This is a genomic window from Salinisphaera sp. PC39, from assembly GCF_040361335.1.
Taxonomy (GTDB): domain Bacteria; phylum Pseudomonadota; class Gammaproteobacteria; order Nevskiales; family Salinisphaeraceae; genus APNM01.
Genome location: NZ_APNM01000001.1, coordinates 169,805 through 224,973, shown reverse-complemented (window position 1 = coordinate 224,973; position 55,169 = coordinate 169,805). Strand labels below are relative to the sequence as shown.

Sequence of the window (55,169 nt, the reverse complement as noted above, 5' to 3'; positions counted from 1 at the left end):
TGCCCTGCTCCGACTACTGCGGCCGGACCGGCGCGGCTGGGCCCATCGGCTGCTGTCGCGCTACGCGCGATACCTCAACGCCCGCCTCTACCGTGCGGGGCTGCAGCGGCACTGGGGCAGCGAGTGCATCGTGCAGGTCAATGTGACCGACCCGGACGGCCACCACCGGCGCGAACTCGTGGCAGAGGACATGGCCCTCGGCACGTGCTTTCTGGTCTCCCGGCTGACGGAGCGATTGCTCGCCGGGACGCGGCCACCCGCGGGCCTGGCCAAGCCCGCCGACCTGATCGCCCCCGGCGAGGTACTGGCCCGCCTGGACGCCGAACCATCGTGGCGCATCACTGCGACCGCCGATCGGGATAGGCCAACGCGCGGCGGCGCCGCCCGTTGAGCCAATCGCGGGCGCACCGCCCATGACATGAAACAATCTTCATTTCTTGTTGCGGGCGGCTGCCCGGTCGACTAGCGTGTCCTCGAAGCGACCGCACCGACGGATCGACAATCGCGGACACCCGCCCCACCGACGCCATCGCCAAGGAGTCACCAGCATGGAAACGACAGCCAAATACCGGACCCTCATCGAGGAATGCCAGTCGGAATCGCGACGCTACGTGGACACGGAACGCGACGGCGCGGTGGCCACCGTCACGCTGAACAACCCGGCGCGATACAACTCGCTGACGCCGGTGCTGTGCTATCAGCTCCATCAAACCCTGCGGGAGCTGATCGCGGATCTCGATATCCGGGTGATCATCCTCACCGGCACCGACCCGGCCTTCTGCGCCGGCGGCGACATGGAACTCATCGCGCGGGCCGACGAATTCGCGCGCAGCGACGACGACGGCGCGGCCACCATCTGGCGCTGGATCCGCTACCAGTTCGGCGGCGTCGCACGGCTCCTGAGCCAGTCCGACACGCACATCATCGCCGCGCTGAACGGCCCGGCCGCCGGTGTCGGCCTATCGTTCGCCTTCGCCTGCGATCACCTGCTGGCGTCGGAGCGCGCCGAGCTGGTCATGGCCTTCGGCAAGATCGGCCTGGCACCGGAGGTCGGCTGCAACTGGCACCTGACCCGGACACTGGGCTACCACAAGGCCATGGAACTGTTCATCTCCGGCGAGCGGGTATCCGCCGCCGAAGCGCTGCGGCTGGGCCTGATCAACCGCACGGTGCCCCACGAAGAGCTGCTGGCCGAGGCCCGGGCGTGGGCGGACAAGGTCTGCCGGCTCCCGGAGAGCGTCAGCGCCATGGCCAAGACGCAGATGCGCAAGGTGGCGGACATGAGCTGGGAACAGGCCATCACCATGGAAGAGTTCGCCGAGCCCATCTGCTTCACCACCGCCGCGCATCGCGAGGCGGTCCAACGAATGCTGAAAAACGCCTGACGCCCGGCCGCCAACGCGCCGGGCAAACGAGCGCGAACCGGGCCGGCCGGCCATGCCGGCCCGGGCCTCCGGCTACCGCGGCGCCTGGCCGGCGGCGCGCGTGCCCCGAAGCAGCATCGTGCCCAGCCACGCCGCGAGGACGACATCCACCATCAGACAGAACCCCGGCCACCAGGCCGGCACGCCGGGATTCCCGAACAACCGGGGATGCGCATAATCGAACAGGCCATGCACCAGCAACGCCGCGGCCACGAGCCACAGCCCGCGCCGGTAGCCGACGATCGCGGCCAGCATGAACGCCCCGGCGATCAACGCCTCGGCGAGCACCACCCCGCCCCGGGCACCCATCACCGCGAACAGCACATAGAACGCCGCGATCACGATCAGCACCGTGGGATAGAACGACCGGTCCCGATCGAAACCGACGACCGCGGCCACCGCGCAGATGGCCGCACCGATGATCAACCCGGCCAGATATTCCATGGCATCCCCGTCGCCTCGCTCCCGCCGGCGCTCCGCAGCATACCCGTGCGGCACAGAGCTGTAGACATCGCCATGCTCGGCACGCACTAGCCCACACCGCTCGCCTTGTAGCGCATCATGCTTTACTGCATCATTTTATTAGTTTCCACCCTTACCGGGGTCATTATGGGTGCGGTCGAAATCGAAGCCGTCAGGGAAGCCGCAATGGGCCTGTCCGAACGAGAGCGGGCCAAGCTGGCCAGCGAGTTGGTGGCGAGCCTGGACGGGCCGGCCGAGGACGACGTATCGGAAGCCTGGGACATTGAAATCTGTCGCCGGCTCAACGAGATCGAATCCGGGAAGGCGGAACTGCTCGATGTCGACGAAGTCCTGGCGCTTGCGAGGGAACGCCTGAGGAGTTGATTTGGGACTCTCGGTTCCGTCGTGCCATGAATCCTCCCTGACGCTACCTGCCTCCTCCCTGGAGAGGACCTTACCGCTCAAGCCGGCTGAAGTCACCGAATGCCTCAGGTTGTTACTCTGACCCCGGATTCCCTCAGCGGCTGGGGGTATCCAGCTCGACTGCCCTGTTATGCATACATCAGCCGACCCTTGGGCTCGGGGACCGGACGCCCGAGTTCCTTGGCCGTTTCAATCCATTCCTCGATGACTCGCTGAGCATTGGCGACGGCCTGCTCGTAGGTCTCACCATCGGCCATACAGCCTGGCAACTCCGGCACCTCCACGATGAAACCGCCGTCGTCCTCGCTCCAATAAATGATCAGCTCGTACTTAATCGACATCGGTCTCTCCCAGCCGGTACTTGACCAGTATAGCCCTGACTTGTTTGACCTGATACGGCTTGGCCTTGCTCCCCTTGGGCTGGAGATTCAGGATTTCCTCAACGTCACGCCGGGTGAATATGTGGTGACTACCCCTGACCCGTTCATCAAAGCCCAGCCGCAACAAGAGTTGGCACAGGGCAGAGAATTCGAGATTCGTATCGGAACCACCCGCAAGTATCTTTCGCTGCAGTTTGGTGTATTTGCCCATTGAGACAGAATTCCTTTTGCGGTCTCTGCCAGCGGCACATAACGCTTAGCCCAGTTGCCGCTGTGGAACTAAACGGCACCCGAATGAACCACTGCAGGCGCGCACGGAGGATACTGTGAAGCGTCCCCGACCAGCATGCCCTACTCCATCCGGGAAGGTCATTACGCACCAGGAGCCGGCTGTCGTCGGTCATGCAAGAAAAAGGTGTCTGGCGCCTTTCAAACCTCTAGGGACCTGACCCCCGATTTCCCCCTACATTGCAATACAGACCATGCGCTATGGCCCACGCATTCCGCAACGCTCTTCCGTTCCGACATACCGCCAGCACAGCACCAAGAGCACCGCCAGCACCAGGTTCCCGTAGAGCATGAACGGATACATCGCCGACGAGATCCGCAGCCACTCCCCGGTGAAATTCATCATGCCGTGGAAGACCAACACCGCCAGGATGCTGCGCCCGGTGCGGCTGTACACATGCACGATCAGCAGCGTGTGGCAGACGATCATGGGCAACCACCACGATAGCGCCGGATGGAACGTGGTGTTCGCGTAATAGCCCGCGAACCACACGAACGGCGCATGCCACGCCGCCCAGGTCACCCCGTTCACCAGCCCCGCCGCGGTCACCCCCAGCCGCGCCTGCAACCGCTCCAGGTAATACCCCCGCAGCCCAATCTCTTCCACCGCCGGAAACACAAAGGACAGCAACAGCAGGAACAGCAACGCCTCCGGATCGAGCCACAACGACCAATGCATAGCCAACGGCGACGCCACCACCCCCAGCAACACCGCCAACCCAGCCATCGCAAGATCGAACGCCAGCCAGAACAGCAACAAAACCAGCCACCACCGCCCCGGCACACGCCGCCAATCCACCAACCGCCACCACAGATCGCGCAGCCCCGCCCGACCGTCCACGACAGCCGCCAGGCCTAGCCCCGCGATCAACGGACTGGCCCCGCCGATCAGGAACCAGAGGATGGTCGGAAACGTCCAGACGGACGCATCGGAGAGCAGCAGGGGCGCCCAGAAGAGGTAGGCCCAGCCTAGGTAGATCAGGGGGAAGGCGAGGATCGGGTGGGTTTTCAACCGTTGGCGGAGGCGAGTCGGAGCTTCAAGGGGATTATTCACGCTTCACAAAAAGGTGTATCTCACTCTGTATGCAAGGACGCGGGGCAATGCCGCAGCGTGTCCGCGTCGAACGACCTGCTAGAAGGCATCTGAAGAAGCCGGCGGGAAACCGGCGACCTCGAGCCAACCATTCTCGTCGCACAGATAAAGCTGCCCATGGCCCCAGCCAATCTTCCGTCCCCGCTTGTTAAAACAATCCGCACACATGCAAGCCCACACTCCGAGATCCTTCACAGCTCCATCGATCATGTACTTGTCGTTCGACAGTGACTTTCTGCACAAGTCACAGTGCGTTGGGGGCGAGCTGAAGTACACCTTGTCCTTCTTCGCTCTGTCCATATCAACAAGGGAATCGAGCATCGCCGACCCACTGCCTTCCGTTACAGCTGACATGGTTCTCGTTCCGCGAGCGTCATCAAACGGACTTTGCGGGACACCAATCACCCACGGCGTCACCGTGACGGTGCTCGCCTCATAATCGACTCCCGTTACACAGCCGAGACCGGAGAACACGCTTTGGCCCGACGAAGGCCGAAAGAGAACCAATGCGGTAGACGTTGTAATCCACCGTGGGTCGATGAACATCACAATCTTGAAGCTGCCGAGTTGACAATAAATATGAGGATCCTTCGCGAGGACACCCGTGAATTTGCGCAGCTTGGAGGCGTCGGCAGGTACTTCGATCGGAACATTCTTTGTGCGGAAGCGCTGCCGCTCGAACGAAATGGCTGCACCCACCATGGACTCGTGGAGGATAGCGTCTTGCAAAGGAACCGCGTCTAGGGAGAGATGTACCAGGACTGTTTGGAACGCGGACATCACGTGATTCAGCTCCCAGCCAAGACTGTGGAGAGTCTGGTTCTTCTTGTAGTGCCGTAGGTCAACCTTATACCCGCGCATCTCGGCCTGCTCACAAATGCGAGGAACGTTTATGTACGTGAGTTGCGAAATCGTCGAGCGCCAAACTCGCGGCTTTACCAAACTAGAGGCAATCCACGACAAGTGATCTGTCTTGATTTTATGTAGCCGAGCGACTGGGTAAGTCACTGGATCATCATCCACAATCTTGTGATGCTCACGGCACAACAGCAGTAAATTCCCCGCCTCGTTTCTTTCTTTTGAGGAAAGAGACGATGCACCGCGCGCCGCCGTTTCTGTTTCCCCCACGATGTGCGCAATCTCCCCGATTAGCGACGAAACGGCCCCGTTAGATTCGAACAAGAGATCCTTCTTACACATGCAACAACGCGCAGCACACTGCCCCCAGACGATCTTTGATGTTCGTTCCGAAACAGGCATACAGCCTCCTGCCCTTTATATTCGGGGTCATATATTCGGGGTCAGAGTAACGATCCACTCTCGACAGTCGACCCAGGGACACAATCGACCGGTTCGCCCCCTGTCTTCGGTCCGGGTTTGCCCGGCCGCAGCCGTGTACCGGTCCGCGCTTCCATTTCCCGGACAAATCTGTCATTGCCCAACGCGAAACCCCGTCGCGCGGCCTCGCGAATAGCCGCTATCGGCTCGTCATCGACATGGGCAGTAAACAATGCTCGGTACGCCGCAAGTCGCTCGGCACCCTCTCCAAGCGCACAGTAGATTTCGTGTGGGGTGCGGAGCTCGGAGTCGATGCCGAGCGCATTCGCGCGATAGCTCGACCAGGGGTAGTCGGCCGGGTCCGAGACCATCCCGGCCCGAACCGGGCTGAGTTCGATGTAGCGGTAGCAGTGCAGCAGGTACTCGTCGTCCTGCACCAGACAAGCTTTGAAGCGACCTTCCCAGAGGGTTCCGGTCCGTCCGTGCACATGGTTGAAGTACCGCACGTAACAACGCCCGAGGTGCTACATCATGCGGGAAATCCCGTCGTCCTCGTCCGGCGTGACCAGCAGATGGACATGGTTCGTCATGAATACCCAAGCGTGAACGGCTACCCCGCACCGTTGGGCGGCCTCACGTAACCAGTGCGCGTATGCGGCAAAATCCTCGCTGCGACCGAAACAGGGCTGGCGATTGTTGCCACGCTGGATCAGATGCTGAGCCACACCCGCCGGGCATGCACGGTTCCGTCGTGCCATGAATCCCCCTGATGCTACCTGCTTCTTCCCTGGAGACCTTACCGCTCAAGCCGGCTGAAGTCACCGAATGCCTCAGGCTGTTACTCTGACCCCGGATTCCCGTTGGGCGCGCTCGTGATCATTGCGCAGCAAGCAATTCCTTTCGTTTATCGGACAAGTCGGGATCGAGAAGTCGATCATAAGCTTCTTCAAGAATCTGCGATGCCCATATTACTCGACCGCTTTCCGCGGTGAGACTCTCCCATTCCAACGCTGCGTCAGCCAACGCGAAATACAAATACTTGCTGTCGGGAAAGTTCTTTATTCCAGCTTCAGCTTCATTTAGCGCGTTATTCAGCATCGCTTTGCGGTCTTCTTTTAGAAGACCTTCAGATCGCGCCCTCGCCAATTCGATCCGAATCTTGTAGCGCTGTAACGGGGGGTCAAGCCCGACATCTTCGACTGCCTTGCGCAGCTCAGCCTCCGCATCGGCGATAAGATTCTCGTGTAATAATTCTCCGACAAGCCGATGCCTTGCCACCCGATCCGCAGGCATTACATAGCTAATTTTACGGTATAGCCTTAGCTTCTTATCGGCATAAGGAATGGCCCTAATGCCACGACTCGCACTACACATCTCGCGGAGTGTTCGAGATTCTTCATAATAGGTCGGATTTGCCGTTTCAATGACTGAATCAAGTAGCGCGAACAGCTCATCAGGATCGGAATACTTGTATTTTGATATAAGCTCGGCAATGACTTCATGACGACTCCGCCATGAATAAATTCCGAGTTTTGAACTTTCTTCAGACTCTTCGATTAACCCCTCAAGGACGTCAAGTGAGCCTCCAAGCTGGGCGAGCTCTATTCCAGAAAGGCGCAGAACCATTTGGCGATGTGGTAACGCTCCAGCGGCCTCCAACGCGCATGTGAGCCTGTAAATATCCTGACATCCCGGGCTGAGCTGAGCGTACTCGCGCAGTACAATTTGGTCGAGCGAATCTGCGGAAAAAAGTGCTTTCAAGCAAACGAACATGTCAGCTTCACATCTTCTTTTTAGTGTACGGCGTTGATCTGCGTTCGATTGAGACAGAAACCCACCTTCAATAAGATCGCCTAGTTCTGGCTCTTGTCGCACAAGATCAAGCAGTCTACCAAGCTCGGGATCGCTAAGCTTGGATAAAACAACGGAATCACCATCGGAAAAAAGCCTTGCTTCCTTCTGACGAATCTTCCAGGTTGAAGTCTCTGCCGTTAAGATTACGCGCAGCGAACTGTTGTCCGGGAGTTTGCGAGCCAATCTGTTGAGCTCACGTTGAAACTGGGGACAGTTGTCAATTAGCAGGACTGCCTTCTTTCCTTCAGCCTTTAGGCTCTTTTCTAAATTTACCCATTCGACATCCTGCAATGGGAACTCCCGCCTATGTTCGTATAATTCAACGTCTGCTTCGTTTTTGATTCTTTCAACCACTCGCCTTGCCAGGGTCGATTTCCCTGTTCCCGATACTCCAGTGATTATGACAAAAGTGGCATGCGAATCCGCAAGTCGACGTTCTTCATCACGTTCAAATGTTAGGCCGGCTCGAATATCGCCGTAGGTTGCAGTTGCCCCGTAAAATAGTCTTCTAGGATGAGGGACAGATGTGAGGTCCCGAACAACAATTGTGCAAGGGGCCAAGGCATGCGGCAGCTCGGTAGTAGCTCCTTTCGCAGGAGCCGCTGCAGGAGCTGCAATGCTATTTCCAAGCTCGACAGCAAAGGAGTTCACATCGCCCTGTGCGACGTTGTCGGCGCCTCTTCCCCGCCAAATGTCAGCTCTCTCGGAGTCGATTTGATACATGAGAAGGTTTGCTCGCCCGGGTGCACCTTGGCCTCGCTGCAACTTGATCGACTCACGCAGTATTTCTTGAACGTCTGCGTCCTGGAGTGAATGCCCAATCACAATGGCAGTAGCACCAGCAAAATCAGTCTCGAGACGCTTGTAGATCAGCTGGCGATAGTCAGCGCAGTTATCGTAGTCCTCTAGAGTCAGAATCATCCTCGCACGGTGGCCCAAGGCAATGTCTTGCGATACGCACCCGTGAATCTTGAAAAGTGGAACCACGCCAGGAGCGTGCGCGGCGTCCCAGTCATAGTTGCTTCTGATTACGGCTAACTCCTTGTCCGCACGGAGAAAGGCTCTTTCGATGAGCTGATCATAGTTGGTTGTATAAATGGCCGCCCAAGGATATTTGGCTAATGATATCAGTGCACCATCAGGATTCAGTTCTTCGAGGCGCGCGACTACTGCTTCCACGAGCTGCTTTCTTGACGTTCGACGCTCCAGAATGCTCGCGAGCTCCGCGAGGTCGTCGGAGATATATTCACCGTTTGCCAACTCACTCTCGAGGTGCCTACATAAATCCAGAGCGTTCGGTGCCCCCGAGGAGACTGCCGCGCCCGCCCCAAGGAACAACACCGTCCGTGCAGGTTGTAGTCCATTTGTAATGCGAGTTACGTCATCAAGGCCGGCCATTCTTGTTCCCCTTTAAACTTGCACGAAGCGCCCAACAGAGATTAGATGGAAGTCTCTGATATGAATATCTAGGAATTCTATATAACACCGCACCATCCTTAGCTCGGCCTAGCGGGATATGTCCTGTAATCAAAAACCTAGAAAAACCCCGGCGTGCCATGTTTGCAATACCGCGACTTCCACATTTGCCGCAGCCAATAAGCAGATAACGGCCGAGTCCGCCTGTTCACTCACGCATATCGGTCACTATTTCGTCATCGACCGATTTTCAGGAGCCTGAACCCACCACGGCTCTGCTCATACCTGCCACCGGAACAAGCCACCCATCCCCGGAACGCGATACCATTCCCCGCGCCCGGTTTCCGTTCACAGGCTTTCGAATGACTGCGATACCCGCCCGCGAGAGGTTGATCTTCGCCCTGGACGTGCCTCACCACATCGCCGCGCAGCGGCTGGTGGACGATCTCGGGGACAGTGTCGTGTTCTACAAGGTGGGCCTGGAGCTGGCGCTGGCGGAGGGGTTCCTGGACCTGATCGACTGGCTGCGCGAGCGGGACAAGAAGGTGTTCGTGGACCTGAAGCTGTTCGACGTGCCGGCCACGGTGGCGCGGGCGATCCACCGGCTGTCGGAGCGCGGGGTGGACTTCACCACGGTGCATGGCAACCAGGGGATCATGGAGGCGGCCGCGGAGGCCAAGAGCGGCAACCTCAAGGTGCTGGCGGTGACGGCGCTGACCAGCCTGGACCGGGGCGACCTGACGGACCTGGGCTTCGACTGCGACGTGGAGTCCCTGGTGCTGTCGCGGGCGCGGCGGGCGCTGGCGGCCGGCTGCGACGGGGTGGTGTCTTCCGGGCTGGAGGTGCCGGCCCTGCGGCGGCACGCGCCGGAGAAGCTGATCGCGGTGACGCCGGGCATCCGGCCGGTGGCGAACGACGACGACCAGAAGCGCGTGATGACGCCGGCGGCGGCGATCGAAGGCGGCGCCGACTACCTGGTGGTGGGGCGGCCGATCCGGGACGCGGACGATCCGCGGGCGGCGGCGGAGGCGATCCAGGCGGAGATCGCTACTGCCCTGAATGAAGATGATTAACCACAGAGGCACGGAGGCACAGAGTGGATACAAATAATGTGAAAGCTCTGTGTTCTCTGTGGCTCTGTGGTTGTACCAATGCGACGGTAGACGACGGACGTCCATAAGAAATGAACCACAGAGGCACAGAGGGCACAGATTGAATGTGACAATGTGAATTCTTTGTGTGCTCTGTGACTCTGTGGTTGTACCAATGCGGCGTCGAGTGCGACTGGCCTGAAGAAGATGAACCACAGAGACACAGAGGCACGGAGTGAATGTGACTATGAATTCACTGTGTCTTTCTCTGTGCTCTCTGTGACTCTGTGGTTGTATTAGTGTGGCGGCCGAGTGCGGACGCCCTGAAGAAGATGGGCCACAGGGGCACGGAGCGAATGCGACAATGCCTCTAGCCGTGTTTTCCTCTGTGACTCTGTGCCTCTGTGGTTAGCAACACCCAATGAAAAACGACCGATTCCTTAAAGCACTGCGGCGCGAGCCGGTGGATGCGACGCCGGTGTGGCTGATGCGGCAGGCCGGGCGCTATCTGCCGGAGTACCGGCGGGTGCGCGAGCAGGCCGGGAGTTTCCTGGACCTGTGCCAGAACCCGGAGCTGGCCTGCGAGGTGACGATGCAGCCGCTGCGGCGCTTCGACCTGGACGCGGCCATCCTGTTCTCGGACATCCTGACCATCCCCGAGGCCATGGGCCTGGGGTTGCACTTCATCACCGGCGAGGGCCCGAATTTCCATCATCCGGTACGCGACGTGGCCGCCATCGATAACCTGGGCGTGCCCGATCCCGAGGACGACCTGGGCTACGTGATGGACGCCGTGCGCCTGATCCGGCGGGAGCTGGACGGCTCGGTGCCGCTGATCGGTTTCGCCGGCAGCCCGTGGACGCTGGCGACCTACATGGTCGAGGGCGGCCCGAGCAAGGATTACCGGCGGATCAAGGCCCTGCTCTACAACGAGCCGGCGGCGATGGAGCGGCTGCTGGGCAAGGTGGCCGACGCGGTCGCCGCCTACCTCAACGCCCAGATCGCGGCCGGCGCCCAGGCGGTGCAGATATTCGACACCTGGGGCGGCGTGCTCACGCCGTCCGCCTACCGGCGGTTCTCGCTGGCGTTCATGGAACGCATCGTGGCCGGCCTGCGGCCGGCGCCGGACGGCGAGCGCGTGCCGGCGATCCTGTTCACCAAGGGCGGCGGACCGTGGCTGGAGGCGATCGCCGACAGCGGCTGCGACGCCGTGGGCCTGGACTGGACCATCGAGATCGGCGAGGCCCGGCGGCGGGTCGGCGAGCGGGTGGCCCTGCAGGGCAATCTCGACCCGGCCATGCTCTATGCCCGGCCGGAGACCATCCGCGAGGCCGTGGGCGGCATCCTGGCGGATTACGGCCACGGCCCCGGCCATATCTTCAACCTGGGCCACGGCGTGACCCCCGAGGTGAACCCGGACCACGTGGCCGCCCTGGTGGACGCCGTGCACGAGCTGAGCCCGCCCTACCACGCCACTTGAAACCCGCGGCGCAAGACTCGAAACTGCGCCTATCCGGATTTTGGGGCCAAGGCCGGGATTCCATGCGCCGAATCGTCGAAAACGCACGCGGGGTCATCTTCTCGATCCTGGTCACCGTCGTGACCCTGATCGGCGCCGTGCCGCTGCTGCCGGTCGGACTGGTGAAGCTGCTGCTGCCGGTGGCGCCGGTGCGGCGCGTGGCCGACCCCATCCTGCTGGGCATCGCCCGCTACTGGGCGCGCGCCTTCAATTGGGTGATGATGACCACCGCCCGCGCCGACCTGGAGCTGCACAACAGCGTGCCGCCCAATCCCGACGGCCGCTACGTGCTGATCTCCAACCACCAGTGCTGGGCGGACGTGATGCTGCTGGTGCACGTGCTCGACCGCGAAGGCCTGCCCTTCCCCCGCTTCTTCATCAAGGAAGTCCTGCGCTGGCTGCCGATCGTGGGCTTCGCCTGCTGGGTGCTGGATTTCCCCTTCATGAAGCGCTACAGCAAGGCACAACTGGCAAAGAACCCGTCCCTGCGCGGCAAGGACATGGAGACCACCAAGCGCTCCTGCGAAGTGTTCCGGCGGGTGCCGGCCACCATCGTGAACTACGCCGAGGGCACCCGCTCGACGGCCCCCAAGCGCGCGGCCCAGAATTCGCCGTACCGGCTGATGCTGCGGCCCAAGGCCGGCGGCACCGCTTTCACCCTGCAGGCCATGGACGATGTCCTGGATGGCGTGCTCGACATGACCGTGGCCTACACCGGCTCGCCGGAGCCCACCTTCTGGGATTTCGTCTGCGGGCGTATCCCGCATGTCTACATCAAGCTCCGGCCACTTGAGGTGCCCGCGCACCTGCGCGGCGGCGACTACCAGAACGATCCCGCGTTCCGGGAGGCGTTCAAGGCGTGGCTGGAGGCTATCTGGGCGGAGAAGGACGAGGAGGTCGCCTCGCGCCAGGACCCTTCGGCGAAGGCCGGCATCCACACCGACGAGGCGGCCTGAGACCATGAGCGGACGCATCGCCTGGATCACCGGCGGCGGCAGCGGCATCGGCCGCGCCCTGGCCCTGGAGCTGGCGAACCACGGCTGGCGCGTGGCGGTAACCGGCCGCACACGCGAGACCCTGGACGAGGTCGCCGCGGCGGCGCCCGAAGGCACCGTGCGAGCCGTCCCCGCCGATGTCACCGACCTGGCCGCCACCCGCGAGGCGGTGCGCAAGATCGAGTCGGAGCTGGGACCCATCGACCTGGCGGTACTCAACGCCGGGGTGTTCAAGCCGTTCGAGGCCGAGAATTTCGACGCCGAGGCCGTGAACGCCACCATGGCCGTGAACTACACCGGCGCGGTCCACGGCATCGACGCGGTGCTGCCCGGCATGCGCGAGCGCCGCTCGGGGCACATCGCGCTGGTGTCCAGCGTGGCCGGCTACCGCGGCCTGCCACTGGGGGCGCCCTACTCCGCCTCCAAGGCGGCGCTGATCGCCCTGGGGGAGTCGCTGAAGTTCGATTTCGACCGCCTGGGCATCCGCACCAGCGTGATCAACCCCGGCTTCGTGAAGACCCCGCTGACGGCCAAGAACAAGTTCCCGATGCCGTTTCTGATGGAGGTGGACGACGCCGCGCGGGCGATGCGCAAGGGCCTGGAGAAGGGCCGTTTCGAGATCGCCTTCCCCCGGCCGCTGGTGTACGGCCTGAAGTTCATGCGCCTGCTGCCCTACGCCCTGTACTTCCCCCTGATGCGCAAGGCCACCGGACGATGATACGGCTCTGGATACTGCTGATCCTGCTGGTGCTGGTCGCGCTGGGCCTGGCCCACCTGGTGCGCGGCGCGATCCGCCGCAGCCGCGAGGAGCTCAAGGACGTGGACCGCAGCAAGCTGCGGGACCTGGACAAGGACGACTGGGACAAAGAAAATTAAGGGGACGGTATACTTAATTCATTGGCTAATTAAGTATACCGTCCCCTTAATTATGCGCGTTGCAACCCGATGGCGTACGACCTAACATACACCAGAAACGTACACCATCATTGCCAATGATCCGGAGCCAAATCTACTTGTCCGAGGAAGAGCGTCGTCGCTTGGCTGCACTGGCGAAACGCACCGGGCGCTCGCGTAGCGCCGTGATTCGCGATGCCATCGACGATTACTTGGCACGTCACCAAACGAATGACCGCCTAACGGCCCTGCATGAAGCACGTGGCATGTGGTCTGATCGAACCGACCTGCCGGATATACGGGCGCTGAGACAGGAATTCGACCGCGACACGGGACAGTAATGCGGCCTGCCCTGCTCGATACCGACGTACTGATCGATTACTTGCGGGGCATCACGCCAGCGGTGCAATACCTGGAGTCTATGAGCCAACCGGCCTTGATATCAGCGGTAACCGTGGGCGAATTGTTCGTCGGCGCCCGTGACGCGGACGAAGAGACCAAACTGGATCGCTTCATCAATACTTTCGATGTGCTCCCGGTCACTCACGAGATCGCGCGCCTGGGAGGCCTGTTCCGTTGCCAGTACCGAAACACTCATGGTACTGGCTTGGCGGACGCTTTCATCGCGGCCACGGCGGTCGAATACGAAGCACACCTCATGACGTTCAACCTGCGGCATTACCCTATGGTTGACGGCGCCAACAAGCCCTACAAACGGCCGACATGACCCGTACAGCCCTGGTCACCGGCGCCAACCGCGGCATCGGCCACGAGACCGCCCGCCGGTTGGCGGACCTCGGTTTTCGCGTGCTGGTCGCCGGCCGCGATGCCGACGCCTGCCGGGACACCGCGGCGGCCCTGCGCGAGGCCGGCGGCGACGCCGAGGCCCTGACCCTTGACGTGACCGATCCGGCGGCCGGCGAGACCCTGGCGGGGCTCGCGGTGGACGTGCTGGTGAACAACGCCGGCATCTTCCCGGACTACGGCGTGAGCGTGTTCGACGTGGCCGAGACCACGGTGCGCGACGCCTTCGAGATCAACTTCCACGGCCCGTTGCGCATCGCCCGCGCCCTGGTGCCGGGCATGATCGAGCGCGGCCACGGCCGCGTGGTGAACCTCACCTCCGGCTACGCCACCCTGGACGGCATGGGCGGCACGCTGACCGCCTACCGCACCAGCAAGGCCGCCCTCAACGCCCTGACCTGCATCCTCGCCGCCGAATGCGAGAGCCGCGGCGACGTGAAGGTCAACGCCGTCGATCCCGGCTGGGTGCGTACCAACATGGGCGGGCCCCAGGCCCCGCGCTCGCCGGCCGAGGCCGCGGCCGACGTGGTCCACGCCGCCACCCTGCCCGCCGACGGCCCCACCGGGCGGCTGCTCAAGCGCGGCGAGCCGGTCTCTTGGAATCAAGGGAATTAAGGGGACGGTATACTTAATTCTTCAAAATTAAGTATACCGTCCCCTTAATTCGGCCCCCTTAATTTTCGCGGCGCGGGATCAGTCGGCGATCACCCGGTACAGCGTCGTGGTGCCGCTGACCTCGTTGCCCACCACCAGCAGGGGCTCGCCGGCGGGGCTGTCGGCGGCGTCGATGAAGATCACCCCCTCCGGCCCCAGGTCGCCGGCGGCGCCCGCCGCGAGGGCGCCGTCGTCGATGTCGTCCTCGATGTCGATGCTGAAGTCGCGGTTGTTGCTGTAGTGCACGAACGTCGGCGCGGCCGGATTGGTCACGTCGTAGACCATGATGCCGCCCATGCGCTCCAGGCCGATGAAGGCGTAGGACCGGCCGTTGACCTCGGCCACGGTGACCGCTTCCGGCTCCGAGCCCTTGTTGTCGCTGCGGCCGTCCGGGTCGGACTCGGCGTTGTCGTTGTTGAAGCGGTAGCCGTAGCGGTTGGCGGTCTCCACCGCGAAGTCGCTGCCGCTGTCGAACACGCGGGTACCGTCCGCGGCCCAGATGCTGAAGCTGCGGGCGCCGTAGACGTACAGCTTGTCCAGCAGGCCGTCGTCGTCGGTGTCGGCGTCCGCGAACTGGGCCAGAGAGGTATTGATCACGCCCAGGGCGGCCTCGTCCTCCAGCGCGGCGGCGTCGGCGAAGGTCTCGCCGTCGATGCCCACGTCCGCGATCTCGACTTCCTCGATGTAGGCGTCGTACTCGCGGGCGTCGCCCTCGTTGGCGGTGACGTAATAGGTGGCGCCGTTGGTCTCGTAGGCGGCGATGGCGTCCGGCATGAACATGCCCAGCAGCGGCCAGTTGCGGATGTTCACGCGGTCGTCGTCGTTGCTGGCGTCGAGCTCGTTGCCCGGGATGTTGTGATCCTTGTAGCCCAGGGCGTGGATGGCGCTGACCGAGGCGCCGGCGATGTCGATCTCGGCGACCGCGTTGTTCTCCTGCAGGGTCACCCAGGCGGTGGCGCCATCCGGGGCCACGGCGATGTACTCCGGCTCCAGGTCCTGGGCCACGCTCGACGCGCCGTCGTGCAGGTAGACCGTCAGGCCGCCGGCGCCGGCGTCGTTGACTTCGGAGTCGCCGTCGAAGTCGTCGGTCAGCGTGAGCGTGCTCCCGGAGATCGAGGCCACCCGATAGAGCACGGGATCGCCTTCGGAACTGGCCAGGGTGAAGAAGTCGTCGGCCGCGATGCCGCTGGCGTCGTCCAGTGTGAGGGTGGCCGGATCGCTGTCGGTGAACGAGGCCACCGTGCGCGCCGAGCGGCCGAAGTTGCCGAACACGCGCACCTCGGCGGGCAACTCGGCGGCGCGCGGGCCGCCGGCGTTGAAATCGGCGAAGCCGACCGTCCGCGCCGCGGGGTTATCCGGATCGCCGGCGTCGACGATGCTCACCGAGCCCTCGGGGTCGACGCTGTAGTCGTCGGCCGGCTCGCCCTCGTTGGCGACCAGGATGGTCTCGCCGTCCGGGGTGAAGACGACCATGTCGGGCAGCACGCCGACCTCGACCTGGCCGCGGAAGGCCAGGTCGGCCGCGTTGTAGATCTGGACGCGGCCGTTGGCAAGGCCGTCGTCGTTCTCGACCGCGGCGGCGACCAGCCCGCCGCCGACGGTGACGCTGTTGATGCCGTCCGCGTCGGCCCACTCGTCGCCGGCCTCGATGGTGCCGACCAGGCTCGGGTCGGCGGGATCGGTGATGTCCAGGACATCCACGGCGCCGGCGTCGGCGTTGACCACGAACAGCCGCTGCGAGGCGGGATCGTGGGCCACGATCTCGGCGGCGCCCTCGTCGAAGATATCGGACTCGTAACGGCCGAGCTGCTCCAGCCGCAGGCCGGAGACGCCGGCGCCGCAGGCGTAGGCGGTGTCGTCCAGCTCGCTCGGGAGGTCCAGGGTGCCGTTGCCGTTGTCGTCCAGGCCGACGCGCACGCGCACGCCGCCGGCCGGGCAGTGGTCGCCCACGGCGTTGTCCACGCGCAGCACGCTGGACAGGCCGACGTCGCCGTCCTCGCCGTTGCACAGGACGGCGGTCTCGTCGACCTCGTCGTCGTCGAGCACGCCGTTTTCGTTCTCGTCGATGCCGGTCTCGACCTCGACACCGCCGGCGGCGCACTCGGCGCCCGGCGCCACCGCGGTGGCGTTGGCGGATACCGATGGCGCGGCGCTGTCGCCGCCGTTGCCGTCGCTGTCGTTGCAGCCCGCGAGGCCGAGCGCGGCGAGCACGGCCAGCGCGCCCGCAAGTTCCCTGGTCCCCAGCATGTGGATCTCCCCTGTCTGAATGCCTTGGATCGGAAAGAGCCTTGCAGCGCAATGTGTCGTCGGCGTTAACCAGTCACGACGATTCTATTAATTAAGGGGACGGTATACTTAATTATTTGTTTAATTAAGTATACCGTCCCCTTAATTTCGGCCGATGCGACGCTGCAGCTCGGCGTGGCGTGCGCGGTCCAGGGGGAAGCGCCACATCAGGGCCACCACGCCGAGTTTCACCACCACCGGCAGGCCACCGTAGAGCAGGGCCAGGGTCCACAGGGCGGCGGGATCGTTGTCGGCGCCGGCCTCGAAGCCGGCGACTTCCAACACCGGGTAGGCCACGCCCACCGCCAGCGCGAAGGCCAGCTTGGTGGCCATGCCCCAGAGGCCGAAGTACAGGCCCGCGCGGCCCTCGCCGCCGGCGGCGGTGTCCTCGTCGACGACGTCGGCCTGGATCGAGGCGGGGATGGCCTGGTCGATGCCCAGGCAGGTACCGGCGAGCACGCAGATCAGGCCGTAGGCGAGATAGTCGCCCTCGCCCAGGAACGGCGCGAAGGCGAACACCAGCGCGGCCCAGATCATGGAGGCGCACCACAGCCGGTGCTTGGCCCAGTCCCGGCCCAGCCGCAGCCACAGCGGCAGCCCGGCCACCGCCGACAGGAAATAGATCGCCAGGAAGATGCCGCCCGCGACCCGATCGCCGCCGAGCACGTGGATCACGAAGAACAGGAACAGCGCCGCCGGCAGGCCGTTGGCGGCGCCGTTGAACAGGTAGGCCGCCAGCAGCCGCCGGAACGGGCCGTTGCCGGCCAGCAGGGCCAGGCCGCGGCGCCAGTCGCCGCCGCGCCGGGGCGGATGCCGTGGCTCGGGCACCCGCCACAGGAGCCAGAGCGCCGCCACCGGCAGACTCACGAGCAGGAACACCGCGATCGCCGCCAGGCCGTCGGCGGCCTCGCCGGTGCCCCGCTGCACGGCGGCCGGCAGCATGATCGCCACCATCGTGCCGAGCACGAAGAAGCCCTCGCGCACGGCGGTGATGCGCGAACGGCGGTCGTAGTCCGCGGACAATTCCGCGCCGAGGGTGGTGTACGGCAGGTAGATCAGGGTCCAGCCCAGGTAGGCGGCCACGCTCCAGCCCAGCAGGTAGGCGGCGCCGGCGCCGGCGTCGCCGCCGGGCACGAACAGGAACCAGGCGGCGGCCATCAGCACCGGCGTGCCCAGCGCGATCCACGGCCGGCGCCGGCCGTGGCGCGAGCCGGTGCGGTCGGACAGCCAGCCGATCAGGGGGTCGGAGACCACGTCCACCAGCCGCGCCGCTAACAGCAGACCGCCGACCAAGCCGGTCGACAGCGCCGGCATCTCGGCATAGAACGGCGGCAGGTAGACCACCAGCGGCAGGCCCAGGGCCGCCAGCGGCAGCCCGAGCAGGCCGTAGGCGGCGAGCGTGCCGGCGCCGGCTTGCCGGGATGCGCCCAACTCAGTCCCGTTCCAGGGTGATGTGCATCAGGTCGATGTTGCCGGAACGGAAGCCGGCCTCGCAGTACGCCAGGTAATAGCGCCACATGCGCAGGAAGCGCTCGTCGAAGCGGCGGCGGATGGCGGCGGCGGCCTCGCGCACGCGCTCGTCCCACAGGCGCAGGGTGCGGGCGTAGTCGGCGCCGTAAAACGCCGTGTCCACCGGCCGCAGGCCGGCGGCGCGGGCGTGCTCGCGGAACGCGGTCGGCGAGGCCAGCATGCCGCCGGGGAAGATGTACTTCTGGATGAAATCCACCCGGCGCCGGTAGGCGGGGAAGGACGCCTCGTCGATGGTGATGCCCTGGATCGCCGCGCGCCCGTTCGGCGCCAGGGCGCCGCGCACCGCGGCGAAATAGCCCGGCCAATAGGCCTCGCCCACGGCTTCGTACATCTCGATCGAGGCCACGCGGTCATAGACCGCGTCGATGTCGCGGTAGTCCTGCAGCCGGAACGCGACGCGGTCGTCCAGGCCGGCCGCGCGGGCGCGTTCGCGCGCGAGATCGAGCTGCTCGCGGGAGAGAGTGATGCCGGTCACGCGGCAACCCACGGTCTCGGCGGCATACAGCGCGAAGCCGCCCCAGCCGCAGCCGATCTCCAGCAGGTGGTGTTCGGGGCGCAGGTCGAGCCGCTCCAGCAGCAGCCGGTACTTGTGCCGCTGGGCGTCTTCCAGGGCCTGGTCCGGCCGCGCGAACACCGCCGAGGAATAGGTCCAGGTGGGGTCCAGCCAGAGACCGTAGAAATCGTTGCCCAGGTCGTAGTGGTAGGCGATGTTGCGGCGCGAGCCGCGGCGGGAATTGCGGCGCCGGACGTGGCCGATCCAGTCGCGCATCGCGGCGAGCCCCTGGAGCCCGGGCACGCGCGGCACCAGCCGGTCCTGGTTCAGGTGCAGCAGGTACATGAGCTCGGCCAGGTCGGGCGAATCCCACTCGCCGGCCATGTAGCCCTCGGCGAAGCCGATGTCGCCGCCGCCGAGGACCCGCCGCAGGACGCCCGCATCGAGCAGCGACAAGCCGGCCTCGGGGCCGTCCTGCGCACCCTCGATGCGGATCTGCTGGCCGTCCGGCAGGCGCAACGACAGGCGGCCGCGCTCGATGCGCGCGAGCTGGCGGTGGATCAGGCGCTGGCGCCAGTCGCCGGCGCCGGGGGTCAGGGTCAGGGATCGCTCGTTGTCGCTCATGGTCATGAATCGCCGGGTTGCCGTTGGGGCGGCTTGCGGTACACCGGGGCGCCCCGCAGCCAGATCTTCAACGCCTGCCAATGGATGGCGAACGTCACCTTGGCCGTCATCAGCGGTATACGCAGGAACAGGCGCAAAAGGTTGCGGTCGGTCAGCGCCTGGCGCGCTCCCGACAGGCCCGTCGCCAGCCGCGGCGTGTCCGCGTCGCCGTCGTAGAGACGGATGCCCAGGCCCACCCGCTCGCCGGGCGGCGTCAGACGGAAGGCATAGCGGCCGGTGCGGTCCAGCAGCGGCGATACGTGGAACAGCTTGGCCTTCTCGCGCAGGCGCCGCGTGTCCATGGGGGCGCCGCCGTCGTGCAGGACATAGCAGTGTTGCTCGCCGAAGGTGTTGTGCACCTCGGCGATCACCGCGCGCAGGCCGCCGTCGGCGTGCTCGCAGTAGTAGAGACTGATCGGGTTGAACACGTAGCCCAGCACGCGCGGCAGGCACAGCAGCCGGATGCGTCCGCCGTCCAGCCGGATGCCGTGACCGGCCACCAGGGCCTCGGCCCAGGCACGCAGGTCGCCGCCGTCGCGGGGGCCGTGGTCGCGGTCATGGAACGACAGCAGGTTGAAGCGGTTGCGCGACAGCCAGCGGGTGCCGGCGACCGCGTCGTCGATACGGTCGAGGTCCAGCAGCAGGTAGTAGACCCGGTACGCGAAGCGGTAGCGCGGCGGCCCGGGCCGCCGGTGCGTCACCCGGCAGTCGTAGAGCGCGCCGGCATCCGCCGTCCCCGCGTCAGCCATCGACATCCCCCCAGGGCGGTGTCACGCCCAGGCCACGGGCCACGCGCTCGGCCGCGGCCAGACCGTCCTCATGGAAACCATAGCCGCACCAGGCCCCGCAATACCAGACGCCGCCGCGGCCCTGGACGTCCGGCAGCGCCGCCTGGGCGGCGGCGGTGCCGCGGTCGAACAGCGGGTGGTCGTATTCGATCTCGCGCATCACCCGCGCGGGCTCGGGCTCGCGCAGGGGATTGAGGCTGACGAAGAAGGGGCGGTCCGGCGGCAGGCCCTGTAGCCGGTTCATCCAGTAGGTCACCGACACCCGGCGGTCGCCGGCGGCGTCGCGACCGGCGAGATAGTTCCAGGAGGACCAGACCGCGCGCCGGCGCGGCATCAGCGCGGGATCGTCGTGCAGCACGGCGCGGTTGGGCTGGAAGCGGAAGGCGCCGAGAACGCGGCGCTCGTCCGCGTCGGCATCGGCCAGCAGCGCCAGCGCGGTGTCGGCGTGGGTGGCGAGCACGACCCGGTCGTAGATTTCCGCGCGGCCGTCGCCGTCGGTGACCCGCACGCCGTCGTCCGAGCGCTGCACGGCGCGTACCGGCCGCCCGAGGTGCAGGCGCTCGCGACCGACCGTGTCCAGCAGCCGCTCGACATAGCGGCGGCTGCCGCCCACCACGGTGCGCCAGCGCGGCCGGTCGCGCAGGTCGAGCAGGCCGTGGTTGTCGAAGAACCGCAGGAAGCCCGATGCCGGGAAGTCGGTCATGGCGCTCGCGGGCGCCGACCAGATCGCGGCGCCCATGGGCAGCAGGTAGCGGTCGCGGAAGGCGGCGCCGTAGCGGTTGGCGTCGAGGAAGGCGCCGAGGTCGACGTCGGGCACGGCATCGGCGGCCAGCAGGGCCTTGGCCTGGCGGTTGAAACGCAGGATGTCGGCGATCATGCGCCAGTGCGAGGGCGACACCAGATTGCGGCGCTGGGCGAACAGCTTGCGCCAGTCGTCGCCGGCCCATTCCAGGGCGCCGTCGCCCATGGACACGCCGAAGGACATGTCGCTGGCGCGCGTGGCCACGCCCAGTTCGCGGAACAGCGCCCGCAGCCGGGGATAGTTGCGCTCGTTGTAGACGATGAAGCCGGTATCCACGGCGCGGCCGCCCACGTCCACCGTGTTGGTGTGGCCGCCGGGGTACCCGGCCGCCTCGAAGATCGTGACGTCGTGATCCCGATGCAGCAGCCACGCACTGCCGAGCCCCGCGATACCGGAGCCGATGATGGCGATTCGCATGTTCCGGAAGGTCCCTGTCCCGTACCAGATGCCCCTTGTACGCACGTGGTGCGAATTCCGACGCGCGCGGTGACCTTTTTTTACCGGGGAACGCCTTTCCGCTATCCTTACGCGCCGAATCGGCGCCGGAACCCCCGCGCGCCTTGGTCCCCGAACATTCAGGAGCCGTCATGACCCAACCCGTACGCATCGCCATCACCGGCGGCGCCGGCCAGATCAGCTACTCGCTCATTTTCCGCATCGCGGCGGGCGACATGCTCGGTCCCGACCAGCCCGTGATCCTGCAACTGCTGGAAATCCCGCCAGCGATGGACGCCCTCCAGGGCGTGGTGATGGAGATCAACGACTGCGCCTTCCCGCTGGTGCAGGACGTGATCGCGAGCGACAAGCCCGAGGAGGCGTTCAAGGACGCCGACATCGCGCTGCTGGTCGGCGCGAAGCCGCGCGGCAAGGGCATGGAGCGTTCCGACCTGCTGCAGGCCAACGCCCAGATCTTTTCGGTGCAGGGCAAGGCCCTGAACGACGTGGCCTCGCGCGACGTGAAGGTGCTGGTGGTCGGCAACCCCGCCAACACCAACGCCCTGATCGCCTCGGCCAACGCGCCCGACCTGGATCCGCGCCAGTTCACGGCGATGACCCGCCTGGACCACAACCGCGCCCTGACCCAGCTCGCGCAGAAGACCGGCAAGCACGTGACCGACATCGAGGGCCTGGTGATCTGGGGCAACCACAGCGCCACCCAGTACCCCGACATCAGCAACTGCAAGGTCGCCGGCACCCCGGCCACCGACCTGGTGGAACAGGACTGGTACCGCGAGACCTTCATCCCCACCGTGCAGCAGCGCGGCGCCGCCATCATCCAAGCGCGCGGGGCCTCCTCGGCCGCGTCCGCGGCGTCGTCGGCCATCGACCACGTGCGCGACTGGGTCCGCGGCTCGGACGGCATCGTGAGCATGGCCGTACCGGCCGACGGCAGCTACGGCATCGAGCCGGGCGTGATCTATTCCTACCCGGTGGTGTGCAAGAACGGCGATTACGAGGTCGTGCAGGACCTGCCGATCGACGACTTCTCCCGCGAGAAGATGACCGCCACCGAGACCGAGCTGCGCGAGGAGCGCGCGGCGGTCGAAGAGCTGCTGTAAATACCCCACCGGTCAGAGTCGGTGGCCTCAAGGCACGGCTCAAAGCCGAATCGGCCACTCCCATGGCCGGCCCTGTATTCCCTCTCCCCGCCGGGGAGAGGGTCAGGGCCTGCCCCGGACTTGATCCGGGGGTGAGGGGGATGACGACAGCGCGGCCAGCCGCGCTACCCCCTCTTCCCAACCTTCTCCCCCAAGGGGCAGAAGGGGAAAGCGAGCCGCCTGAAGGCGGCGGATCGATGGATTCCCGTCAGGGACTTTAAAACGGCATCCAGCCCGTATCGGGCACGGCACCGGGGTCCGATACGACTCCCTGCCCCGCGCGCCCGGCTAGCTCACGCGCTCCGCGCGCCGCAGCCGCTTCTCGATCCAGCTCTGGTCCCGCAGCAGGACCGGCACCATCTCCGCCTCCACCGGGGCCGCGAACAGGTAGCCCTGGATCTGGGTGCAGCCCAGCGACTCCATCTTGCGCAACTCGCCCAGCTCCTCCACGCCCTCGGCGATCATGTTCACGCCCAGGCTGTGCCCCAGCCCGGCGATCGCGCCCACCACCTTCATCGCCTGCTCCGAGCGGGTCATCTGCTGCACGAAGCTGCGGTCGATCTTGATGGTGTGGACGGGCGTGTCGTAGAGCCGGCTGAACGACGAGTAGCCGGTGCCGAAGTCGTCGATGTACAGGGGCAGGCCCAGCGATACCAGGCGCTCCAGCGCCCGCCGGCTGTCCGCCTGCAGCAGCATGCGCTCGACCAGCTCGATGCGCACGCTCTCGGGCAGCAGCTTGTGGTGCCCGAGGTATTCGCCCAGCTCGGTGACCAGTTCCGCGCGGCGGATTTCGTGGTCGGTGAGGTTGAAGCTCAGGTAGAGCTGGGGGTCGCCCGCCGAGCGCTGCCAATCGGCCAGGCGTTCGCAGGAGACCGCGCGGATGTGGCGGCCGATCGGCACGATGCGCTCGCTGTCCTCGGCGATGTCGATGAACTCGCCGGGGCTGATCTCGCCGTGCTCGGGATGGCGCCAGCGGATCAGGGTCTCGAAGCCGACCACCCGCTTGGCCTGGACATCCACGATGGGCTGATAGACGGCGCGCAGCTCGCGGTTCTCCAGCGCGGTGCGCAGGTCCGCCTCGATGCGGGCGTGCTTGAGGGCGTAGGCCCGCATCTGGCGCGTGAACACCTGATGCTGCCCCAGCCCCCGGCGCTTGGCCTGGGCCAGGGCGATGCGGGCGTCGCGCAGCAGGTCGGCGGCGTAGCGGTAGTCGGTGGCGTTGATCACCACGCCCATGGAAACGGTGAGCCGCAACTCGTTGGCGTGGACCGAGATCGGCCGCTCCACCGCGGCCTTGATCGCGTTCACCAATTCCAGGGGGTCGCGCGGCCGGCCGCGCTTCTCCACCAGGATGCCGAACTGGTCGCCCTCCAGCCGGGCCAGGTATTCGCCGCTGGCGCTCTCCGCCAGGCGTTCGGCGATGGTGATCAGCACCTGGTCGGCCAGCGCCGGCCCGAGGTGGTCGTTGACCTGCTTGAAGCGGTCCAGGTTGAGCAGGATCAGCGAGCAGTCGAAGCGGCCCGAGGTCTCGTACATGCGTACCACGGCCCGCTCCAGGCGCTGCAGGAAACGCCCGCGCCCGGGCAGGCCGGTGAGGATGTCGAGGGTGGTGTCGCCCGCGTCCCGCTTGCCGTTGCCGCTGGCGGCGCGGGCGTCGCGCAGCAGGCAGAGATGCCCCACCAGCCGCTTGCGGCGGTGCAGCGCGTACCAGGTGACCTGAAGCCGCCGCTCGCCGCCGGGCGGCGGCAGCGGATACAGGATGCGCAGACTCCGGGGGGCGCCGCTGGCGTCGGTCGTGGCCCACTGCTGCAGGGCGTCGCGCCGGAAGCGGTGCCCCAGCAACTCGGCCACCGTCACGCCCTCGAGTTGCGCCGCCGGCAATTGCAGCAGCCGCGTGGCCACGGGGTTGGCGCGCCGCACGGTGCCCCGCCGGTCCACGATCAGCGCGCCGTCGCTGCTCGACCGCATCAGGGCGGCCGCCAGCGGCGCCGGATCGACGCGGCCGCCGAACCGGCGGTAGGCCAACCAGGCCAGTATCAGCAGGAGCAGCACACCCGCGAGCACGGCCGATCCCGATAGCGACCCGACGAAGGTGTCCGTGAGGCCGCCGATACCTGGCGTTTCGTTATTCATGGGCCGCGTGCTCGCGAGGGTCTCCCCGGCGGGATGGGTTCAGGTCGTATTCGTTGTCAGAGCTTACTACGGACGCGGGCGACGGCATCCATCCAGCCGCGGTACAGATCGTCCATCTCGGCGGCGGGTCGGCGCGGCGAGAACAGCCGGTCGCGGTGCCACAACCGCGCGATCTCGTCGAGCGAGCCGTACACGCCGGTCTGCAGTCCCGCCAGGTAGGCGGCGCCCAGGGCGGTGGTCTCGATCACGCCCGGCCGCGCCACGTCGATGCGCAGGACGTCCGCGAGGAAGCTGCAGACCCAGTCGTTGCTCACCATGCCGCCGTCGACCCGCAGCTCGGTGGGCGTGATGGCGTCGTCGCCGATGGCGCCGACCAGGTCCCGCGTCTGGTAGCAGGTGGATTCGAGCGCGGCACGCACAATCTGCTCGATGCCGGTGTCCCGGGTCAGCCCCAGGATCGCGCCGCGCGCCTCGGGGTCCCAGTAGGGCGCGCCCAGGCCGGTGAAGGCCGGCACCAGGTACACGCCGTCGGTGTGCTCGATGGAGGCCGCGATGCGCTCGGTCTCGGGAGCCTGCTCGATCAACCTCAGGGCGTCGCGCAGCCACTGGATGGCGGCGCCGGCGACGAAGATGCTGCCCTCCAGGGCGTAGGTGGTGCGCCCGTCCAGGCGGTAGCCGACGGTGGTCAGCAGGCGGTGCCGCGAGGCCACCGGCGCCTCGCCCAGGTTCATCACCAGGAAGCAGCCGGTGCCGTAGGTGGACTTGACCATGCCCGCCTCGAAGCAGGCCTGGCCCACCAGCGCGCCCTGCTGATCGCCGACCATCGCCGCGATCGGAAACGGCGCGCCCAGGTGGGCGGCGTCGGCGGTACCGAAATCGGCGGCGTTGTCGCGCACCTCCGGCAACAGTTGCGGCGGGATGTCGAAGAACGCCAGCAGCTCCTCGTCCCAGCGCTGCTCGTGGATGTTGAACAGCAGCGTGCGCGAGGCGTTACTGGCGTCGGTGGCATGCACCCGGCCGCCGGTGAGGCGCCAGAGCAGCCAAGTGTCGATGGTGCCGAAGACCAGCTCCCCCGCCTCGGCGCGGCGGCGGGCGTCGGGCACGTTGTCGAGCAGCCAGCGCAGCTTGGTCGCCGAGAAGTACGGGTCCAGCAGCAGGCCGGTCTTGGCCTGCAGCCAGGCCTCGGTGTCGGCGTCGCCCAACCGGCGGCAGAGATCGGCCGTGCGCCGGTCCTGCCAGACGATGGCGTGGTGGATGGGCTCGCCGGTGTGACGATCCCAGACGACGGTGGTTTCGCGCTGATTGGTGATGCCGCAGCCCGCGAGCTCGTCCGCGCCGATGCCGGCGGCGGCGAGCGCGCCCCGGCACACGGCCAGCACGCCCTCCCAGATCTCGCCCGCGTCGTGCTCGACCCAGGCCTCGCGCGGGAAATACTGGTTGAATTCGCGCTGATCGGCGCCGACGACACGGCCCTCGCGGTCGAACACGATCGCGCGCGAGCTGGTCGTGCCCTGGTCGATGGCCAGCAGGAACGGTGCCGCCATTGGTCTTGTCCTGGCTGTTGTGGAAATCTGTCGACCCGTCATCCGGTCGACGGCGGTGCCCGTAGAATCGGGGGGCGGCGTCACGAGGTCAACCGTGCCGCCGGATCCGGAAGACAACCAGACCGAGGATTTGTCCGATGCCCAATCGCCTGATCGCCACCCTGGCCGGCCTCGCCCTGGCCGGCGCCGCGGCCGCCGCCCCCGAGGCGGAACCGTGGCCGCGCTGGAAGGAACACGACCCCACCAGCGAGGCGACCATCGATCACGGGGCCTGGAGCGAGTTCCTGACGCGCTACATCGAGCCCGATCCGGCGCTGGACCTGAACCGCTTGCGCTACGGCGCGGTGTCCAAGGCCGACCGGGCGGCCCTGGCGGCCTACATCCGGCGCCTGGAGGCGGTCGACATCGATGCCCACAACCGGGACCAGCAACTGGCCTACTGGCTGAACCTGTACAACGCCGCCACGGTGCGCCTGATCCTGGAGGACTACCCCGTGGACAGCATCCGCGACCTGGGCGGGCTGTTCAGCAGCGGCCCCTGGGATCGCAAGGTGGTCACGGTGGCCGGCACCCGCCTGACCCTCAACGACATCGAGCACCGCATCCTGCGCCCCATCTGGGACACCCCGCTGATCCACTACGGCGTGAACTGCGCCTCGGTCGGCTGCCCCAACCTGCTGAAGTCGGCCTACACGGGCGCCGGGGTATACCGGCAGCTACGCGACAACGCCAGGGCGTACGTGAACAGCCCGCGCGGGGTCCGGATTGAGGACGGCCGGGTGACGGCCTCGCGCATCTATGACTGGTACCGGGAGGATTTCGGCGGCAGCGAGGCGGGGGTGATCAGCCATCTCCGGCAGTACGCGGCACCCGCGCTGTCGGCCCGCCTGGACGCGGCCGGCGAAGTGGACGATTACGCCTACGACTGGGCCCTGAACGACGCCGGCGGCGCCGACGACTGAGGCGGCGCCGGTCTCAGCCGGCGCGGGCGGTCACCGGCACCACCCACATCACCTTGCCGGTGGGCCGCGGCTCGGGCGAGCCGCCCGGCGGCTCCATGGAGACCGCGAACTTCGCGCCCTCGTCGAGCATGCGCTCGGCGCCCTCCGGCATGGCCATGCGTTCCTTGCCGCCCTCGGCCGGCATCAGGCCGAGCGACACCGGATCGCCCTCCGGCGGCAGCAGCCACAGGTGCAGCGACTTGTCCGGCGGCAGCGGATAGGCGTGGATCGCGGTGACCGTCAGGCGGTCGTCGCCGGCGCCGGCCGTGAGCATCCAGCCGGCGCCCGTGGGATCGTCGTGGATCATGCTCGCGTAGACCGGCGGCTCGGCCTCGGTCGGCGTCGTGGGCACGCCCACGTAGAGCACCGCGGCCAGCGCCAGCGCGGCGACCGAGGCGGCCAGCGCCAATCCCTGCCACAGGCGCGTGCCGCGCGCGGAATCGCCCTCGTCGCGCACGCCGGTGCGCATCGCGATGCGGCGCCACACGCGCCGCGGCGGGCGCACCGGCGCCAGCATCAGCCCGAGTTGCCCGAGTTGTTCCTCCCAGTAGGCGATCTCCAGGCACAGCTCGCGGTCGTGCAGCATCTCGGCCGCGACCCGCTCGCGCTCCCCGGGCTCGAGCGTGCCCAGGACGTACTCGGCGGCGCGCATATCCGGTCCGTTATCCGCGTCCGTGCTCATCGCGTCAGCTCCGCGAGGCATTCCCGCAGGCGCATCAGGCCGCGCCGAATCCAACTCTTGACGGTACCCAGCGGGGCGTCGAGCTTGCGGGAGAGTTCCTGATGGGTGAGGCCGTCGTAGTAAGCCAGCAGCAGGCTGCGCTTGTGCTCGTCCTGGAGCGTGCCGAGACAGGTCTGGACGGACTCCAGCGACTGCAGGGTCTCCTGGTCCTGGGCCGGGCTGCGGCTCACCTCGTCCACCAGGACCGCGGCCGCCAGGTCGGCGTCCTCGGGCAGGCCCACTTCGGGGCGCTGCCGGCGCAGCAGGTCCAGCGCGCGGTAGCGGGCGACCGACATCAACCACGTCAGCGGCGCGCCGCGATCCGGCGAATAGGTGCCGGCCTTCTGCCAGATTTTGACGAAGGCGTCCTGCAACGCATCCTCCGCGCGCTCCTCGGTTTTCAGGATACGCAGCAGCAGGGCGTAGAGTTGCGGCGACGTGGCGGTATATAGCTGCCGGAAGGCGCGCTGGTCACCGTCGGCGGTGGCGTTGAGCCACGTCGTGAGCTGCTCGGGACTGGCCATGTCCGGTATTAAAGCAGGGAATGCGCGGGCGAGTACAGACGCACGGCGATCCGATCAGCAACAACCGCCGCCGTCGCCGCCACGGTGGCGGCCGCCCTTGGTCTCGGCGGCCGGCCGGCGTGTGCCGGGCGGCGCGCACCACGGGCGCTCCGCGGCATCCCCGGCCGGGGCGATGCCGACGAAGTCGTCGGCGTACGGCCCCTCGGTGAGCAGCCGGTAGGTGCCGGCGCACACGGCCATGCGCTCGCCGCGCGGGAATACGTGCCCCTCGTCGTCGCGGACCTCCGCGAAGGGGCCGCGATAGATCACGGCATGGCCGCGGTCGACGCACGCGCCCGCCTCCGGCTTGCTCGCCACCAGGGTCACGGAACGGAACTCGATGCCGCCGACGGTGCGCCAGGGCTCGGCCTGCCACTTGTCGTAGCCGACGCCGACGAAGCCGGCCTCGACGAAGGCGTCCAGGAAGGCCTTCTCGTGGAAGGCCCCGGAGATGCAGCCGCTCCAGAGTTCGGGATCGTTCTTGAGCTCGTCGGGCACCGGCTCGTCGGCGACGATGTCGGAGATCGCGACCCGGCCGTGCGGCTTAAGCACCCGGAATATCTCCGCGATCATGCCGCGCCGGTCGCGCTCGGCCACGAGATTGAGCACGCAGTTGGAGATCACCAGGTCCACCGAGCCGTCGGCGATCAGCGGCGCCTCGCGGCGCTGGGCCGCCTGCCGGTCCTGCAGGGCCATCAGGCCGGCGGCGTCCGTCACCGGATGCTCGGCCAGCCAGCCCTCGGTGGCCGCCAGGTCCAGGGCCAAGTCCTGGATCAGCCCCTTGTGGAACGCGACCCGGTCGCCGCCCAGGCGCGCGGCCATCTCGTCCTGGTACTTGCGCGCCAGGGCGAGCATGTCGTCGTTCATGTCCACGCCGATGACGCGGCCGGCCTCGCCCACGAGCTGGGCGGCCATGTAGCAGATCTTGCCGCCGCCCGAGCCCAGATCGAGCACGGTGTCGCCGGCGCGCACGTAACGCGACGGATCGCCGCAGCCGTAGTCGCGCTCGACGATCTCGTCCGGCAGGGCCGCCAGCAGGCGCCGGTCGTAGTCGACGGGGCAGCAGAGGTCTTCCTGGCGGGCCTTGGCGCCCTCCGAATAGCGTGCCAGGACGCTGGTTCTGGTGGCTGTCATTGTTATGGCCGTGACTCGTGATTGGTGATTGGTGATTGGCGCTAGCTGAGGGCGCCGCCGCAGCTACTGCCCTGGCCGGCGGTGCAGCCGTAGCAGTGGTCTGCGACGGCGATCGGGCGCCCCGCCAGCTCGGCGTCGAGCAGGTCGCGCAGGTGGGTGCGCGGCTTGTCGGCGGCGCCCAGGGATATCTCCAGCATCTGGTTGAAGTCGCAGTCGTAGACGTAGCCGCGGTAATCCACGCTCACCAGGTTGCGGCACATCACCTGGGCCGCGTTCTCCGGCCGGTGGGCGCCGCGCAGCAGGTCCATGTACTCGCCGAAGCGCCCCTTGGACATGAGCATGGAGCCGTAGCGCTTGATCGGCATGTTGGCGATGGTGAACAGTTCGTTGAACTCGATGCCGAAGCGCTCGCGCAGGAAGCGCCGGTAGTCCTCGCGCAGCGCCTCCTGCGGCGGCGGCAGCACCGGCTCGACCGGGTTGTAGACCAGGTTCAGGGCCAGACCCGTGCCGGGCATGCCGTAACCGCGCTCGTTGAGCTTGCGCAGGGCGCGGATGCTGGCGTCGAACACGCCCTTGCCGCGCTGGCGGTCGACGTTGTCGGCGCTGTAGCAGGGCAGCGAGGCGATCACCTCGACGCCGTGGTCCGCCAGGAAGTCCGGCACCCATTCGTAGCCCGGCTCTTCGATGATGGTGGGATTGCAACGATCCATCAGATGCGCGCCCCGCGCCGCGGCCTCGCGCATGAGGTAGCGGAAATCGGGGTTCATCTCGGGCGAGCCGCCGGTGACGTCGAGGTTGGCGATGCCGTGGCGCTCGATGAAAGCCAGCGCCACGTCCATGGTCTCGCGATCCATCAGCTCGGTCCGGCGCGGGCCGGCCGCCACGTGGCAATGGGTACAGGCCAGGTTGCAGAGATACCCCAGGTTCATCTGCAGCGTCTCGAGCCGGCCCCGCCGCAGCGGCGGGAAATCGGTCTCGGCAAGCATCGGCATGGTGTCGCGCATCGCGTGGCACTCCGAATCCGTTGGTTTGGGCGTCAGTGGCCCCCTTCGGGCATTGTTATACTCCGCGCGCCCTTGCGTTTGGAGTCGTTCGATGACCGACGTGTTCCCCGGCCGCTATCCCGGCACCCGCTTCCGGCGCCTGCGGGCCCATGCGTTCTCGCGGCGCCTGACTCGGGAATCGCGGCTCACGGTAGACGACCTGATCTACCCGCTTTTCATTACCGAGGGCGACCCGGTCGAGGTGGCCGCGATGCCCGGCGTGCGCCGGTATACGCTGGACGAGGTGGTGGCGGAGGCGCAAGACGCCTTCGAGCTCGGCGTGCCCGCGGTGGTGCTGTTCCCGGTGATCGACCCGGACAAGAAGGATCCCGAGGCGAACGAGGCCGCCAATCCCGAGGGCCTGGTGCCCGAGGCCATCCGCCGCCTCAAGGCCGGGCTGCCCGAGATGGGCGTGATCACCGACGTGGCCCTGGACCCCTACACCAGCCACGGCCAGGACGGCCTGATCGACGCCGGCGGCTACGTGCGCAACGACGCCACGGTGGACGTGCTGGTGGCGCAGGCCCTGGCGCACGCCGAGGCCGGCGCCGACGTGGTCTCGCCCTCGGACATGATGGACGGCCGCGTGGGTGCGATCCGCACCGCCTTCGAGACCCGCGGCCTGCACAACGCGCAGATCCTGTCCTACGCCGCCAAGTACGCCTCGGACCTGTACGGCCCCTTCCGCGAGGCGGTGGGCTCCGCCGGCAATCTCGGCGGCGCCGGTAAGCAGACCTACCAGATGGACCCCGCCAACGGCGACGAGGCCCTGCGCGAGGTCGCGGCCGATCTCGACGAGGGCGCCGACATGGTGATGGTCAAGCCGGGCCTGCCCTATCTGGACATCGTCCACCGCGTGAAGACGACCTTCGGCGTGCCCACCTTCGCCTACCAGGTCTCCGGCGAGTACGCCATGCTCAAGGCCGCCACCGCCAACGGCTGGCTCGACGAGCGCAAGGCGGTGCTGGAGTGCCTGGGATCGTTCAAGCGCGCGGGCGCGGACGGGGTGCTCACCTATTTCGCCAAGGACGCCGCCCGCTGGCTAGGGGCCTGTTGACATGACCGACCGCTACGCGGTGATCGGCCATCCGGTCGATCACTCCAAGTCGCCCGAGATTCATGCCGCCTTCGCGGCCCAGACCGGCGAGGACCTGGTCTACGACCTGCTGCCGGCACCCCGCGACGGCTTCACCGAGACCGCGGCGCACTTCTTCGCCGAGGGCGGGGCAGGCCTCAACGTCACGGTGCCGTTCAAGGCCGAGGCGGCGCGCTTCGCGGACCTGCTCACCGACCGGGCCGAGGCCGCGGACGCGGTCAACACCCTCATGCGGCTGCCCGACGGCCGTCGCGAGGGCGACAACACGGACGGCCACGGCCTGGTGCGCGACCTCACGGTCAACCTGGGTCTGGCGCTCGGCGGCCGGCGCATCCTCCTGCTGGGCGCCGGCGGCGCCGCGCGCGGCGTGCTCGGACCGCTGCTGGCGGAAAGCCCGTCCCGGGTCGTGGTGGCCAACCGCACGGCGACGCGCGCCGTCGATCTGGCGCATCGCTTCGCCGACCGCGGCCCGGCCACGGGTGTCGGTTTCGAGGACATCAATGCCCAGGCGCCGTTCGACCTGTTGATCAACGCCACCGCGGCGGGTCTCGGCGGCGATGTCCCGACACTCCCCGACGGCCTGTTCGCGCCCGGCGGAACCGCCTACGACATGGTCTACGGCGACACCCCGACCGCCTTCGTGCGTTGGGCCCTGGACCACGGCGCCGCGAGCGCGAGCGACGGCCTGGGCATGCTGGTGGAACAGGCGGCGGAGTCGTTCCGCGTCTGGCGCGGTGTACGGCCCGACACCGCGCCGGTACTGCACCGCTTGCGTGGCGGGGCGAATTCTTAACAGGGACTCAAAAAGTTTGCCTGGGCATACATTGTCAAAAGCCTAGGCAAACGATATAAGCTGTATTGTGGCCACGAAGCAAGACAAGGATCTGGAACACGTCACCTCCAGCGAGCATCCCGACGAGATGCTCGCGCCGGACGTGCACGCCCGTCAGCATCAGCACGTCCGCAAGGCCCACGAAACCGAGCTGGTCGAGGATTATGTCGAGCTGATCGCCGATCTGATCGACGCCAAGGGCGAGGCCCGCGCGGTGGAACTGTCCCAGCGCATGGGCGTGACCCAGGCCACCGTCGGCAAGATGATCCGGCGCCTCGACGAGCGCGGCCTGGTCACCAGCGAGCCCTACCGTTCCATCTTCCTCACCGACGCCGGCCGGCGCATGGCCGAGGATTCGCGCAGCCGCCACATCACCGTCCTGCGCTTTCTGCGCGCCATCGGCGTATCCGAGACCACGGCCCGCCAGGACGCCGAGGGCATCGAGCACCATGTGAGCGACGAGACCGTGGCGGCGATGCGGCGCCTCGCCGAGAAATCACAGGCGACGGATTAGAAGCCGTCGCGGCCCCCCGCCCGCTTGAATACCGTCGCCGCCGCCCGCATACCATTCGTTACATTTCGCAGCGCACAAAGGAGTGCCCCATGGCGACGCGCGACGAATGGATCGAACGGATCAAGGCCAAGCTCGACGAGGTGAACGCCGAGATCGCCCGTTTCGAGGAGAAGAGCCGGGAAGCCTCCGGCGAGGCCAAGGAACGCTACCAACGATATCTGGACGAGTTGCGCGAACAGCGCGAGGAGGCCCGCGGCAAGCTCGAGGAGTTGCGCGCCTCCAGCGAGGCCGCGTTCGAGGAGCTCCGCCAGGGCGCCGAGAACGCCTGGAACTCCCTCAAGAACGCGCTCAGCAGCGCACGGGAAAAGTTCTGACGGCACCGGAGGACGCCGGCATCCGCCACCGCTGGGACGTCACGCCGCGAGAGGCGGTGGCGATCCAGCGGCGGCTGGCGGACGCCGTGGTACGCCACGACGATCTCGGCCCCGTGCGGCGGATCGCCGGCGTCGATGTCGGCTTCGAGGACGGCGGCCGCGTGACGCGCGCGGCCGTCGTCGTGCTCGACGCCGAGGACCTGCGCCCGCTCGATTCGTCGCTGGCGCGGCGCGAGACCGTCTTTCCCTACGTTCCCGGCCTGCTCTCGTTCCGGGAGATCCCGGCCGTGCTGGACGCCCTCGAGGGCCTGACCGCCCCACCCGACCTGCTGCTCTGCGACGGCCAGGGCAGCGCCCATCCGCGACGCATGGGCATCGCCTGCCATCTCGGCCTGGTTACCGACCTGCCCAGCATCGGCGTGGGCAAATCGCGCCTGACCGGCCGCCACGGCCCCGTGCCCGAGGAACGCGGGGCGTGGACCCCGCTCTACGACGGCGACGAGATCATCGGCGCCGTCCTGCGATCGCGGGCCGGGGTAAAGCCGATCTACGTCTCGCCCGGCCATCGCGTGGGACTGGAAACGGCCGTCGACCGGGTCATGCGCTGCCTGACCCGCTACCGGCTGCCGGAGACCACCCGCGCCGCGGACGCATTGGCTTCCGGCCGCTAGCGCCGTCTTGCGGCCCTGCATCGGGCCATGATCGCTTTGCGACGGAACCGGCCCGGCTGCTAGCCTGTTTCATTACCCGCAAGATTCATTGAAAGAGGATGCGATGTTGAGCAACCGAAACCGCGGCCCCGTCGCGGCAATGCTGGCCGCCGCCCTGGCGCTGCCGGTGGCCGCCGGCGCGCAGGAAGCCGCTCCGCAGGCCGCGCCCCAGGCCGGCCAGCAGAAGCAGAAGATGCAGCAGATCGTCCAGGAATACCGGCAGGCGGCGCAGAAGCTGCAGCAGATCCGGCAGGAAACGATCGCCGAGAACCCCGAGCTGGAGGAACAGCGCGAGGCGTTCGAAACGCAGGTCCAGGACGCCATGAGCGAGACCGGCTACGACGTCGAGGCCGGCCGCGCCAAGATGGAGAAGCTCGGCAAGCGCTTCCAGAACGAGGAGCTGAGCAAGGAACAGCGCCAGGAGCTGGCCTCCGAGTTCCAGGCCGAGCGCCAGAAGATGCAGCAGGCCCAGCAGGAGGTCCTGCAGCAGGAGGACATCCGCAAGGCGGGCGAGAAACTGCAGGAGGACACCCTCACGGCGATGAAGGAACAGGACCCGCAGACCGAGGAACTGCTCCAGCGCATGCAGAAGCTGCGTCAGCAACTGCAGGCGATGCAGCCGTCGGGCGCCATGGGCGGCGGCAGCCAGGGCGGCTGATCGCCCCGCGCCGCCGCGCATGAAAAAGGCCCCGTGCCGCGGCACGGGGCCTTTTTTGTCGCCGATATGCGGCGAACGGGCCGGGTCAGTCGGCCTCGGCCGACGCCTCGCCCTCGGCGCCGACTTGCGCCTCGCCACGGGCGGAGCCGGATGCGCCGGCACCCCGCGCGCGGGCATCGGCCGCGGCGCCGGCGGCCGCCTCGGCACCGGTCTCCGCGGCACCGCGGGCGCGTTCGCCGGCGCGCTCGGCCGCATCGGCGCCGCGCCGGGCGGCATCCTGGCCACGCTCGGACGCCTGCTCGGCCGCCTGGCTGCCGGCCGCGGCGGCCCCCTTGGTGGCGGCCCGAACGTCGACACCGGCCTTCATCGCGGTGCCGAGCTCCGCGCGGCTGAGGCTGCCGTTGCCGTCGGCATCGAAACGGCCGAACTCGTTGGCGAGGCGGCTGTCGGCCGCGAGTTCGCCGCGAGTGACGGCGCCGTCGCCGTCGCGATCCAGGCCGCGGAAACGCTGCCGGACCGTGGCGTCGGCCTCGAGCTCGGTCTTCGCGCCGACACCGCCGGCATCGACTCCGGCGCCGACGCTCACGCCGGCGCCGCCTCCGCCGCCCAGTTCGACGGCCGCCGCGGACCCGGCGACCAGTGTCAGGCCCAGCAGGCCGGTTCGCATCATATTCGTATCGATTCGTTTCATCGCTATTGGCTCCGACTCAAGTGTGTATCCCGGGACGCGGCCGCCGCTCCCTCGACGCGCACGGCATCCATCCGCGCCATCGCCGCGTCCCGTTTCTCCACGGCGCCTACCCTGGGATACGGGGACTGAACGCAACCTGAATCGGCCGGGGAATAAGCCACCGATTGCACGGATGACACGGGTTTGCGCACCGGCCTTTACCGTCTGTGCAATCCGTGGATTCCCTCTAAAGAAGCAAGGAAGTAAGAGACGATCCGCAGATTAACGCCGATGAACGCCGATCGGGAGCGGCCTTTAACCCTCTGCGTGCATCGGCGTTAATCGGCGGATAATTCATGGCTTTCGAAGACACGAGAGACAGAAGCAATCCACCGAATACACCGAATACACGGACTTTCGGAGGATTTTCTCCCAATCCGTGGAATCCGTGGATTTCTTCTAAAGGAGAAGTCCAAAGAAGAGACTATCCGCAGATGGACGCCGATGAACGCGGATCAAGAAGGCCGCCTTCAACCCTCTGCGTCCATCGGCGTTAATCGGCGGATAATTCATGGCTTTCGAAGGCACGAGAGACAGAAACAATCCACCGATTACACCGATGGCACGGATTTGGGCAGGGACTTTTTACAATCCGTGGAATCCGTGAAATCGGTGGATTCCCCAAATCAGGATTCGTCGCGCTTCTGGGCCTCGACCTCGCGCACGCCCGGCACCATGAAGCGCGCCGCCCATATACCCGCCTCGTAGAGCAGATACACGGGTATCGCCAGCAGGCTCTGGGAGATGACGTCCGGCGGGGTCAGCAGCATGGCTATGGCGAAGGCGCCGACCACCACGTACGGGCGGTAGCCGGCCAACTGGCTGGGAGTGACGAAACCGGCCCAGACCATGAGCACGATCGCCACCGGCACCTCGAAGGCGATGCCGAAGGCCATGAACATGCCCAGCACGAAATCCAGGTAGCGGCTGATGTCGGTCATCACCGCCACCCCGCTCGGGGCGACGCTGACGAAGAAGCCGAAGATCACCGGGAACACCACGAAGTAGGCGAAGGCCATGCCCAGGTAGAACAGCAGGGTGCTGGAGACCACCAGCGGCAGGCCCAGGCGCCGTTCGCTGGCGTAGAGCCCCGGCGCGATAAAGGCCCAGACCTGGTACAGGGTCCAGGGCAGGGAGACCACGACGGACAGGACCATGGCCAGCTTGAAGGGAGCCAGGAACGGCGCCGCCACCTCGGTGGCGATGAGGCTGCCGCCCTCGGGCATGTGGGCCAGCAGCGGCCCGGACAGATAGGTGAACAGCTCGCTGGCGAAATAGGCCAGCGGCACGAACACCACCAGGACGCCGATCACCGCGCGCAGCAGCCGGTTGCGCAGTTCCAGCAGGTGGACGATCAGCGGCTGTTCCTTGTCGGCGCCCTCCCGCTGCCCGCCGTTGTCCTCGCGGTTGTCCGCCATGCGCCGCTATCCGTTCCGCTCGTGGTCGCGGCCGCCGTCGTCCTTGCGGGGTGTGTCATCCTCGCCGCCGGCCGCCGGCCCCGATTCGCCGGATTTGCTGGCCTCGTCCAGGGCATGGCGCGCGTCCTCGCCCGCCTCGCGTACCGAATCGCCGGTCTCGCGGATCTCGCTCTCGGCGAGATTGACCTTGTCCGACAACTCCTGGCGCGTGCGCTCGAAATGTTCGCGCATCTCCTGGAGCCGGATCTCGCGATCCAGCTCGCTGGTGACCCCGCGCACGTAGCCGCGCGCACGCCCCACCCACAGGCCGAGGGTGCGGGCCACGACCGGCAGACGCTCCGGTCCCAGCACGATCAACCCGATGACCGCGATCAGGGCCAGTTCCCAGAAGCCGATGTCGAACACGGCAGCGCCCGGCTACTTGTGCTTGGCCTCGTCGTGACGCTTATCCGCGTCCTCCACCGGATCGGTGTTGGACTTGGTCTCGCCGAGCTGGTCGATGACCTGCGGATCCTCGTCGCGCTTGCGGGCGTCCTGGTTGTCGCCCTCCTTCATCGCCGAGCGGAAGCCCTTGATGGCCGAGCCCAGGTCGCCGCCCATGTTCCGCAACCGCTTGGTGCCGAAGATCATCACCACGATCGCGAGCACGATCAAAAGTTGCCAGATGCTGATGCCACCGATACCCATAACCGTTACCTCGTCGTTGTCTCGATGCGGCCCGCCGGGTCAGTCCCCGCGTCCGCGCGCCGCCTTCTCCTCCAGGCCCGACACGCCGAATCGGCGCGCCAGCTCGGCCAGCACGTCGTCCGGCGCCAGGTCGCGATACAGCAGCAATACCATGCTATGAAACCAGAGATCGGCCACTTCGTGGACCAGGTGCGCGTCGTCCGCGCCGCGTCCGGCCTCCACGACCTCGGCCGCCTCCTCCTCGATCTTGGCCAGGATCGCATCCCCGCCTCGCGCATACAGCCCGGCCACGTAGGAACTATCGGAGTCGGCGCGGCGACGGGCCGCGAGCACGTCGGTCAGACGCGCCAGGATATCGCTTTCAGCCATGATTCGGATAGATTTCGGCGGGATCCTTAAGGACCGGGTCCGCGGCGCGCCACGCGCCGTCCTCCAAACGCCGGAAGAAACAGCTCTCCCGGCCCGTGTGACAGGCGATGCCTCCGGCCTGTTCCACCCGCAGCAGGACCGCGTCGTTGTCGCAGTCCAGCCGCATCTCCACCACGCGCTGGCGGTGTCCGGAACTCTCGCCCTTGCGCCACAGCTTGCCACGGGAACGTGACCAATAGGTGGCGTATCCGGATTCCGCGGTCGCGGCCAGGGCCTCGCGGTTCATCCAGGCCAGGGTCAGCACCCGGCCGCCTTCGGCATCCTGGGCGATCGCCGGCACCAGGCCGCGCTCGTCCCAGGCCACCTCGTCCAACCAATCCGACATCTCGTCTCTCGCACCATGCGTTCCCCCCATTCTACGCGCGATGGGCGTCCACCGTTGCCCCTTGCGCCCCGCGCCCCGGCGGCTTACCGTTCGCACGCCGCGGATCCGCCGCCGGGGGCGCGCGAGCACGACGACAGGGTGTAACCTTGACACATGCGTGAATCGCGGCGGCGAGAGGTTGATGTCCATGTTCGCGCGGGCGCCGGGGCGACCGGCCGCGCGGCCGATCCGGACCGATTATGAAGATCATCATACTGGGGGCCGGACAGGTGGGCGCCACGCTCGCCGAGAACCTGGCCAACGAGGCCAACGACGTCACCGTCGTGGACACGCAGGCGGCCCTGCTCGCGGAGCTCCAGGACCGCCTGGACATCCGCACCGTGCAGGGTTTCGCCGCCTTCCCCGAGGTGCTGCGCAGCGCCGGCGCCGACGACGCCGACATGATCATCGCGGTCACGGACGCCGACGAGACCAACATGATCGCCTGCCAGATCGCCTACACGCTGTTCCACACCCCCACCAAGATCGCCCGCATCCGCGCCGCCGAGTACCTCAACGAGGACCGCCTCTTCCAGCAGGAGGCGTTGCCGGTGGACATGCACATCAGTCCGGAGCAACTGGTCACCGACTACATCACGCGGCTGATCCAGTATCCGGGCGCCCTGCAGGTGGTGGACTTCGCCGCCGGCCGGGTCCGCGTGGTGGGCGTGAAGGCCTATTACGGGGGACCGCTGGTAGGCCACGAGCTGCGCACCATCCGTGACCATATCCCCGGCGTGGACACGCGGGTGGCGGCGATCTACCGCCGGGGCAAACCCATCATCCCCGAAGGCGACACGGTGATCGAGGCCGACGACGAGGTGTTCTTCGTCGCCGCCAAGCACCACATCAAGCGCGTGATCAGCGAACTGCGCAAGCTCGACCGGCCGGTCAAGCGGGTGGTCCTGGCCGGGGGCGGCAACATCGGTCTGCGCCTGGCCCGCGCCCTGGAGAGCCATTGCCAGGTCAAGCTGATCGAGAAGGACCGCGAACGGGCGCGGCGGCTCTCGGAACAGGTCGACAAGACCATCATCCTGGTGGGCGACGCCGCCAACGAGGCGCTGCTGCAGGAAGAGAACATCGAGAGCGTGGACGTGTTCTGCGCGGTGACCAACGACGACGAGGCCAACATCCTGTCGTCGATGCTGGCCAAGCGCCTGGGCGCGCGCAAGGCGATGTCCCTGATCAACCGGCTGGCCTACGTGGACCTGGTCGAGGGCGGCGTGATCGACATCGCAATATCGCCCCAGCAATCCACGGTGTCCGCCCTGCTCGCCCACGTGCGGCGCGGCGACGTGGTCCGTGTGCACTCACTGCGCCGCGGCGCCGCCGAGGCGATCGAGGCGGTGGCGCACGGCGACTCCCGCAATTCCCGCGTGGTGGGCCGCCGCATCGACGAGATCAAGCTGCCGCCGGGCACCACCATCGGCGCCATCGCGCGCGGCGACGACGTCGTGATCGCCCATCACGACACCGTGATCGAGTCCGGCGATCACGTGATCCTGTTCATCGTGGACAAGAAGTACACGCCCGACGTGGAACGTCTGTTCCAGGTCGGGCTGGGCTTCGTGTGAACGGAGGCGGACCGGCGTGAGCCTCCAGCTCGCCGTGACACAGCGGGTGGTCGGCCTGCTGCTGATGATGTTCTCGACCACCATGCTGGCGCCGGCGGCGGTGGGCGTGCATTACGGCGACGGCGAAGTCGACGCCTTCCTGTCCGGCTTCTGCATCACCCTGCTGGGCGGGTTGATCCTGTGGCTGCCGGTACGCCGTGTGCGCCGCGACCTGCGGCTGCGCGACGGCTTCCTCGTGGTGGTCCTGTTCTGGGCGGTGCTGTCCCTGTTCGGCGCGGTGCCGCTGTACCTGGCCGATGCCCCCGCGATGTCGTTCACCGACGCGGTGTTCGAGTCCGTATCCGGTTTGACGACCACCGGCGCCACCGTGCTCACGGGGCTGGACACGCTGCCGCACGCCGTCCTGTTCTGGCGCCAGCTCATGCAGTGGCTGGGCGGCATGGGCATCATCGTGCTGGCGGTGGCGGTGCTGCCGATGCTGGGCGTGGGCGGCATGCAGCTCTTCCGCGCCGAGACGCCGGGCCCGATCAAGAACAACAAGCTGACCCCGCGCATCCGCGAGACCGCCAAGGCCATGTGGCTGATCTACGTGGGGCTGACCGCGGCCTGCGTGGGCGCTTACTGGCTCGCCGGGATGCAACCCTTCGACGCCGTGGCGCACGCCTTTTCCACTGTCGCCACCGCCGGCTTCTCCACCCACGACCTGAGCATGGGCCACTTCGACAGCGCGCTGATCGAGACCATCGCCGTGGTATTCATGTTCCTGGGGGCCCTGAACTTCGCCCTGCACTTCGCCGCCTGGCGCAGCGCCAGCGTCATGCCGTACGGGCGCGATCCCGAATTCAGCGCCTTCTGCCTGCTGGTGCTGCTCGCGACCAGCGTGAGCGCGCTGTTCCTGTTCGTTTCCGGGACCTACTCCGATCCCGAGGCCGCGCTGATCAAGAGCATATTCCAGGTGATGTCGATCGGCACCACCACCGGGTTCACGACGGCCGACTATTCGGTCTGGCCGAGCTTCCTGCCGATGATGCTGCTGCTGGGCAGCTTCGTGGGCGGCTGCGCGGCCTCCACGGCGGGCGGGATCAAGGTGGTTCGCTTCACGCTGCTGCTCAAGCAGGGCCTGCGCGAAGTGAACCGGCTGGTGCATCCCAGCGCGGAGATGCCGATCAAGCTCGGCGGGCGCCTGATCCCGTCGCAGGTCTCGCAGGCCGTGTGGGGCTTTTTCTCGGTCTATGTCGGCCTGTACATCGTGATGTTCCTGAGCATGCTCGCGCTGGGCATGGACGAGCTGACCGCCTTCTCCGCGGTGGCCGCCTGCCTCAACAACCTGGGACCGGGGCTGGGCGAGGTCGCCTCCAACATGGCCGCGGTGCCGGACGCCGGCAAGTGGATCCTGTGCCTGGCCATGCTGCTGGGGCGGCTGGAGATCTTCACCCTGCTGGTAGTGCTGACGCCCGCCTTCTGGCGTCGCTAGCAGATACCCTCCCCCGTCTTCCGTCTTCCGTCTTCCAATAAGTTAAACTCCCCGCCTTTATGGGCATGCGCGACGACCTGGAAAAGATGCTGGCCGGCGGCAGGGACACGCCCCTGCTGCGTTTCTCGCTGGGCGAGGTCTACCTCAAGGAGGAACGGCCCGGCGAGGCCGCCGAGCACCTGCGGGCCGCGGTCGAACAGGACCCGCAGTATTCCGCCGCGTGGAAGCTGTACGGCAAGGCCCTGGCGGCCGCCGGCGACACGGAGGCGGCGGCCGCGGCGTTCGACAGCGGCATCGCGACCGCCGAGGCGCGTGGCGACAACCAAGCGGCCAAGGAGATGCGCGTATTCCGGAAGCGTTTACAAAGATGAGAGAGACAAGCGCGAAGAAAGACCCCGCCCGCGAGAGCGTCGCCGCTCTTTTCGCCGCTTTGCTCTTTCCCCTTTCCTCTTGCCTCTAACCGTTATGTCCGTCTACACGCGCATCGAACCCGAGCAGCTCGAGGCCTTCCTGGCCGACTACCATGTCGGCACGCTGCGCGATTACCGCGGCATATCCGAGGGCATCACCAACACCAACTACTTCGTCGACACCACCGGCGGCCACTGGGTGCTGACCGTGTTCGAGCGGCTGACGCCGGCGGAGTTGCCCTTCTTCCTGGAGCTCATGGACCACCTCGCCGCGCGCGGGGTGCCCAGCGCGCACCCGGTGACGCGGCGCGACGGCGGTTTCCTGTCGAGCCTGGCCGGCAAGCCCGCGGCACTGGTATACCGCCTGGACGGCGCCAGCGAGGAGCGTCCCTCGGTGCCGCAATGCGCCGCCCTGGGCACGGTGCTTGCCGACATGCACCACGCCGCCGGCTCGTTCCCGCGCGAACAGGCCAACGCCCGCGGCCTGGGCTGGCTCACGGCGACGCGCGGCCGGCTGGCGGAGCGCCTGAACGCCGAGGATCTCGCTCTGCTGGACAGCGAGCTGTCCTTCCAGCATGAGCTGGATCTCTCGCACCTGCCGCGCGGGGTGATCCACGCCGACCTGTTCCGTGACAACGTCCTGTTCGAGGGCGACACGGTCTCGGGGCTGATCGACTTCTACTACGCCTGCACCGACTACCTGCTCTTCGACCTGGCCGTGGTCTGCAACGACTGGTGTCTGGACGACGACGGCGACTATCTCGAAGCGCACTGGAAGATGCTGTCCGCGGCCTACGCCCGCCGGCGGCCGTTCACCGCGGCCGAGCACGCGGCCTGGCCGGGCATGCTGCGCGCCGCCGCCCTGCGCTTCTGGGTATCGCGGCTGCACGATTACCACTTCCCGCGCGACGGCGACGTCACCCATACCAAGGACCCGGCGCCCTTCGGCCGCATCCTCGCCGCGCATCGCGAATCGCCGCCGCCGCTGACGCCGTGATGCGAACCGCGGCCGCCGTCCTGTCGGCGCTGCGCGCCGTCAACGACGCCCTCGGCCGCGCGGTGGCCTGGCTCACGGTGGCGATGGTCGCCGGCGTGGTCGGCGTCGTGATCCTGCGCCACGCCTTCGGTATCGGCGCCACCGCCCTGCAGGAGGCGGTGCTCTACCTGCACGCCCTGGTCTTCCTGGTGGCCGCCGCCCACACCCTCCAGCACGACGGCCACGTGCGGGTGGATATCCTCTATCGGCGCTGGGGCGAACGCGGGCGGGCCCGGGTGGACCTGCTCGGCAGCCTGTGTCTGCTGCTGCCCATGGCGGTGTTCGTGTTCGTGGCCAGCCTGGACTACGTGGCGGCTTCCTGGGCGCTGCTGGAGACCTCGCCCAGCCCGGACGGCCTGCCCTTCGTCTACCTGCTCAAGACCCTGATCCCGGTCGCCGCCGCGCAGCTCGCCGCCGCCGCCCTGGTCCAGGCCGGCGACGCCTTACGTGTTCTCAGTCGCCGCGAGTAAAAATCCATGAACCACAGAGACACAGAGGGCACAGAGAAAGAAATGCGATTGCTTGTGAAAGGCACGGTATCTTTTGTCTTCACCTGCGCTCCCCTCCCGATTCCAGCCATTCTTGTCTCTGTGAGCTCTGTGTCTCTGTGGTTAACCAGTAATCAAGCCGGGCCGGCCTGATGGAATGGGTCGCGGGGCTGATGTTCCTGGCCGCCTGCGCGGTGCTGCTCACCGGCTACCCGGTGGCGTTCGCGCTCGGCGGCACGGCCCTGCTGTTCGGGCTCGGCGGCGCCGCGGCGGGCGTCTTCGGCTATGCCGAGCTGTTGGCCCTGCCCAGCCGGCTCTACGGCACCATGACCAACGACACCCTGGTGGCGGTGCCGCTGTTCGTGTTCATGGGGGTGATGCTGGAGCGCTCGCGCATCGCCGAGGAACTGCTGGACTCGGTCGCCGCCCTGTTCGGGCCGCTGCGCGGCGGCCTGGGTTTCACCGTGATCCTGGTGGGGGCCCTCCTGGCGGCGGCCACCGGCATCGTCGGCGCCACCGTGGTCACCATGGGCCTGCTGTCGCTGCCGACCATGCTCAAGCGCGGCTACGATCCGGCCCTGGCCAGCGGCACCATCTGCGCCGCCGGCACGCTGGGCCAGGTGATCCCGCCGTCGATCGTGCTGGTCCTGCTCGGGGACGTGCTCGCTTCCGCCTACCAGCGGGCCCAGCACAGCATGGGCGTGTTCGCGGTGGAAACCGTCTCCGTGGGCGACCTGTTCGCCGGCGCCCTGTTGCCGGGATTGTTCCTGGTGCTGCTGTACGCCGGCTACCTGACGGTAACCGCCTGGCGCCGACCCGAGGCGATGCCGGCGCTGGAGGCGGGGGCCCGCGCCGCCACCCGCGGCGGCCTCGGCACCCTGATGCGCGGTCTGTTGGCGCCCCTGCTGCTGATCGGCACGGTGCTGGGCTCGATCATGGCCGGCGTGGCCACGCCCACGGAGGCGGCGGGCCTCGGCGCCGCGGGCGCGATGCTGCTGGCCGCGGCGCGCGGCGCATCGAGCCTGGCCACCCTCCGCGAGACGGCGCGCAACACGGCCCGGATCACCAGCATGGTCTTCCTGATCCTGGTCGGGGCGTCGCTGTTCTCGCTGGTATTCTCGGCCTACGGCGGCGACGATGCCGTGCGCGGGCTGCTGCAGGATCTACCCGGCGGCACGGTCGGGGCCGTGCTGCTGGTGATGGTGGTGATGTTCCTGCTGGGCTTCATCCTGGATTTCATCGAGATCACCTTCGTGGTGGTCCCGATCGTCGGCCCGGCGCTGCTGGCCATGGGCCTGGACCCGGTCTGGCTGGGCGTGATGATGGCGATCAACCTCCAGACCTCGTTCCTGACGCCGCCCTTCGGCTTCGCCCTGTTCTACCTGCGCGGCGTGGCACCCGAGGAAGTCTCGACCGGCGCCATATACCGCGGCGCGGCGCCCTTCGTGGGCCTGCAGCTCGCGGCACTGGCGCTGCTGGCGCTATGGCCGGGGCTGGCGACCTGGTTGCCTGGGTTGCTATATCCGTGATTGGTGATTGGTGATTGGTGATTGGCAAAGAGCGTAAGCCCCTCTTCCCAACGAATCACAAATCACGAATCACCAATCACGGATCACGACGCGCCAACAAATAGGCCAACTCGTGCCGCCGCGTGGTCGCCGCGGCCTCGCGGGCGAAGGCGCGATAGGAGTCGTACACCCGGCGCGCGAAGGCGTCGTTGGCGGTCAGCTCGTCCAGGACCTCGGTGCTGGCCGTGCGCAGGGCGTCGAGCACGTCCGGCGGGAACTCGTGGAGTTGCACGCCGTGCTCGTCGACCAGCGTGCGCAGGGCCTGCTGGTTGCGGGCGCCGATCTCGGCGGTCATGCGCGCGCCGGTGGCGGCGCAGGCCGCCTCCACCACCGCCTGTAGATCGGCGGGCAGCGACGCCCAGGCGTCGGCGTTGACGATCAGCTCCACCGCGGAGCCCGGCTCGTGCCAGCCGGGGTAGTAATAGTGCTTGGCGACCTTGTGCAGGCCGAAGGCGAGATCGTTGTAGGGCCCGACCCATTCCAGGGCATCGATCACGCCGGTCTGCATGGCCGTGAACAACTCGCCGCCCGGGATGTTCACCGTGGTCACGCCCAGCCGCTGCATGACCTCGCCGCCGAGGCCGGGGATGCGCATCTTGCGGCCACGCAGTTCCGACAGATCCGCGAACGGTTCCCGGAACCAGCCGCCCATCTGCACGCCGCTGTTGCCGGCGTCGAACGGTACCAGGCCGAAATCCGCATACAGCTCGCGCCAGAGTTCCATGCCGCCGCCGTAGTGCAGCCAGGCGTTCATCTCCCACGGCGCCAGGCCGAAGGGCACGGTGGTGAAAAACGGCGTCGCCGGCGACTTGCCCTTCCAGTAGTAGGCGGCACCGTGGCCCATCTGGGCGGCGCCGCCGGAGACCGCGTCGAAGACTTCCATGGCGGGCACCCGCTCGCTGGCCCCGTACACCTTCACGGTCAGGCGCCCGTCCGACATCGCGCCGATGCGCTCGGCCAGCGCCTCGGCGGCCGTGCCCAGGCCGGGGAAGTTCTTGGGCCAGGTCGTGACCATGTGCCAGCGGAATGTCTCGCCGCGCGCGGCTTGTGTGTCCGCCGCGCCGCTCTCGCGTCCGCAGGCGCCCAGCAGGCCGGTCGCCCCCAGGCCCAGCATCAAGTCGCGTCGTCTCATGCCTCTCTCCCGGTCAGTGTCGGTACCAGTCGCCCCGCTCGCCCGGCGGCCGCCGACGATAGCGCGCATAACTCCAGTAGTACTGCTCCGGCAGCCGTCGCACCAGCCGTTCCAGCCCCTCGTTGAGCGCGGTCGCGGCCACTGCCGGGTCGGGATCGGCCATCGCCTCCGGCGCCCGTTCGAAGCGCAGGGCGAACCCGCGCCCCCGGGGCAAACGCTCGGCCACGACGAACAGCGCCGGCGCGCCGGCGCGGGTGACCAGGCGTCCGGGCAGCACGGGTGTGTGCGCGACGATGCCGAATAACGGTGCGAACTCGCCACTGCCGCGCGGCGGATCCTGGTCCGGCAGGATGCCCACGCTTTCCCCCGCGCGCAGCGTGCGCAGCAGGGCCCGCACGCCGCCCCCCGTGCTCGGCACCAGCCGTGCCCCGAAGCGCTCGCGGCCACGCTTGATCACGGCATCCAGCGAGCCTTTCTGTGGCTTGTAGAGGGAGGTTATCGGCGCGCGGTCCGCGCAGTACAACCCCGCCAGCTCCCAGCTCCCGAGATGCGGGGTCATGAGCACCACACCGCGGCCGGCGGCGAGGGCCTCGCGCCAGAGGGATTCGCCCTCGACCCGGCGCACGAGCCGCCGGACACGGTCCGCGGGACCGAACCAGAGCAGCGCGCTCTCGGCGAATGCGCGTCCGAGATGCACCAGGGAGCGCCGGCCGACGCGACGGCGGCGGCGCCGGCCCCAATCCGGGAAGCAGCGGGACAGGTGCAGGCGGGTGCGCGTGCGCTGCGCGGTCGGCAGGTACCACAACAGCCAGCCGGCCAGGGTACCCAGCGCGTGCAACGCCGGCAGCGGCAGCCGGGCGAGCAGGCGCAACCAGCGGGGCGGCGCGGGTTCGGCGTCGGAAGTACTCTCGGTCACGCGTGGATTTTAGCGCGTCCGGGCGAACCGGGACGGGGAAAGTGGCAGGCGGACAGGCAATAAAATGCCCGGCGACCGGAGCCGCCGGGCGAGTCAGAGCCGTGCTAGGCTTTTGGAGGCGTCCGAGTCGAGGCGAGTCCCGTGCCCGACCCAGTGTCCGTGCATCCATCCCTGGACCCCTCCGGCACGCAACCTCGACCCTCCCTGGAGTCCGTTTCCCTGGTTGCGCTATGGGCTATGCTTTCACAGCTACCCCAGCCGGGGCATAGGCGTTACACGATAATTTCTGTACGAATTTTCTTACATGATTGGTTTATTGCAACGCGTCACGGAGGCCCGGGTAACTGTCGAGGGCGAATGCATCGCCGCGATCGGCCCGGGATTGGCGGTGTTGGTGGGCGTCACCGCCGCCGACCGCGAGGCCAACGCGGACCGGCTCGCCGAGCGACTGCTCGGCTATCGCGCCTTCCCCGACAGCGCGGGGCGCATGAACCTGGGACTCGCCGAGACCGGCGGCGGCCTGCTGCTGGTGCCGCAGTTCACGCTCGCGGCCGACACCCGCAAGGGCCGGCGCGCGAGCTTCACCGGGGCGGCGCCGCCCGAGGTCGCCCGATCCCTGTTCGAACGTCTGGCGGCCACGGCACGCGCCCGCCACGAGCCGGTAGCCACGGGCCGATTCGGTGCCGACATGCAGGTGAGCCTGGTCAACGACGGCCCGGTCACTTTCTGGCTGGAGGGCTGATCCCGCGGCGGCTATAGCCTCGGGCGTCCTCCCGTCGTATCATGTCCGCCGATTCGGCCCGTCCAGACTGACATGACCGCCCGTACCGCAGACATCCGGCGTGAAACCCGGGAGACCCGCATCGCGCTCGCCCTGGATCTCGACGGGACCGGCGAGGCGGAGCTCGCCACCGGCATTCCCTTCTTCGATCACATGCTGGAGCAGATCGCCCGCCACGGGCTGATCGACCTGCGCGTGCGCGCCGAGGGCGACCTGGAGGTCGACGATCACCACACCGTCGAGGACGTGGGCATCGTGCTCGGCCAGGCGCTGGCCGAGGCGGTCGACGACAAGCGCGGCATCACCCGCTACGGCCACGCCTACGTGCCGCTGGACGAGGCCCTGTCCCGCGTGGTGATCGATCTCTCCGGCCGGCCCGGCCTGGAATACGACGTGACCTACCCGCGGGCGCGGATCGGCAGCTTCGACGTCGACCTGGTGCGCGAGTTCTTTCAGGGCATGGTCAACCATGCCCGGCTCACTCTGCACGTCGACAACCTGCGCGGCAGCAACGCGCACCACATCGCCGAGACGGTGTTCAAGGCCTTCGGCCGCGCGCTGCGGGTGGCCGTGACGCCGGACCCGCGCGTGGGCGACGCCACACCCTCGACCAAGGGCTCGCTCTAGCCCGAGCATCTCAACCGGAATATTCTCGCCATGGCCACGGTGGGCATCATCGATTACGGGATGGGCAATCTGCACTCGATTGCCAAGGCGCTGCAGTACGTCGCCTCCGACGAGCAGATCGAGATCAACTACGATCCCGATCAGCTCGCCAAGTGCGACCGCTTGGTACTGCCGGGCGTCGGCGCCATCGGACACTGCATGGCGGAACTGCACCGCCTGGAGTTGGACGCGATGCTGCGCGAGCAGCTCGGCACCAAGCCGCTACTGGGCGTCTGCCTCGGCATCGAGGTGCTGATGAGCTATTCCGCCGAAAGCGGCGGCGTGGAAGGACTGGGGGCCTTCCCGGGCGAGGCCGTGCGCTTTCCCGACCCGGACGGCTTCGCCGACGGCGTGCGCCGCAAGATTCCGCACATGGGCTGGAACCAGGTGCGCCAGGAGCGCAGCCATCCGCTGTGGAAGGACATCGCCCCGGCGAGCTGGTTCTATTTCGTGCACAGCTATTACGTGGTGCCCGAGGACGACCGGCACGTGGCCGGCAGCACCGAGTACGGCCTGCGCTTTGCCTCGGTGATCCTGCGCGATAACGTGTTCGCCGTGCAGTTCCATCCGGAGAAGAGCCAATCGGCCGGCCTGCAGCTCCTGGCCAACTTCCTGGACTGGGACGGACGAGCCTGAGGCCGGCACCGAGCCGAGCGACAACAGAAGCCATTAGCGAATGGAGGAGAGCGTGCTTCTCATCCCGGCAATCGACATCAAGGACGGCAAGTGCGTACGCCTGCGGCAGGGCCGCATGGACGACGTGACCGTGTTCGACGAGGATCCCGCGGCGGTCGCCGAGCGCTGGGTCGCCGCCGGCGCCGAACGCGTCCACGTCGTGGACCTGGACGGCGCCACCGCCGGTGAGCCCGTCAACAAGCGCGCGATCGAGCGCGTGATCCGCGCCTGCGGCAAGGTGCCGGTGCAGGTCGGCGGCGGCATCCGCGACGAGGACGCCATCGAGACCTACCTGGAGCGCGGCGCCGAATTCGTGATCGTGGGCACCCGCGCGGTCGCCGAGCCGCACTTCGTGGCGGACATCGGCGTGGAATTTCCGGGTCACGTGATCGTCGGCCTGGACGCGCGCGACGGCAAGGTGGCGATCGAGGGCTGGTCCAAGCTCTCCAATCACGACGTCGACGACCTCGCGCGTCAGTTCGAACGCGACGGCGTGGTCGCCATCATCCACACCGACATCAGCCGCGACGGCATGATGCAGGGCCTCAACATCGAGGCCACGCGGTCCCTGGCGCGCGCCCTGACGATCCCCGTGATCGCGTCCGGTGGCGTGACCTGCCTGGACGACATCGCCGCGCTATGCGACGCCGAGGAGGACGGCGTGGCCGGCGCCGTGATCGGCCGCGCGCTCTACGAGGGCGGCCTGGATTTCGCCGAGGCGCGCAAGGTCGTGACCGAGCGCACCGGCGGCGGCGCCGCGTGACCCCCGGAGAGACCGAATGACACTGGCCAAGCGCATCATCCCCTGCCTGGATATCGACAAGGGCCGGGTGGTCAAGGGCGTCCGCTTCCTGGACATCAAGGACGCCGGCGATCCGGTGGAGATCGCCCGCCGCTACGACCAGCAGGGCGCCGACGAGCTGGTGTTCCTGGACATCACCGCGTCGCACGAGGCGCGCGACACCCTGGTCGATGTGGTCGAGCGCGTCGCCGGCGAGGTGTTCATCCCGCTGACCGTCGGCGGCGGCGTCAAGAGCGCGCCCGACGTGCGGCGGCTACTCTCGGCCGGAGCGGACAAGGTTTCGATCAACACGACCGCGGTCGCCAACCCGGACTTCGTCACCGAGGCCGCCAACCGCTTCGGCTCGCAGTGCATCGTCGTGGCGATCGACGCCAAGCGCGTGAACAAGAAAAAGGAAGAGCCGCGCTGGGAGGTATTCACGCACGGCGGCCGCCGCTCCACCGGCATCGACGCCGTGGAATGGGCCCAGCGCATGGTCGCCAACGGCGCCGGCGAGCTGCTGGTGACCAGCATGGACATGGACGGCACCAAGGCCGGCTTCGACCTCAAGCTTACCCGCGCGATCTCGGATTCCGTGGACGTCCCGGTCATCGCCTCCGGCGGCGTCGGTTCCCTGGAGCATCTGCACGACGGCCTGGAGGTCGGCCACGCCGACGCCGTGCTCGCCGCCAGCATCTTCCACTTCGGCACCTACACCATCCAGCAGGCCAAGGGCTACCTGGCCGAGCGCGGGGTGGTGGTGCGCGATCCCCTTTATAGGTAGATCGTGATTGGTGATTTGTGATTGGCAAAGAGCGTAGCCCCCTCTTCCCAACCAATCACAAATCACCAATCACGGATCACGTCTTAACAAGGCGGGCATAATAGAAGCCGTCCATATCCGCCTCGCCGGTCGCGATCCGGCGACCGAGGGTGTCGCCCTCGCCCCAGTCTGCGGCAATGGCCTCCTCAGCGGCGTCCTCCGTGTCGGCCAGGAAGGCGGCGACCGTGTCCGCACCCTCCGCCCGCAGCACCGAGCAGGTGGCGTAGACCAGCACGCCGCCCGGCGCCAGCAAGGGCCATAGCGCCTCCAGTAGCGCCCGCTGCCGGGTGGCCAACGCGGCGACATCCGTCTCGCGGCGCAGCCACTTGATGTCGGGATGGCGCCGGATCACGCCGGTGCCGGTGCACGGCGCGTCCAGCAGGATGCGGTCGAAGGGTCGGCCGTCCCACCAGTCGTCCGGGCGGGTCGCATCGGCCTCGCGGGTTTCGCCGCGCAACCCGAGGCGGTCGAATGTCTCCCGCACCGCGGCGAGCCGTTGCCCGTCGCTGTCCAGGGCCAGCAGTTCGCAGTCGATCCGTTCGAGACAGTGCGCGGCCTTGCCGCCGGGCGCGGCACAGGCATCGAGCACGCGCATGCCGGATTGGATGTCCAGCAACGGGACCGCGAGCTGGGCGGCGGCATCCTGCACCGATACATGGCCCGCGCCGAAACCGGGCAGGTCCTCGACCGGGCACGGGCGTTCCAGCACCAGGGCATCCGGGGCGGCCGGATGCGGCGCAGCCCGGATGCCGGCGGCATCCAGGCGCTCCCGATAGGCGTCCGGCGTCGTTTGCCGGCGATTCACCCGGAGGGTCATGGGCGCCGGCCGGTTGCCGGCGGCGAGCAATTCACGCCAGCGATCGGGCCAATCCGCGCGCAGGCGTTCGACCAGCCAGTCCGGGTAGGATTCGCGGACCGCCGGCGGCCCGTCCGCCGCGGCCTCCAATGTCTCCGCCTCGCGCTGGTAACGCCGCAACAGGGCATTGACCAGGCCGCGGGCACGCGGTTGCCCCAGCGGCCCGGCGGCGTCCACGGTGGCGTGCACGGCGGCATGGGCCGGCACGCGCATGCTGCGGAGCTGATACAGCCCCGCCAGGATCAACGCCGCCACCACGGGCTTGGGCGGTTTCCGCCACAGCCGACCGGCGATCGCCTCCAGCGCGCGCCGGTCGCGCAGCACCCCGTAGGCAAGCGCCGCCGCCAGGGCCCGGTCCGGCGCCGTGTGCAACGCCGCCCGCTCCGCGGCCAGCGCCGCGTCCAGGCTGCGGCCGCGGAACACCGCCGCCACGGCGCGCGCCGCGGCCACGCGCGGTTCAACCCCCTCCGCGGCCATGCCTTTTTTCCGGAAACCGGCAACCGGCAACTGGTGACTGCCGCCCCCGGGGCCGGCCGCACCGTCCCCGCGCCCGAGCCCCTTCAAGCGCCATCGCCGCCCCCGAATCGCCGACCCACCAGGTCGCGCCCGTGGACGGCGTCGGCCGCGGCGATCCGGCGGCCGCCGGGCCACTGCAGCTCGAGTATCCGGAGCTGACCGCGGCCGGTGGCCACGTCCATGCCGTCGCCCCCGGCCGCGACGATGGTGCCGGGCGCGGCGTCGACCGTGCCGGAAGCCACCCGCGCCCGCCAGATGCGGACCCGCTGGCCGTCGAGATCGGCGTGCGCCACCGGCCAGGGATTGAAGGCGCGTACCGCGCGGGCGAGGTATTCCGCCGGACGGGTCCAGTCCACCGCGGCCTCGGCCTTGTCCAGGCGCGGGGCGTAGCAGGCCTCGGCATCGTCCTGGGGCACCGGCGCGATGCGGCCGGCGGCCAGGCCGTTGAGGGCCTCCAGCAGCAGCGTGGCGCCCTGTTCGGCGAGCCGGTCGTGGAGATCGCCGGCCGTGGCCTCGGCGTCGATCGGACAGTCGCGCTGCAGGAGAATGTCGCCGGTATCCAGGCCGGCGTTCATGCGCATGATGGTCACGCCCGTCTCCTGATCGCCGGCGAGGATGGCGCGCGCGATCGGCGCCGCCCCGCGCCAGCGCGGCAGCAGCGAGGCGTGGACATTGACGCAGCCGTGGACAGGCAGCGCGAGCACGGCGCGCGGCAGCAGCAGACCGTAGGCGACCACGACCATGACATCCGGGCGCAATGCGGCCAGCTCGTCCTGCAGGGCCCGGTTTTTGAGGGTCTCCGGCTGCCATACCGGTAGCCCCAGGGACCCGGCACGGCGCTTGACCGGCGACGGCGCCAGCCGCCGGCCACGGCCGGCGGGCCGGTCGGGCTGGGTAAGCACGCCCAGCAGCTTGTGACCGCTGGCGGCCAGCGCGTCGAGGCTGGGCAGCGCGAACTCGGGAGTGCCGGCGAAGATTATGCGCATTGGACACGATGGAAAACGGGAAACGGGAAACGGGAAACGCCGGAGAGAGAGACCGTGCCGTTCGCGGTCGTGACTGCCACGTCGTGCCGATGATCCTTCACGTCTGACGTCTCACGTTTTCCGTCTCACCCCTGTGGCGCCTGGCCTTTTCCAGCTTGCGCCGGATGCGCTCGCGCTTCAGACGCGAGAGCTGGTCGATATAGAGCCCGCCGTCGAGATGATCGATCTCGTGCTGGATGCACTGCGCCAGCAGACCCTCGCCCTCCAGCTCGTAAACCTCGCCGTGACGATCCTGGGCGCGCACGGTCACTTTCTTGTGGCGGTTCACGCGATCGTAGTGATCCGGCACGGACAGACAGCCCTCGTCCACCACCACCGGCTCCTCGCGGGCGATGATCTCGGGATTGATCATAACGATCGGCTCGTCCTTGTCCTCGGAGCAATCCATCACCGCCACCCGCTTGGCGACCCCCACCTGGGTGGCGGCGAGCCCCACGCCGGGCGCGTCGTACATGGTCTCGAACATGTCGTCGATAAAATCCTGCAGGGACGCATCGATCTCCTCCACGGGCTGCGCGACCTCGCGCAGCCGGGGATCGGGAAAATGCAGAATCTCGAGGACTGCCATGGCGTTAGCCTTCTTTTCGGTTGCGTAGCTGCTAAAGTTGGGCTTGCCGCACTCAACGCGGCCTGGTTCTTCGAGGGGCAGAAGACGGAATGCATAAGTATAACGTGGGCAGCCGCGGATTCCTGGCCTTGCTGGTATCGACGGCACTCCTGCCGGCCTGCGCCGGGCCGGCGCCGAAGACCGACACCGGCCCGGAGAAGGCGTCCGGCGGCGTCGAGGCCCGAGCGCCGGCGCGCACCGTCGAACCGGAGAAACCCGCCGGCGGGATCGGCCGCGACGACATCCCCCTGCGCGACGACGCCCCGCTGCGCTACGTCGTGAAGAAGGGCGACACCCTCTGGGATATCGCCGAGCACTTCCTGCGTGACCCGTGGTACTGGCCCGAGCTGTGGTACGCCAATCCGGACATCGAAAACCCCCATCTGATCTACCCCGGCGACGTGCTGGAGCTGGTCTGGACCGAGGACGGCCGGCCGCAACTCCGCCGCGTGGAACGGCTCTCGCCGAAGGTCCGGGAACTGCCGCTGGACGCGGCCGTGCCCACCATCCCCATCGAGGCCATCCGTCAGTTCCTCCAGGGACCGCGCCTGGTCACCGAGGAGGAACTGGCCGAGGCGCCCTACGTGGTGCAATTCCTCGACGAGCACCTGATCGGCGGCAGCGGCAACCGGTTGTATGTGCGCCGCGCCGAACCGTCCGACGGCCGCCGCCTGAGCATGGTCCGCCCCGGCGACACCTACGTCGATCCCGAGACCGGGGAGTTCCTGGGCTACGAGGCGATCCCCATCGGCCGGCTCGAGATCCAGGAGTTCGGCGACATCAGCACCGGCCGCATCACCCGCAGCTACCGCGAGGCCCTGGTCGGCGACCGGCTGCTGCCGTTGGACGAGACCGTGCTCACCACCGACTTCCAGCCGCATGCGCCGGACGAGGACATCGAGGGCGTGATCATCTCGGTCTACGACGGCGTCGGCGAGATCGGGCAGTACCAGATCGTGACCCTGAACCGCGGCGCCCGGCAGGGACTGGCCCCGGGCCACGTGCTGGACGTGGACAAGCGCGGCCGCAAGACGCGCGATCCGGTCACGGGCGAACGCCTGACGCTGCCGCCGGTCGAGGCCGGCACCCTGCTGGTGTTCAAGACCGAGGAGCGGGTCAGCTTCGGCCTGATCA

61 protein-coding genes (2 of these 61 running past the window's edge) are annotated in these 55,169 nt (G+C 67.6%); 31 read left to right on the top strand and 30 right to left on the bottom strand.

The window, feature by feature from the left end; all coding sequences use genetic code 11:
* Window positions 1-391 carry the 3' end of a saccharopine dehydrogenase NADP-binding domain-containing protein gene (locus tag PC39_RS01095; RefSeq protein ID WP_353251511.1) on the top strand. The gene continues 788 nt to the left of window position 1, outside the view, so only the last 391 of its 1,179 coding nucleotides appear in the window; its start codon lies off the left edge, out of view; the stop codon is at window positions 389-391.
* A gap of 157 nt (window positions 392-548) precedes the next feature.
* Window positions 549-1,385 carry an enoyl-CoA hydratase/isomerase family protein gene (locus PC39_RS01090; RefSeq protein ID WP_353251510.1) on the top strand — a complete coding sequence of 279 codons (837 nt, stop codon included), beginning with the start codon at window positions 549-551 and terminating at the stop codon, window positions 1,383-1,385.
* Between the two features lie 72 nt (window positions 1,386-1,457).
* Here PC39_RS01090 and PC39_RS01085 read toward each other — a convergent pair whose 3' ends face one another.
* Window positions 1,458-1,868 (bottom strand): hypothetical protein, encoded by a 411-nt coding sequence (locus PC39_RS01085; protein ID WP_353251509.1) that lies wholly within the window; start codon window positions 1,866-1,868, stop codon window positions 1,458-1,460.
* Window positions 1,869-2,072: 204 nt separating this feature from the next.
* On the opposite strand from PC39_RS01085, the gene PC39_RS01080 reads away from it, so the two are divergent.
* Entirely contained in the window at window positions 2,073-2,270 is a 198-nt protein-coding gene (locus PC39_RS01080; RefSeq protein WP_353251508.1) for an addiction module protein, read from the top strand.
* 167 nt (window positions 2,271-2,437) lie between these two features.
* On the opposite strand, the gene PC39_RS01075 is transcribed toward PC39_RS01080, so the two are convergent.
* From PC39_RS01075 to PC39_RS01045, 7 genes are all read right to left on the bottom strand, one after another.
* Window positions 2,438-2,650: a type II toxin-antitoxin system HicB family antitoxin gene (locus PC39_RS01075; protein WP_353251507.1), complete on the bottom strand. Its 213-nt coding sequence runs from the start codon at window positions 2,648-2,650 to the stop codon at window positions 2,438-2,440.
* Complete coding sequence (locus PC39_RS01070; protein WP_353251506.1) at window positions 2,640-2,900, bottom strand: type II toxin-antitoxin system HicA family toxin; 261 nt, start codon at window positions 2,898-2,900, stop codon at window positions 2,640-2,642. The genes PC39_RS01075 and PC39_RS01070 overlap by 11 nt, the downstream gene beginning before the upstream one ends.
* A 276-nt stretch (window positions 2,901-3,176) precedes the next feature.
* Window positions 3,177-3,989 carry a CPBP family glutamic-type intramembrane protease gene (locus PC39_RS01065; protein WP_353251505.1) on the bottom strand — a complete coding sequence of 271 codons (813 nt, stop codon included), beginning with the start codon at window positions 3,987-3,989 and terminating at the stop codon, window positions 3,177-3,179.
* Between the two features lie 120 nt (window positions 3,990-4,109).
* Window positions 4,110-5,198 (bottom strand): HNH endonuclease, encoded by a 1,089-nt coding sequence (locus PC39_RS01060; RefSeq protein ID WP_353251504.1) that lies wholly within the window; start codon window positions 5,196-5,198, stop codon window positions 4,110-4,112.
* Window positions 5,199-5,371: 173 nt separating this feature from the next.
* A complete protein-coding gene (locus tag PC39_RS01055) occupies window positions 5,372-5,854 on the bottom strand; it encodes a hypothetical protein (RefSeq protein WP_353251503.1) in 483 nt (160 codons plus the stop codon).
* An 18-nt stretch (window positions 5,855-5,872) separates the two neighbouring features.
* Window positions 5,873-6,106, bottom strand: coding sequence for a transposase (locus tag PC39_RS01050; RefSeq protein ID WP_353251502.1), 234 nt, complete (start codon window positions 6,104-6,106; stop codon window positions 5,873-5,875).
* Between the two features lie 118 nt (window positions 6,107-6,224).
* The gene (locus PC39_RS01045) at window positions 6,225-8,381 is read right to left on the bottom strand and encodes an SIR2 family protein (RefSeq protein WP_353251501.1); all 2,157 of its coding nucleotides are present in this window, start codon (window positions 8,379-8,381) and stop codon (window positions 6,225-6,227) included.
* A gap of 599 nt (window positions 8,382-8,980) precedes the next feature.
* Here PC39_RS01045 and pyrF point away from each other — a divergent pair.
* From pyrF to PC39_RS01005, 8 genes are all read left to right on the top strand, one after another.
* Window positions 8,981-9,691 (top strand): orotidine-5'-phosphate decarboxylase, encoded by a 711-nt coding sequence (pyrF, locus tag PC39_RS01040; protein WP_353251500.1) that lies wholly within the window; start codon window positions 8,981-8,983, stop codon window positions 9,689-9,691.
* Between the two features lie 439 nt (window positions 9,692-10,130).
* Complete coding sequence (hemE, locus tag PC39_RS01035) at window positions 10,131-11,189, top strand: uroporphyrinogen decarboxylase (RefSeq protein ID WP_353251499.1); 1,059 nt, start codon at window positions 10,131-10,133, stop codon at window positions 11,187-11,189.
* 62 nt (window positions 11,190-11,251) lie between these two features.
* Window positions 11,252-12,184: a 1-acylglycerol-3-phosphate O-acyltransferase, YihG family gene (gene yihG, locus PC39_RS01030; RefSeq protein ID WP_353251498.1), complete on the top strand. Its 933-nt coding sequence runs from the start codon at window positions 11,252-11,254 to the stop codon at window positions 12,182-12,184.
* 4 nt (window positions 12,185-12,188) lie between these two features.
* Window positions 12,189-12,941 (top strand): SDR family NAD(P)-dependent oxidoreductase, encoded by a 753-nt coding sequence (locus tag PC39_RS01025; protein ID WP_353251497.1) that lies wholly within the window; start codon window positions 12,189-12,191, stop codon window positions 12,939-12,941.
* Window positions 12,938-13,099 (top strand): hypothetical protein, encoded by a 162-nt coding sequence (locus PC39_RS01020; protein WP_353251496.1) that lies wholly within the window; start codon window positions 12,938-12,940, stop codon window positions 13,097-13,099. Before PC39_RS01025 ends, PC39_RS01020 begins: the two co-directional genes overlap by 4 nt.
* Window positions 13,100-13,215: 116 nt before the next feature.
* Complete coding sequence (locus tag PC39_RS01015) at window positions 13,216-13,458, top strand: ribbon-helix-helix domain-containing protein (RefSeq protein ID WP_353251495.1); 243 nt, start codon at window positions 13,216-13,218, stop codon at window positions 13,456-13,458.
* On the top strand, window positions 13,458-13,844 hold the full coding sequence (locus tag PC39_RS01010) for a type II toxin-antitoxin system VapC family toxin (protein ID WP_353251494.1): 387 nt from the start codon (window positions 13,458-13,460) through the stop codon (window positions 13,842-13,844). The genes PC39_RS01015 and PC39_RS01010 overlap by 1 nt, the downstream gene beginning before the upstream one ends.
* Entirely contained in the window at window positions 13,841-14,536 is a 696-nt protein-coding gene (locus tag PC39_RS01005) for an SDR family NAD(P)-dependent oxidoreductase (protein WP_353251493.1), read from the top strand. The genes PC39_RS01010 and PC39_RS01005 overlap by 4 nt, the downstream gene beginning before the upstream one ends.
* Window positions 14,537-14,614: 78 nt before the next feature.
* Here PC39_RS01005 and PC39_RS01000 read toward each other — a convergent pair whose 3' ends face one another.
* The 5 genes from PC39_RS01000 to PC39_RS00980 form a co-directional block, all read right to left on the bottom strand.
* Complete coding sequence (locus PC39_RS01000) at window positions 14,615-16,822, bottom strand: choice-of-anchor I family protein (RefSeq protein ID WP_353251492.1); 2,208 nt, start codon at window positions 16,820-16,822, stop codon at window positions 14,615-14,617.
* 141 nt (window positions 16,823-16,963) lie between these two features.
* Entirely contained in the window at window positions 16,964-18,292 is a 1,329-nt protein-coding gene (locus tag PC39_RS00995; RefSeq protein ID WP_353251491.1) for an MFS transporter, read from the bottom strand.
* 1 nt (window position 18,293) lies between these two features.
* Window positions 18,294-19,514, bottom strand: a complete 1,221-nt coding sequence (locus tag PC39_RS00990) for a class I SAM-dependent methyltransferase (RefSeq protein WP_502950829.1) — start codon at window positions 19,512-19,514, stop codon at window positions 18,294-18,296.
* Window positions 19,511-20,296 (bottom strand): DUF1365 domain-containing protein, encoded by a 786-nt coding sequence (locus PC39_RS00985; protein WP_353251489.1) that lies wholly within the window; start codon window positions 20,294-20,296, stop codon window positions 19,511-19,513. Before PC39_RS00985 ends, PC39_RS00990 begins: the two co-directional genes overlap by 4 nt.
* The gene (locus PC39_RS00980; protein ID WP_353251488.1) at window positions 20,289-21,554 is read right to left on the bottom strand and encodes an NAD(P)/FAD-dependent oxidoreductase; all 1,266 of its coding nucleotides are present in this window, start codon (window positions 21,552-21,554) and stop codon (window positions 20,289-20,291) included. Before PC39_RS00980 ends, PC39_RS00985 begins: the two co-directional genes overlap by 8 nt.
* A gap of 170 nt (window positions 21,555-21,724) precedes the next feature.
* Here PC39_RS00980 and PC39_RS00975 point away from each other — a divergent pair, with 170 nt between their 5' ends.
* Window positions 21,725-22,696 carry a malate dehydrogenase gene (locus PC39_RS00975; RefSeq protein WP_353251487.1) on the top strand — a complete coding sequence of 324 codons (972 nt, stop codon included), beginning with the start codon at window positions 21,725-21,727 and terminating at the stop codon, window positions 22,694-22,696.
* A gap of 327 nt (window positions 22,697-23,023) precedes the next feature.
* On the opposite strand, the gene PC39_RS00970 is transcribed toward PC39_RS00975, so the two are convergent.
* The gene (locus PC39_RS00970; RefSeq protein WP_353251486.1) at window positions 23,024-24,868 is read right to left on the bottom strand and encodes a putative bifunctional diguanylate cyclase/phosphodiesterase; all 1,845 of its coding nucleotides are present in this window, start codon (window positions 24,866-24,868) and stop codon (window positions 23,024-23,026) included.
* A gap of 56 nt (window positions 24,869-24,924) precedes the next feature.
* Complete coding sequence (gene glpK, locus PC39_RS00965; protein ID WP_353251485.1) at window positions 24,925-26,412, bottom strand: glycerol kinase GlpK; 1,488 nt, start codon at window positions 26,410-26,412, stop codon at window positions 24,925-24,927.
* Between the two features lie 137 nt (window positions 26,413-26,549).
* Between glpK and PC39_RS00960 the strand changes: the two genes are divergently transcribed.
* The gene (locus PC39_RS00960; protein ID WP_353251484.1) at window positions 26,550-27,374 is read left to right on the top strand and encodes a DUF547 domain-containing protein; all 825 of its coding nucleotides are present in this window, start codon (window positions 26,550-26,552) and stop codon (window positions 27,372-27,374) included.
* A gap of 13 nt (window positions 27,375-27,387) precedes the next feature.
* Here PC39_RS00960 and PC39_RS00955 read toward each other — a convergent pair whose 3' ends face one another.
* From PC39_RS00955 to arsS, 4 genes are read right to left on the bottom strand one after another with little or no spacing between them, the layout of a single operon-like run.
* Complete coding sequence (locus PC39_RS00955; RefSeq protein ID WP_353251483.1) at window positions 27,388-28,095, bottom strand: anti-sigma factor; 708 nt, start codon at window positions 28,093-28,095, stop codon at window positions 27,388-27,390.
* Window positions 28,092-28,658, bottom strand: a complete 567-nt coding sequence (locus PC39_RS00950) for a sigma-70 family RNA polymerase sigma factor (protein WP_353251482.1) — start codon at window positions 28,656-28,658, stop codon at window positions 28,092-28,094. The genes PC39_RS00955 and PC39_RS00950 overlap by 4 nt, the downstream gene beginning before the upstream one ends.
* Window positions 28,659-28,712: 54 nt before the next feature.
* Complete coding sequence (locus PC39_RS00945) at window positions 28,713-29,831, bottom strand: DUF8838 domain-containing protein (RefSeq protein ID WP_353251481.1); 1,119 nt, start codon at window positions 29,829-29,831, stop codon at window positions 28,713-28,715.
* A gap of 41 nt (window positions 29,832-29,872) precedes the next feature.
* Complete coding sequence (gene arsS / locus PC39_RS00940) at window positions 29,873-30,835, bottom strand: arsenosugar biosynthesis radical SAM (seleno)protein ArsS (RefSeq protein ID WP_353251480.1); 963 nt, start codon at window positions 30,833-30,835, stop codon at window positions 29,873-29,875.
* 91 nt (window positions 30,836-30,926) lie between these two features.
* Here arsS and hemB point away from each other — a divergent pair, with 91 nt between their 5' ends.
* From hemB to PC39_RS00910, 6 genes are all read left to right on the top strand, one after another.
* Window positions 30,927-31,931 carry a porphobilinogen synthase gene (hemB, locus tag PC39_RS00935; RefSeq protein ID WP_353251479.1) on the top strand — a complete coding sequence of 335 codons (1,005 nt, stop codon included), beginning with the start codon at window positions 30,927-30,929 and terminating at the stop codon, window positions 31,929-31,931.
* Between the two features lies 1 nt (window position 31,932).
* Entirely contained in the window at window positions 31,933-32,763 is an 831-nt protein-coding gene (gene aroE, locus PC39_RS00930) for a shikimate dehydrogenase (RefSeq protein WP_353251478.1), read from the top strand.
* A 64-nt stretch (window positions 32,764-32,827) separates the two neighbouring features.
* Entirely contained in the window at window positions 32,828-33,316 is a 489-nt protein-coding gene (mntR, locus tag PC39_RS00925) for a manganese-binding transcriptional regulator MntR (protein ID WP_502950835.1), read from the top strand.
* Window positions 33,317-33,405: 89 nt separating this feature from the next.
* Window positions 33,406-33,690, top strand: a complete 285-nt coding sequence (locus PC39_RS00920) for a sll1863 family stress response protein (protein ID WP_353251477.1) — start codon at window positions 33,406-33,408, stop codon at window positions 33,688-33,690.
* A 56-nt stretch (window positions 33,691-33,746) separates the two neighbouring features.
* Window positions 33,747-34,361: a deoxyribonuclease V gene (gene nfi / locus PC39_RS00915; protein ID WP_353251476.1), complete on the top strand. Its 615-nt coding sequence runs from the start codon at window positions 33,747-33,749 to the stop codon at window positions 34,359-34,361.
* Between the two features lie 103 nt (window positions 34,362-34,464).
* Complete coding sequence (locus tag PC39_RS00910; RefSeq protein ID WP_353251475.1) at window positions 34,465-35,058, top strand: hypothetical protein; 594 nt, start codon at window positions 34,465-34,467, stop codon at window positions 35,056-35,058.
* Between the two features lie 85 nt (window positions 35,059-35,143).
* Here PC39_RS00910 and PC39_RS00905 read toward each other — a convergent pair whose 3' ends face one another.
* The 6 genes from PC39_RS00905 to hisI form a co-directional block, all read right to left on the bottom strand.
* The gene (locus tag PC39_RS00905) at window positions 35,144-35,728 is read right to left on the bottom strand and encodes an EF-hand domain-containing protein (protein WP_353251474.1); all 585 of its coding nucleotides are present in this window, start codon (window positions 35,726-35,728) and stop codon (window positions 35,144-35,146) included.
* 686 nt (window positions 35,729-36,414) lie between these two features.
* A complete protein-coding gene (gene tatC, locus PC39_RS00900) occupies window positions 36,415-37,206 on the bottom strand; it encodes a twin-arginine translocase subunit TatC (protein WP_353251473.1) in 792 nt (263 codons plus the stop codon).
* Window positions 37,207-37,212: 6 nt separating this feature from the next.
* Entirely contained in the window at window positions 37,213-37,611 is a 399-nt protein-coding gene (tatB, locus tag PC39_RS00895) for a Sec-independent protein translocase protein TatB (RefSeq protein WP_353251472.1), read from the bottom strand.
* A gap of 12 nt (window positions 37,612-37,623) precedes the next feature.
* Window positions 37,624-37,893 carry a Sec-independent protein translocase subunit TatA gene (gene tatA, locus PC39_RS00890; protein WP_353251471.1) on the bottom strand — a complete coding sequence of 90 codons (270 nt, stop codon included), beginning with the start codon at window positions 37,891-37,893 and terminating at the stop codon, window positions 37,624-37,626.
* Between the two features lie 39 nt (window positions 37,894-37,932).
* Window positions 37,933-38,262, bottom strand: a complete 330-nt coding sequence (locus PC39_RS00885) for a phosphoribosyl-ATP diphosphatase (protein WP_353251470.1) — start codon at window positions 38,260-38,262, stop codon at window positions 37,933-37,935.
* A complete protein-coding gene (gene hisI / locus PC39_RS00880; RefSeq protein WP_353251469.1) occupies window positions 38,255-38,647 on the bottom strand; it encodes a phosphoribosyl-AMP cyclohydrolase in 393 nt (130 codons plus the stop codon). The genes PC39_RS00885 and hisI overlap by 8 nt, the downstream gene beginning before the upstream one ends.
* 239 nt (window positions 38,648-38,886) lie before the next feature.
* Here hisI and trkA point away from each other — a divergent pair, with 239 nt between their 5' ends.
* From trkA to PC39_RS00850, 6 genes are all read left to right on the top strand, one after another.
* Complete coding sequence (gene trkA / locus PC39_RS00875; protein WP_353251468.1) at window positions 38,887-40,260, top strand: Trk system potassium transporter TrkA; 1,374 nt, start codon at window positions 38,887-38,889, stop codon at window positions 40,258-40,260.
* A gap of 64 nt (window positions 40,261-40,324) precedes the next feature.
* Window positions 40,325-41,734: a TrkH family potassium uptake protein gene (locus tag PC39_RS00870; RefSeq protein ID WP_353251758.1), complete on the top strand. Its 1,410-nt coding sequence runs from the start codon at window positions 40,325-40,327 to the stop codon at window positions 41,732-41,734.
* A gap of 65 nt (window positions 41,735-41,799) precedes the next feature.
* The gene (locus PC39_RS00865) at window positions 41,800-42,105 is read left to right on the top strand and encodes a tetratricopeptide repeat protein (RefSeq protein WP_353251467.1); all 306 of its coding nucleotides are present in this window, start codon (window positions 41,800-41,802) and stop codon (window positions 42,103-42,105) included.
* Between the two features lie 94 nt (window positions 42,106-42,199).
* Entirely contained in the window at window positions 42,200-43,141 is a 942-nt protein-coding gene (locus PC39_RS00860) for a homoserine kinase (protein WP_353251466.1), read from the top strand.
* A complete protein-coding gene (locus PC39_RS00855; RefSeq protein WP_353251465.1) occupies window positions 43,141-43,650 on the top strand; it encodes a TRAP transporter small permease subunit in 510 nt (169 codons plus the stop codon). Before PC39_RS00860 ends, PC39_RS00855 begins: the two co-directional genes overlap by 1 nt.
* Window positions 43,651-43,820: 170 nt before the next feature.
* Complete coding sequence (locus PC39_RS00850; protein ID WP_353251464.1) at window positions 43,821-45,197, top strand: TRAP transporter large permease; 1,377 nt, start codon at window positions 43,821-43,823, stop codon at window positions 45,195-45,197.
* Window positions 45,198-45,273: 76 nt separating this feature from the next.
* Here PC39_RS00850 and PC39_RS00845 read toward each other — a convergent pair whose 3' ends face one another.
* Both PC39_RS00845 and PC39_RS00840 read right to left on the bottom strand, forming a co-directional pair.
* Window positions 45,274-46,368 carry a TRAP transporter substrate-binding protein gene (locus tag PC39_RS00845; RefSeq protein WP_353251463.1) on the bottom strand — a complete coding sequence of 365 codons (1,095 nt, stop codon included), beginning with the start codon at window positions 46,366-46,368 and terminating at the stop codon, window positions 45,274-45,276.
* A 13-nt stretch (window positions 46,369-46,381) separates the two neighbouring features.
* Complete coding sequence (locus PC39_RS00840; protein WP_353251462.1) at window positions 46,382-47,284, bottom strand: lysophospholipid acyltransferase family protein; 903 nt, start codon at window positions 47,282-47,284, stop codon at window positions 46,382-46,384.
* Between the two features lie 304 nt (window positions 47,285-47,588).
* Here PC39_RS00840 and dtd point away from each other — a divergent pair, with 304 nt between their 5' ends.
* From dtd to hisF, 5 genes are all read left to right on the top strand, one after another.
* A complete protein-coding gene (gene dtd, locus PC39_RS00835; RefSeq protein WP_353251461.1) occupies window positions 47,589-48,026 on the top strand; it encodes a D-aminoacyl-tRNA deacylase in 438 nt (145 codons plus the stop codon).
* 72 nt (window positions 48,027-48,098) lie between these two features.
* The gene (gene hisB / locus PC39_RS00830; RefSeq protein WP_353251460.1) at window positions 48,099-48,692 is read left to right on the top strand and encodes an imidazoleglycerol-phosphate dehydratase HisB; all 594 of its coding nucleotides are present in this window, start codon (window positions 48,099-48,101) and stop codon (window positions 48,690-48,692) included.
* A 30-nt stretch (window positions 48,693-48,722) separates the two neighbouring features.
* Complete coding sequence (gene hisH, locus PC39_RS00825) at window positions 48,723-49,367, top strand: imidazole glycerol phosphate synthase subunit HisH (RefSeq protein ID WP_353251459.1); 645 nt, start codon at window positions 48,723-48,725, stop codon at window positions 49,365-49,367.
* Window positions 49,368-49,419: 52 nt separating this feature from the next.
* Window positions 49,420-50,169, top strand: coding sequence for a 1-(5-phosphoribosyl)-5-[(5-phosphoribosylamino)methylideneamino]imidazole-4-carboxamide isomerase (hisA, locus tag PC39_RS00820; protein ID WP_353251458.1), 750 nt, complete (start codon window positions 49,420-49,422; stop codon window positions 50,167-50,169).
* Between the two features lie 16 nt (window positions 50,170-50,185).
* A complete protein-coding gene (hisF, locus tag PC39_RS00815; RefSeq protein WP_353251457.1) occupies window positions 50,186-50,971 on the top strand; it encodes an imidazole glycerol phosphate synthase subunit HisF in 786 nt (261 codons plus the stop codon).
* A gap of 76 nt (window positions 50,972-51,047) precedes the next feature.
* Here the strand turns inward: hisF and rsmB are convergent, their stop codons facing one another.
* From rsmB to def, 3 genes are all read right to left on the bottom strand, one after another.
* A complete protein-coding gene (gene rsmB, locus PC39_RS00810; protein ID WP_353251456.1) occupies window positions 51,048-52,343 on the bottom strand; it encodes a 16S rRNA (cytosine(967)-C(5))-methyltransferase RsmB in 1,296 nt (431 codons plus the stop codon).
* An 83-nt stretch (window positions 52,344-52,426) separates the two neighbouring features.
* Window positions 52,427-53,368, bottom strand: coding sequence for a methionyl-tRNA formyltransferase (gene fmt, locus PC39_RS00805; protein ID WP_353251455.1), 942 nt, complete (start codon window positions 53,366-53,368; stop codon window positions 52,427-52,429).
* 97 nt (window positions 53,369-53,465) lie between these two features.
* Window positions 53,466-53,996, bottom strand: a complete 531-nt coding sequence (gene def, locus PC39_RS00800) for a peptide deformylase (protein WP_353251454.1) — start codon at window positions 53,994-53,996, stop codon at window positions 53,466-53,468.
* Window positions 53,997-54,085: 89 nt separating this feature from the next.
* Between def and PC39_RS00795 the strand changes: the two genes are divergently transcribed.
* Window positions 54,086-55,169: the 5' portion of a LysM peptidoglycan-binding domain-containing protein gene (locus PC39_RS00795; protein ID WP_353251453.1), read on the top strand. Its footprint extends 53 nt past the window's final position; only the first 1,084 of its 1,137 coding nucleotides appear in the window; it begins with the start codon at window positions 54,086-54,088; the stop codon falls past the right edge of the window.

Bases quoted from the DNA above. Each gene is read 5' to 3' on its own strand.
- trkA (WP_353251468.1), top strand. From the start codon at position 38,887: ATGAAGATCATCATACTGGGGGCCGGACAGGTGGGCGCCACGCTCGCC.
- PC39_RS01005 (WP_353251493.1), top strand. From the start codon at position 13,841: ATGACCCGTACAGCCCTGGTCACCGGCGCCAACCGCGGCATCGGCCAC.
- pyrF (WP_353251500.1), top strand. From the start codon at position 8,981: ATGACTGCGATACCCGCCCGCGAGAGGTTGATCTTCGCCCTGGACGTG.
- PC39_RS01070 (WP_353251506.1), bottom strand. From the start codon at position 2,900: ATGGGCAAATACACCAAACTGCAGCGAAAGATACTTGCGGGTGGTTCC.
- PC39_RS00885 (WP_353251470.1), bottom strand. From the start codon at position 38,262: ATGGCTGAAAGCGATATCCTGGCGCGTCTGACCGACGTGCTCGCGGCC.
- PC39_RS01090 (WP_353251510.1), top strand. From the start codon at position 549: ATGGAAACGACAGCCAAATACCGGACCCTCATCGAGGAATGCCAGTCG.
- PC39_RS01010 (WP_353251494.1), top strand. From the start codon at position 13,458: ATGCGGCCTGCCCTGCTCGATACCGACGTACTGATCGATTACTTGCGG.
- hemB (WP_353251479.1), top strand. From the start codon at position 30,927: ATGACCGACGTGTTCCCCGGCCGCTATCCCGGCACCCGCTTCCGGCGC.
- arsS (WP_353251480.1), bottom strand. From the start codon at position 30,835: ATGCGCGACACCATGCCGATGCTTGCCGAGACCGATTTCCCGCCGCTG.
- PC39_RS01075 (WP_353251507.1), bottom strand. From the start codon at position 2,650: ATGTCGATTAAGTACGAGCTGATCATTTATTGGAGCGAGGACGACGGC.
- PC39_RS01085 (WP_353251509.1), bottom strand. From the start codon at position 1,868: ATGGAATATCTGGCCGGGTTGATCATCGGTGCGGCCATCTGCGCGGTG.
- PC39_RS00855 (WP_353251465.1), top strand. From the start codon at position 43,141: ATGCGAACCGCGGCCGCCGTCCTGTCGGCGCTGCGCGCCGTCAACGAC.
- PC39_RS00905 (WP_353251474.1), bottom strand. From the start codon at position 35,728: ATGATGCGAACCGGCCTGCTGGGCCTGACACTGGTCGCCGGGTCCGCG.
- hisH (WP_353251459.1), top strand. From the start codon at position 48,723: ATGGCCACGGTGGGCATCATCGATTACGGGATGGGCAATCTGCACTCG.
- PC39_RS00920 (WP_353251477.1), top strand. From the start codon at position 33,406: ATGGCGACGCGCGACGAATGGATCGAACGGATCAAGGCCAAGCTCGAC.
- PC39_RS00845 (WP_353251463.1), bottom strand. From the start codon at position 46,368: ATGAGACGACGCGACTTGATGCTGGGCCTGGGGGCGACCGGCCTGCTG.
- rsmB (WP_353251456.1), bottom strand. From the start codon at position 52,343: ATGGCCGCGGAGGGGGTTGAACCGCGCGTGGCCGCGGCGCGCGCCGTG.
- PC39_RS00980 (WP_353251488.1), bottom strand. From the start codon at position 21,554: ATGCGAATCGCCATCATCGGCTCCGGTATCGCGGGGCTCGGCAGTGCG.
- PC39_RS01000 (WP_353251492.1), bottom strand. From the start codon at position 16,822: ATGCTGGGGACCAGGGAACTTGCGGGCGCGCTGGCCGTGCTCGCCGCG.
- hisB (WP_353251460.1), top strand. From the start codon at position 48,099: ATGACCGCCCGTACCGCAGACATCCGGCGTGAAACCCGGGAGACCCGC.
- PC39_RS00945 (WP_353251481.1), bottom strand. From the start codon at position 29,831: ATGACAGCCACCAGAACCAGCGTCCTGGCACGCTATTCGGAGGGCGCC.
- PC39_RS00960 (WP_353251484.1), top strand. From the start codon at position 26,550: ATGCCCAATCGCCTGATCGCCACCCTGGCCGGCCTCGCCCTGGCCGGC.
- PC39_RS00970 (WP_353251486.1), bottom strand. From the start codon at position 24,868: ATGAATAACGAAACGCCAGGTATCGGCGGCCTCACGGACACCTTCGTC.
- yihG (WP_353251498.1), top strand. From the start codon at position 11,252: ATGCGCCGAATCGTCGAAAACGCACGCGGGGTCATCTTCTCGATCCTG.
- PC39_RS00975 (WP_353251487.1), top strand. From the start codon at position 21,725: ATGACCCAACCCGTACGCATCGCCATCACCGGCGGCGCCGGCCAGATC.
- PC39_RS01020 (WP_353251496.1), top strand. From the start codon at position 12,938: ATGATACGGCTCTGGATACTGCTGATCCTGCTGGTGCTGGTCGCGCTG.
- def (WP_353251454.1), bottom strand. From the start codon at position 53,996: ATGGCAGTCCTCGAGATTCTGCATTTTCCCGATCCCCGGCTGCGCGAG.
- PC39_RS00950 (WP_353251482.1), bottom strand. From the start codon at position 28,658: ATGGCCAGTCCCGAGCAGCTCACGACGTGGCTCAACGCCACCGCCGAC.
- PC39_RS00990 (WP_502950829.1), bottom strand. From the start codon at position 19,514: ATGACCATGAGCGACAACGAGCGATCCCTGACCCTGACCCCCGGCGCC.
- fmt (WP_353251455.1), bottom strand. From the start codon at position 53,368: ATGCGCATAATCTTCGCCGGCACTCCCGAGTTCGCGCTGCCCAGCCTC.
- hemE (WP_353251499.1), top strand. From the start codon at position 10,131: ATGAAAAACGACCGATTCCTTAAAGCACTGCGGCGCGAGCCGGTGGAT.
- aroE (WP_353251478.1), top strand. From the start codon at position 31,933: ATGACCGACCGCTACGCGGTGATCGGCCATCCGGTCGATCACTCCAAG.
- PC39_RS00985 (WP_353251489.1), bottom strand. From the start codon at position 20,296: ATGGCTGACGCGGGGACGGCGGATGCCGGCGCGCTCTACGACTGCCGG.
- glpK (WP_353251485.1), bottom strand. From the start codon at position 26,412: ATGGCGGCACCGTTCCTGCTGGCCATCGACCAGGGCACGACCAGCTCG.
- PC39_RS00850 (WP_353251464.1), top strand. From the start codon at position 43,821: ATGGAATGGGTCGCGGGGCTGATGTTCCTGGCCGCCTGCGCGGTGCTG.
- PC39_RS00865 (WP_353251467.1), top strand. From the start codon at position 41,800: ATGCGCGACGACCTGGAAAAGATGCTGGCCGGCGGCAGGGACACGCCC.
- tatA (WP_353251471.1), bottom strand. From the start codon at position 37,893: ATGGGTATCGGTGGCATCAGCATCTGGCAACTTTTGATCGTGCTCGCG.
- hisF (WP_353251457.1), top strand. From the start codon at position 50,186: ATGACACTGGCCAAGCGCATCATCCCCTGCCTGGATATCGACAAGGGC.
- PC39_RS01025 (WP_353251497.1), top strand. From the start codon at position 12,189: ATGAGCGGACGCATCGCCTGGATCACCGGCGGCGGCAGCGGCATCGGC.
- PC39_RS01080 (WP_353251508.1), top strand. From the start codon at position 2,073: ATGGGCCTGTCCGAACGAGAGCGGGCCAAGCTGGCCAGCGAGTTGGTG.
- PC39_RS00955 (WP_353251483.1), bottom strand. From the start codon at position 28,095: ATGAGCACGGACGCGGATAACGGACCGGATATGCGCGCCGCCGAGTAC.
- PC39_RS00870 (WP_353251758.1), top strand. From the start codon at position 40,325: ATGATGTTCTCGACCACCATGCTGGCGCCGGCGGCGGTGGGCGTGCAT.
- tatC (WP_353251473.1), bottom strand. From the start codon at position 37,206: ATGGCGGACAACCGCGAGGACAACGGCGGGCAGCGGGAGGGCGCCGAC.
- PC39_RS01015 (WP_353251495.1), top strand. From the start codon at position 13,216: ATGATCCGGAGCCAAATCTACTTGTCCGAGGAAGAGCGTCGTCGCTTG.
- PC39_RS01050 (WP_353251502.1), bottom strand. From the start codon at position 6,106: ATGGCACGACGGAACCGTGCATGCCCGGCGGGTGTGGCTCAGCATCTG.
- PC39_RS00860 (WP_353251466.1), top strand. From the start codon at position 42,200: ATGTCCGTCTACACGCGCATCGAACCCGAGCAGCTCGAGGCCTTCCTG.
- dtd (WP_353251461.1), top strand. From the start codon at position 47,589: ATGATTGGTTTATTGCAACGCGTCACGGAGGCCCGGGTAACTGTCGAG.
- PC39_RS00910 (WP_353251475.1), top strand. From the start codon at position 34,465: ATGTTGAGCAACCGAAACCGCGGCCCCGTCGCGGCAATGCTGGCCGCC.
- hisI (WP_353251469.1), bottom strand. From the start codon at position 38,647: ATGTCGGATTGGTTGGACGAGGTGGCCTGGGACGAGCGCGGCCTGGTG.